We start from the raw sequence: 54,366 nt of genomic DNA, 5'->3' as shown, positions 1-54,366 counted from the left end.
GGTCTTGCGGGCAAGGCTCACGCGCTTGGGCATGTCGTCATCTTCCTTGTACTTGGGGAGGCCGTAGCCGTAGATGTAGTCGTCGTGACGGAGACGGGTCCGGCGGTAGACGCCGTCGCCGTTGGCGGACCCGTTGTCGTTGGTGTTGCCGCCGATGGTGATGATGTGCGTGTCGGTGAAGGACTCGACGATTTCCGTGTGAGTACCGCCACCGGGGCCGTAGAAGACGATCGCGCCGACGGACGGCTTCTCGCTCCACAGGCCGCGGGCCTTGAACCAGGCCACGCCGAGCTCGCAGGACGCGTACTTCGGGATGATGTCGTCGTTGTCCGTCTTCCAGGCGCAGTAGGACACGAACATCGCGCACCACGGCGCGTGATTCATCGGGTACCAGCGGCCGAACATGTTGTCGTTGTCCGGCCCCTCCTTGTATCCGATGTGCTTGGCCGCCTCGGCCAGAATTGCTGCTGCGGTATTAGCCATCGCGTATACGCCCCTCCATAAGGGGGTCGGTGGGTTCTCTGAAATGCGTCGGGCGGCCGCACGGTCACGTCCGGGCATGCGAACGGCCCCCGTCGTTGCGGCGGGGGCCGTCGTTGCTTCGGGCCGGCGTACCGGCGTGTGCTCAACGCGAAGCGGCGGAGGCCGCGCCCTTGTCGTGGGCACAGCTCCGCCGCTGCATCTATTGTGAACGAGAACGCGCGCGAGCGCAACAAGAAGTTTCGAGCCCGCAATCAGAGGGCTGTCGAGGGTGCCGCCGAACGCCTGCCCCTCGGGCCTTCAGGTGTCACAGCGGGGGGATAGATTAATGGGCGATCGCGCACACTCCCGGGTATCTCACGACAGATGCACTGGAGGTGCCACGGAGGGGTAATGATTCGGCGGAAAGCACCGGGGGGGGCGCCATGGGTGAGGTAGTCGTTGTGTGCGGGGGTGTGGCGCGGTGAGCGCGCACCAGGAGCGGCTCCAGGACGTCGTGGCCGCCACCGTGGAGGTTGCCGCCGAATCGGGCCAGGCCGGTGTCTTCACCGACGAGGTCGCCCGGGCGCTGACGGCCGTCGTGGGGAAGATAGCCGTCAAGGCCGTCGCCGACGCCGAGGTCGGCGGGTTCGTCAGCGGCTGGCAGGAGGCGATCGAGGCCCTGGGGGAGGAGCCCACCAGCGCACGGGGCGCCCAGGTGTACCGCATGCCGTCCAGCGGCGCCGACATCTGATCGCCGGCATCTGATCACTGAGCAGAACGCACGTGTGCCCCGCGGCCGGGAGAGGCCGCGGGGCACACGTGCGTATATATAGGGGAGCGGTCAGCTCTCCGCGCGACGCAGTTCGTGCGTCCGGCGCGTGGCGCGCTCGGCGGCGAAGACATCCTCCAGCCGGAAGAGGTTCGCCCGCCCCCGCCGGCCCGCCGGCGTGAGGTGGCCCAGCTGGACCCACTTGCGGATCGTGTCGGGCACGACCGCCGTCTCCTGTGCGGCTATCGCCGCCGTCACCAGCGTCATCGGGGCATCTCCTCGTCCTGGGCCGCCTCGTCCTGGGCAGCCGCCATTTCCGTCAGGTCGCCGTCCGTCGCCTCCGCGAGCCGGCGCCACTCGGAGCGGACCCACGCGTGGCGGTGCCGGGCGTCCGTGCGGCAGGCGCAGGCCGGGTCCTCGCAGCAGCAGCCGGGGTTCACGCAGAGCACGGTCTCGCGGTGGGGGAAGACCCGCAGTGACACCGAGTCGCAGTGCGGGCAGCGGCCGCGCACGCGCACCGGCGTCTCGGCGTCGCCGAGGGCGAGGGAGCAGCGGCGGGCCATGCGGCGGGCCTCGGCCCGTACGTGCTCGGCCAGGTCCGGGTCGCCGGAAATGCGGTCCAGCGCCGCGATCAGGCGGGTCAGGCGCGCTTCCACCGTGCCGCGGGGCGGCCGGGGCAGGCGCAGCTTGTCGCAGACGGCCTCCTCCAGCTCCACCACGCCGTCCGTGATGTCGCGGACGGTGTCGGAGATGAAGAGGCGGATGGGTGCCGCCGGTGCCGTCCGGCTCCCGCGGCCGCCGGGGGCGAGGGCGGGGCGCGCGGTCCGGCTGGGGGCGAGCTCCCGGCCCAGCTCCGGGAACTGGCGCAGCAGGATGCCCAGCCAGACCCCGGCGCGGTCGGGGCGCCGGGAGCCGGTCGTGTTTGCGCCGGTCACGTTCGCGATGGTCATGACTGCTCCATGAGGGGTGCGAGGTCGTCGGTCAGCGCTTCCGGCAGCCTGGCCTCCTTGCCGTTGCGCCAGAGGCGGCCGGCGCACACCCCGTCGAACCAGCTCTCGCGCGGAGCGACGGCTTCCAGGCAGCAGCGGCGCACGGGACAGACGGCGCACGCCCGCAGGGCCGGGAGCGCGGCCTTGGGCCGGCGTGCGAAGACGGCGTGGTCCGGCAGGCCGATGCAGGCGGCGTGCGTGCGCCAGTCGGCGGGGCGGCGGGCGGCGGTGGGGTGCGGATAGGCGGAGGCGGGTGCGCGGAGCGCGGGATCGGGCATGGGCGGGTCGGGATTCCCTCTCGGGGACACGGGCGTGGACGGTCGCCCCGGGTTGCGGAGGGCCGGGGCGTGTGCGTGGCGTACGGCCACCGGTTGTTGCGGTGGCGCAATGAACAGTACGCAGCTTGCTTGCGCGAGCGCAACAAAAGTCGCAGATGTATCCCCTGTCACACCGGACACCCGCTGTTCACCGGCCAAATGGCGGGAAACTACCCATCAGCCCTAGCCAGTTGCGCTCGCGCGCAGCATTCTGGTTATTGCGTGCGCGAACGGACGGTAGGGTTTCTGCTGCGGAGGGAGCAGTGCTATGGGCGAAAAAGGCTCGGAGATGGAGCGATTCGCGGGCTGGGTCGAGGGCCTGATGCGGGAGCGCGGTTACGACATCGACAGCCCGCGCGGCGGCGGCCGGTCGCGGCTCGCCGAGGACGCCGGCGTGCACCGCGCGGCGGTGACCCGGCTGCTGCAGCGGCAGAGCCTGCCCGACCTGGAGACGATGCGCGCCCTGGCGCGCGTGCTCGGCGTGTCGCTGCGCGACATGCTGATCCAGTCCGGGAAGGTGACGGCGGAGGACCTGCCGCTGCCGGATGCGGCGCGCCCGGGCGCGGCGAGCGCGGGCAGCGGCCCGGTGACCCCCGGCCAGGCGGCCGACGCCCTCGGTATCCCCGAGAGCTACCGTCGGCAGTTCGTCGAGATGACCGAAATGATCCTGGCGGTCAGCGGGGCCCGGCCGGAGGAGCCCCGGAGCACCCATCGGGGTGTATCCGCCGGACGCTAGGCGCGCGGGCGAGCCGGGGCGGGGGCCGGTGAGGCCGCCCTGAGCTGCGACATATCCAGCACATCGGGGTGTCCTCCGCGTGTGCATTTGTTTTGACCGCAGCCCATGCGGTAGGTACGCTCTGACCTTGTGCCTGGGGTGTCCCTGGGCTCTCGTGCGTGCCTTCAAACCGTACGAGGGGCCCGGAGCCGAGCGGTTCTCAACGCTCGGAGACGCCGAAATCTGCACCAATCCGCCATCGGCGGGGGTCTGCAGTCTTCGACACGCCCGACCGCGTGGGTCGGCCGTCGCTCCCAGGTTAGTTTTATCGTGATCGGCACACAGAAACCGGAGAAACGGTGCCTACGATCCAGCAGCTGGTCCGGAAGGGCCGGCAGGACAAGGTCGAGAAGAACAAGACGCCCGCACTTGAGGGTTCGCCCCAGCGCCGTGGCGTCTGCACGCGTGTTTTCACGACCACCCCGAAGAAGCCGAACTCGGCGCTCCGCAAGGTCGCGCGTGTCCGCCTGACCAGCGGCATCGAGGTCACCGCTTACATTCCGGGTGAGGGCCACAACCTGCAGGAGCACTCCATCGTGCTCGTGCGCGGCGGCCGTGTGAAGGACCTGCCGGGCGTTCGCTACAAGATCATCCGTGGCTCGCTCGACACCCAGGGCGTCAAGAACCGCAAGCAGGCTCGCAGCCGCTACGGCGCCAAGAAGGAGAAGTAAGAATGCCTCGTAAGGGCCCCGCCCCGAAGCGCCCGGTCATCATCGACCCGGTCTACGGCTCTCCTCTTGTCACCTCGCTGATCAACAAGATCCTGCTGCACGGCAAGCGCTCCACCGCCGAGCGCATCGTGTACGGCGCCATGGAGGGTCTGCGCGAGAAGACCGGTAACGACCCGGTCATCACCCTCAAGCGCGCCCTTGAGAACGTCAAGCCGGCTCTTGAGGTCAAGTCCCGCCGTGTCGGTGGCGCCACCTACCAGGTGCCGGTCGAGGTCCGCCCGGGCCGCGCCTCCACCCTGGCGCTGCGCTGGCTGGTCGGTTACTCCCGCGCCCGTCGCGAGAAGACCATGACCGAGCGCCTCATGAACGAGCTGCTGGACGCCTCGAACGGTCTCGGCGCCTCGGTCAAGAAGCGTGAGGACACGCACAAGATGGCCGAGTCCAACAAGGCCTTCGCGCACTACCGCTGGTAGTCGCTACCCCCATCGAGAACCGAGAGAAGACTGAGCCATATGGCCACCACTTCGCTTGACCTGGCCAAGGTCCGCAACATCGGGATCATGGCCCACATCGACGCGGGCAAGACGACCACCACCGAGCGGATCCTGTTCTACACCGGTGTTTCGTACAAGATCGGTGAAGTCCACGACGGCGCTGCCACGATGGACTGGATGGAGCAGGAGCAGGAGCGCGGCATCACGATCACGTCTGCCGCGACGACCTGCCACTGGCCGCTCGACAACGTCGACCACACCATCAACATCATCGACACCCCGGGTCACGTCGACTTCACCGTCGAGGTGGAGCGCTCCCTGCGCGTGCTCGACGGTGCCGTGACGGTGTTCGACGGCGTTGCCGGTGTCGAGCCCCAGTCCGAGACCGTTTGGCGTCAGGCGGACCGCTACGGCGTGCCGCGCATCTGCTTCGTCAACAAGCTGGACCGTACGGGTGCCGAGTTCCACCGCTGCGTCGACATGATCGTCGACCGCCTGGGCGCGGTTCCGCTGGTCATGCAGCTGCCGATCGGCACCGAGGCCGACTTCAAGGGCGTGGTCGACCTCGTCCAGATGAAGGCTCTGGTCTGGTCCGCCGAGGCCGCCAAGGGCGAGATGTACGACGTCGTCGACATCCCGGACACGCACATCGAGGCTGCCGAGGAATGGCGCGGCAAGCTCCTTGAGGGCGTTGCCGAGAACGACGAAGAGATGATGGAGCTGTTCCTGGAGGGCCAGGAGCCCACCGAGGAGCAGCTGATGGCGGCCATCCGCCGCATCACTCTCGCCTCGAAGGGCGGCGGCGACTCCGTCACCGTCACCCCGGTGTTCTGTGGCACCGCGTTCAAGAACAAGGGCGTTCAGCCCCTGCTCGACGCGGTCGTGCGCTACCTGCCGTCGCCGCTCGACATCGAGGCCGTTGAGGGCCACGCGGTCAACAACGCCGACGAGGTCGTGAAGCGCAAGCCGTCCGACGACGAGCCGTTCGCCGGTCTTGCCTTCAAGATCATGAGCGACCCGCACCTCGGCAAGCTCACCTTCGTCCGGGTTTACTCGGGCCGCATGGAGGCCGGCACCCAGGTGCAGAACTCCGTGAAGGGCAAGAAGGAGCGCATCGGCAAGATCTACCGGATGCACGCGAACAAGCGTGAGGAGATCGACTCGGTGGGTGCCGGTGACATCGTCGCCGTCATGGGTCTGAAGCAGACCACCACCGGTGAGACCCTCTGCGACGCGGCCAAGCCGGTGATCCTGGAGTCGATGGACTTCCCGGCCCCGGTCATCCAGGTCGCCATTGAGCCCAAGTCCAAGGGCGACCAGGAGAAGCTGGGTGTCGCCATCCAGCGTCTGGCCGAGGAGGACCCGTCCTTCCAGGTCCACACGGACGAGGAGACGGGCCAGACCATCATCGCGGGTATGGGCGAGCTGCACCTCGACGTGCTGGTCGACCGTATGAAGCGTGAGTTCAAGGTCGAGGCCAACGTCGGCAAGCCGCAGGTCGCGTACCGCGAGACGATCCGCAAGGCCGTCGAGCGCATCGACTACACGCACAAGAAGCAGACTGGTGGTTCCGGCCAGTTCGCGAAGGTGCAGATCGCGATCGAGCCCCTTGAGGGCGACGGTTACGAGTTCGAGAACAAGGTCACCGGTGGCCGCATCCCGCGGGAGTACATCCCGTCCGTGGACGCCGGTTGCCAGGAGGCCATGGAGTTCGGTGTTCTGGCCGGCTACCCGCTGACCGGCGTCAAGGTGACGCTGCTCGACGGTGCCTACCACGACGTCGACTCCTCGGAGCTCGCGTTCAAGATCGCCGGTTCCATGGCGTTCAAGGAGGGTGCTCGCAAGGCGTCGCCGGCTCTGCTGGAGCCGATGATGTCGGTCGAGGTCACCACCCCCGAGGACTACATGGGCGACGTGATCGGCGACATCAACTCCCGCCGTGGCCAGATCCAGGCCATGGAGGACCGCCACGGCGCCAAGCTCGTCAAGGGCCTGGTTCCGCTGTCGGAGATGTTCGGCTACGTCGGAGACCTCCGCAGCAAGACGTCGGGTCGCGCAAGCTACTCGATGCAGTTCGACTCCTACGCCGAGGTTCCGCGGAACGTCGCCGAGGAGATCATCGCGAAGGCCAAGGGCGAGTAAGGGGCTCTCGTCTCCACAGACGAGGCTCACGCCTTAGGCTTGACACCGACTGTCGGGGCATACCGCCGCAAACCGTGAGGATTGTGGCGGGTGCCCCGGTGGACGGCACCCCAGCAAAGATCCCTGGCGCCGACCGAATCTAGGCGTACAGAACCACTCCACAGGAGGACCCCAGTGGCGAAGGCGAAGTTCGAGCGGACTAAGCCGCACGTCAACATCGGCACCATCGGTCACGTCGACCACGGTAAGACCACTCTTACCGCGGCGATCACCAAGGTGCTGCACGACGCGTACCCGGACCTGAACCCCTTCACGCCGTTCGACGAGATCGACAAGGCGCCCGAGGAGCGTCAGCGCGGTATCACGATCTCGATCGCGCACGTCGAGTACCAGACGGAGCAGCGTCACTACGCCCACGTCGACTGCCCGGGTCACGCGGACTACATCAAGAACATGATCACCGGTGCCGCCCAGATGGACGGCGCGATCCTCGTGGTCGCCGCGACCGACGGTCCGATGCCGCAGACCAAGGAGCACGTGCTCCTGGCCCGCCAGTCCGGTGTGCCGAAGATCGTTGTCGCCCTGAACAAGGCCGACATGGTCGAGGACGAGGAGATCCTGGAGCTCGTCGAGCTCGAGGTCCGTGAGCTCCTCAACGAGTACGAGTTCGACGGCGACGACGCTCCGGTCGTCCGCGTCTCCGCGCTGAAGGCGCTGGAGGGCGACAAGGAGTGGGGCGAGAAGCTTCTCGGCCTCATGTCCGAGGTCGACTCCTTCATCCCGCAGCCGGCTCGTGACACCGACAAGCCGTTCCTGATGCCGATCGAGGACGTCTTCACGATCACCGGTCGTGGCACCGTCGTCACCGGTCGTATCGAGCGCGGTGTCCTGAAGGTCAACGAGACCGTCGACATCATCGGCATCAAGACCGAGAAGACCACCACCACGGTCACCGGTATCGAGATGTTCCGCAAGCTGCTCGACGAGGGCCAGGCCGGTGAGAACGTCGGTCTGCTGCTCCGCGGCATCAAGCGCGAGGACGTCGAGCGCGGCCAGTGCATCATCAAGCCGGGTTCGGTTACCCCGCACACCGAGTTCGAGGCCACGGCGTACATCCTCTCCAAGGACGAGGGCGGCCGCCACACCCCGTTCTTCAACAACTACCGTCCGCAGTTCTACTTCCGTACGACTGACGTGACCGGTGTTGTGACCCTCAAGGAGGGCACGGAGATGGTCATGCCCGGCGACAACGCCGAGATGCACGTCTCCCTGATCCAGCCCGTCGCCATGGAGGAGAACCTCCGCTTCACCATCCGCGAGGGTGGTCGCACGGTCGGCGCCGGCCAGGTCACCAAGATCGTCAAGTAAGTCCTCTTACTTGCAGGTCTGAGCGGGCCCCGCACATCCTCGGATGTGCGGGGCCCGCTCGCTTTTTCCCGGCCCGTCCGCCCTGCCGCGGCTCAGCCGGCGTAGGGCAGGATCTGCCGCAGCAGGCCCTTCGGGTGGCCGCGCCGCCGCCACTCCCTCGGATAGCCGATGGAGACCTCCTCGAAGCGGACCCCGTCGTGGAAGGTCGTGCGCGGGATGTGCAGATGGCCGTAGACCACGGCCGCGGTGTTGAACCGCGTGTGCCAGTCCCGCGTCAGCACCGTCCCGCACCACTGGGCGAACTCCTGGTACGTCATGATCTCGGTGGGCTCGCGCAGCAGCGGCCAGTGGTTGACCAGCACCAGCGGCAGGGACGGGTCGTGCGCGGCCAGCCGGGCCTCCGTCGCCGCCACCCGCGCCCGGCACCAGTCGTCCATGCCCGCGTAGGGCTCCGGGTGCAGCAGGAACTCGTCCGTGCACACGATCCCCGCCTCGTGGGCCTGGGCCAGCGACTCCTCCTTGGTGGCCGCCGTCGCGGTGCGGAACGTGTAGTCGTAGAGCGTGAACAGCGGCGCGACCGCCACCGGCCCGCCCTCGCCCTCCCACACCGGCCAGGGGTCCTCCGGCGTCACCACGCCCAGCCCCCGGCACGTCTTCACCAGGTGCTCGTAGCGGGCCTCGCCCCGCAGGTCCACCGGATCCGTGCGCGGCGTCCACAGCTCGTGGTTGCCCGGCGCCCACACCACCTTGGCGAAGCGGCCGGCCAGCAGGGCCAGCGTGCGCTCGACGTCCTCGAAGCGCTCGGCCACGTCACCGGCCACGATGAGCCAGTCCTCGTCGGTGACGGGCCGCAGTGAGTCGGCGATGGGCACGTTGTCGGCCATGCCGGTGTGCAGGTCGCTGACGGCCAGAAGCCGTCGGCCGGGGGTGGGCGTAATCGGCTGCTGCATCGCATCCCAGACTCGCGGTCGGCTATTGGTGGTGCGTGGTACGGAACTTACGGTAGGCCCTGGTGCCCGGCGTGCGGCGGGCATATTCATCACACCGGAGGACAGGGTGCCGACCGAGGAGTTCACCTACACGACCAGCTGGCGACCGGCCCCCCTGCCCGGGGAACCGGCCACCACCCCACCGGGCCCGGTGCTGATCGTCCACACCCCCGCCGGCCGCCCCCTGGCCGACGCCCTCGCCGCCCGCCACCGCTCCGACGAGGTGTTACGCCGCGAACTGGCTCCCCACCGCCCGCAGTCGGCGCCCCTCGACGCCGTACCGCGCACCGTCTACTTCCTCGCCGGCCCACACCCGGGGGCCCCCGGCGGAGCCCTGGACACCGCCGCCCTGGAGCTCGCCGAGGAACAGGGCGTACGGGCCCTCTTCCGCTGCGCCCGCGACCTGCTCGCCCCGGTGGCCGCCACCCGCCCCGTGGACTGGCGGATCGTCACCCACGACGCCTGGCCCGTCGCCGGCACCCCCGTCGCCAACCCCGCGGCCGCCTCCCTCGCCGGCCTGGCCCGCGTCCTGGAGAGCGAGCACCGGCACTGGAGCGCCCCCGTCCTCGACCTGGGCCTCGGCGGGCGCCTGCCCACCGCCGACGACCCGGCCCTGCCGCACCTGGCCGCCCTCATCACCGCCGAACCGGCCGTCCGCGGCGCCCACGCCGCCCACCGGGGCGGCGTCCGTCACGTCCCGGCCCTGCACCCGGTCGCCCTGCCCGCCCCGGCCGCGGCCCGCCTCCGCGCCGGCGGCACCTACGTCATCGCCGGCGGCGCGGGCGGCATCGGCCTGGAGACGGCCCGCTTCCTGGCCCGCGACCACGGCGCCCGGGTGGTCCTGCTCGGCCGCTCCGCCCCCGGCGAGGAGCTCCGCCGCAAGATCGCCGAAGCCGACCCGGACGGCGGGCACCTGCTCCACCTGCGGGCGGACGCCGGCGACCCCGAGAGCCTGCGCGCCGCCCTGCGCAGCGTGCACGCCCGCTTCGGACCCGTCCACGGCGTGATCCACTCGGCGCTCTCCCACACCCCCGGCCTCGTCCGCGGCCTGGACGAGGCGGTGCTGCGCGACAGCCTCGCCGCCAAGAGCCGCATCAGCGTCGCGCTCGCGGAGGTCTTCGCCGGCGAGCCGCTGGACTTCCTCCTCTTCTTCTCCTCCGTCCAGTCCCTCCTGGGTGATGCCGGACTGGCCGGCTACGCGGCCGGCTCGGCCTTCCAGGACAGCTACGCGCACGCCCTCGACCAGCGGCTGCCGTTCCCCGTACGGGTCGTCGACTGGGGCTGGTGGGGCACGGTGGGCGCCGCGTCCCACGCCGCGGTCCGTCGGCGGGCCCTGCGCCAGGGCTTTCGGTCCATCGCCCCGCGCGAGGGCTTCGCGACCGTGCTGCGCACCCTGGCCGGCCGGCCCGTACAGGTGCTGGCGGTGCCCGGCGAGGACGTCCTGCTGCAGCGGCTGGGGCTCACCCCGCTGCGTCGGGAGCGATCAGCCGTCGCCCGTTGAGCAGCTCCCGGCCGAGGAAGCTGAGCGTGTGGTACGCCCGTCCGTTGGCCCGGTGGGTGGTGATCAGGCCCGCGTCGCGCAGGACCGTGGCGTGGTGGCTGGCGGTGGCCATGGCGATGCGCACCCGGCGGGCCAGCTCGCTGGTGGTGCAGCCGCGGGCGGTGGCCTCCAGCACCTCGGCCCGGGTGCGGCCGAGCAGCGCGGCCAGCGGCGGCTCGCCCCGCGCCCGGCGGTCGCCGTGCACGTCGAGCAGCCAGGCGGGGTCGTGCACGATCGGGTAGACGAGCACCGGCGGCAGCTCGGGATCACGCAGCACGGTGGGGGCGCGCCAGCAAAAGAAGGAGGGCACGAGCCGAAGCCCGCGCCCCTCCAGGTAGACGTCCTCGGTGGTCCCCGGGATCGCCACTTCCAGCACGGGTGGGTTCCAGCGGACCGCCGGATGCAGGGTGGCCAGCAGGTGCTCGCCGCCGCTGTGCAGGATCGACTGCGAGCGGACGGCCCGGTCGGCGGAGATGTGCTCGCTCAGCTTGCCCAGGTAGGGCCGGACCGCCATGTCGTGGAAGGCGGTGATGCCGTCCCCGAGGGCCTGCAGGGGAGCGGCCTCACCGCCGGCGAGGGCGCGCACGAAGTGCAGGTCGCGCCGGTCCGGGGCGAGCAGCTCCAGGTCGTGGCGCAGCTGGGTGCGGGGCAGCGAGAGCATGGCGTCCAGGCCGCTCTCCAGTCCCCCGGCCGCCTCGGGCGGGGTGAGGAAGTCGGGGGAGTAGCCCCGGGGCGGCGCCAGGGCGAGGAGCCGGCGCATGGGGTCGGTCAGCCCGCTGCGCACCCGGTTCCGCCACTCGCCGAAGATCAGGGGCGCCTGGCCCGTCTGGACCATGTGGGCGGCCAGCAGCGTCTCCCACAGCAGGTCGGGCTCCGCGGAGACCCGGATGCGGCCGAGGTCGACGCCGGTGAAGTGAATGCGCACGGTCTGCCCCTGCCCCTCTGCGGCGGCGCCTGAACGTGGGAGCGGCCGGAGAGTCGCCGGGGAGAAGCCTCCCCGGCCATTTTCCGGAACCTGGGACTCAGACCCCCGAGCCGGGGGACGGACGCCACAGCCAGGGGGTCGCGTCCGGGCCCAGGCCCACGGCGCACGGCCGCTGGCTGGCGTCCGTGACCAGCGAGGACGTGCCCAGCGGCAGGAAGTCGTGGGACGGCCGTACGGGTGAGTCGCCGGCGTCGGCGTCGACGAGCTGTATCTCGCCGCGCAGCGAGCGGCCCAGCACCAGCAGGGAGTCGCGGCCGCCGCGCCGGGGCACGGTGGTCGCCGCGACGGCGCCGTATCCGGTGAAGGAGCGCAGCCCCGCGCCCCCCGTCCGGCGGACCGTGGAACCGTCCGGTTCCAGTCGGTAGCCGGTGGGCTCGGCGGCGGTGGGGGTGCGGTAGACCACCGTCAGTGCCCCGTCCGGGCCGAGGGCGGCGCCGATCAGGTCGCCGCCGGGCCCGGGCAGTCCGTCGAGGGGCATGTGGCGCACCGGCTTGCCGGGGGCCTCCTGGCTCCAGTGGTGGACGGTGTCGCGGCCGGCGCCGAAGACGTGGACGCGCTGCCGGTCGTCCAGGGCCACGGTGAGGCCCTCCTGGATCTCCTGGCCGTGCAGGCTCTGCCACTTCCCCCACGTGCCGTCGGCCTCGCGCACGCGGCTGGAGAGGCCCTTGCCGGCGTTGCGGACGAAGAGGTGGACCCGGCCGTCGGGGGTGGCGACGGCGGCGGGCGGGCCCACGCGGCGGCCGCGCTCGGTCTTGCGCTCCGGGTTGCCGAGGCCCCTCCAGCCCTGGAAGGGGCCGCCGGGGGAGCGCTGCTCCAGAACGACGATCTCGCGGCTGTTGGCGCGGCCCTGGCCTTCGAGGGAGGAGAAGCGCAGGGCGAAGAGCAGCCGGCGCCCCTTGGCGTCCTTGACCGCGGCCAGCGAGGGCGCGAGGGGGCCGCCGCCGAGGTTCTGCGGCCGGCCCCAGCGGCCGCTGCCGGGGGAGGTCTCCTGCCAGCGCACGGCCTGCAGGCCGAGCACGCCGAAGGCTTCCAGACGGCCGGCGCGGTCGCTGTCGGCGACGGCCAGGGCGCCGGGGTAGCGGTAGTGGGTGGAGCGGATCCAGCCCTTGCGGTTCTCCAGCGGGCGGTTGCCGCCCTGGCCGTAGTCGCCGCAGCCGGCGGCGTTGCCGCACTCCCAGGAGGGGTCGCCGCCGTAGGCCGTGACGAGGCGGTGCTTGTCCTCCACGAGCTGCTGGGGGAGGTTGTGCGGCCAGCGCTGGTTGTAGTAGCCGCGGAAGGCGTTCACGGCGAAGCGCGGCGGGTGTCCCTCGCGACGGGTGGCCTCCGCGACCCACTGGTCGAGCGCCTTCCAGGTGAAGAGCGCGGTGGGGGTGTGGTCGCGGTGGTCCGAGCACGCCCCGTAGTCGTTGTCCTTGGGGTGGGTGGCGTCGTGGACCTGGTAGTCGGGGTCGGGGTCCATGGTGTGGACCACGGTCGGCCGGAACTTCGCCATGATCGCGGCGAGGACGTCCACCAGGGTCTTGTGCCGGTAGGTGCTCACGCTGGTGCAGGGCGAGCCGGCGGAGACCATGGAGCGCATGACGGCGTACGGACGGTCCCACAGCTGGGGCATCCGGGTGTTGCCGGGGGAGAGCATGGCGATGTTGAGGAAGACCAGCCGGACCCTGCGGCGCCCGTTGGAGAGCTCGTCGGTCTCCGCCCGGACACCACCCGGAAGGTCCATGACGGACTTCTTCCAAGGGGTGAACTTGTCCTTGCCGATCATCTCGGCGTACGCCTGGCGCAGGCCCTGCTGGCGGGCCGAGGAGTAGCCGGCCTTGTCGGCTCTGGGCCGGGGCATGCCCGGGATCCAGTTCTGTCCGACGGCCTCGCCGGCGGTGACGTAGACCGAGACGACGGGGACGCCCGCGTCGACCAGGTGCCGGGCGTCGGGGTTCATGAAGAACAGGTCGTCGTCGGGGTGCGCCATGACCTGCAGCAGCAGGGCGTTCCCGGCCGTGTCGAAGGACTGCATGGCGCTGAGGCCGACGGAGCCCATGGCCTGGGGGGAGGAGGTGACCCGGTCCGCGCCCCCGAAGGCCCTGCTGCACCCGGCCGCGCCGACCGCCGCGGTGACGGCGATGCCGGTGAGCACGGCCCGGCGCGGGATGCCCCTGCGCTGTGAGATCTTCAACTAAGCGACTCCGTCCCGTCGTGCAGCGCGCAGTCTCCGGCTGCCCCAGCGTGATGAGGGACGGCCGGGGCTCCCCAGGGGTTGCCCCGGCCCTCGTCACAGCATGCCGGGGAGTGATGCTGCCGTGACACCGGGCCGTCGGCGACCATAGTGTCCCGTATGTCGGCGGGGTGGTTTGACAAGTGCGCCGCTAGGGGTACCGTCTTCGGCCACGATTGGACCCGTTCCCGGACCGTATGGCACACTGTTCAGGTTGCTCGGTTGAGTGTCGATGCTGCGCGCCTCCCGCCGGGAGGACTGGAAGCGAGTCCCGCAGTACTCGTCGTCCCTTATGAGGGGCGGAAGTACGGGAATCTTCCGGGAAGTGTCAGCGGGGCCCCAGCCAGGCGCTCGGTGGGTGCTTTTCCCCCACGAACCCCTTGAGCAGGGAATTTCCTTTGGGAAATTTTGCTGGAAGGGGCGCGACACGCCCGACCGCGTGGGTCGGAGGTGGAGCGGAGAACGGCAGCGTTCCGGGAGGTTTCCGGACCGCGGCTCACCGAGTCCCAGAGCGTTACGAGAGACAGGACTACGAAGTAGCCATGGCGGGACAGAAGATCCGCATCCGGCTCAAGGCCTACGACCACGAGGTCATCGACTCCTCGGCGAAGAAGATCGTCGAGACGGTGACCCGCACTGGTGCGTCGGTCGCGGGCCCGGTGCCGCTGCCCACTGAGAAGAACGTGTACTGCGTCATCAAGTCGCCGCACAAGTACAAGGACTCGCGCGAGCACTTCGAGATGCGCACGCACAAGCGCCTCATCGACATCCTCGACCCCACGCCGAAGACGGTTGACTCGCTCATGCGCCTCGACCTGCCGGCGGGCGTCGACATCGAGATCAAGCTCTGAGGTGACGCGCGAGATGGCTAAGAACATTAAGGGCGTCCTGGGCGAGAAGCTCGGCATGACCCAGGTCTGGGACGAGAACAACCGTGTCGTCCCGGTGACCGTCGTCAAGGCCGGGCCCTGCGTCGTTACCCAGGTCCGCACCAACGACATCGACGGCTACGAGTCGGTCCAGATCGCCTTCGGCGAGATCGACCCGCGCAAGGTGAACAAGCCCCTCAAGGGCCACTTCGCCAAGGCCGACGTCACCCCGCGCCGCCACCTGGTGGAGCTGCGTACCGCTGACGCCAGCGAGTACACGCTCGGCCAGGAGATCACCGCTGCCGTGTTCGAGTCCGGCGTCAAGGTTGACGTCACGGGCAAGAGCAAGGGCAAGGGCTTCGCCGGTGTCATGAAGCGTCACAACTTCAAGGGCCTCGGCGCCGGTCACGGCACCCAGCGCAAGCACCGCTCCCCCGGTTCCATCGGTGGCTGCGCCACCCCGGGCCGTGTGTTCAAGGGCCTCCGCATGGCGGGCCGCATGGGCAACGAGCGGGTCACCACCCAGAACCTGACCGTCCACGCCGTTGACGCGGAGAAGGGCCTGCTCCTGATCAAGGGTGCGGTTCCTGGTCCGAACGGCGGCCTCGTCCTGGTCCGTACCGCGGCCAAGGGGGCCTGAGGTAACCGATGAGCACCATTGACATCCTTTCGCCGGCAGGCGACAAGGCCGGGACCGTCGAGCTCCCCGCGGAGATCTTCGACGCGAAGGTCAGCGTTCCGCTGATCCACCAGGTCGTCGTCGCGCAGCTGGCCGCTGCCCGTCAGGGCACGCACAAGACCAAGACCCGTGGCGAGGTCCGTGGTGGTGGCAAGAAGCCTTACCGCCAGAAGGGCACCGGTCGCGCCCGTCAGGGTTCGACCCGCGCGCCGCAGTTCGCCGGTGGTGGCGTCGTGCACGGTCCCGTGCCGCGTGACTACTCGCAGCGCACCCCCAAGAAGATGAAGGCCGCCGCCCTGCGCGGTGCCCTCTCCGACCGGGCGCGCCACAGCCGTATCCACGTCGTCTCCGACGTGGTCAACGGTGAGGTGTCCACCAAGGCCGCCAAGACCCTGTTCGGCAAGATCTCGGAGCGCAAGAACCTGCTCCTGGTCGCCGAGCGGTCCGACGAGGCCGCGTGGCTGTCCGCCCGCAACCTGCCCCAGGTGCACATCCTGGAGCCGGGCCAGCTGAACACGTACGACGTGCTCGTCTCCGACGACGTGGTCTTCACCCAGGCCGCCTTCGAGTCCTTCGTGTCTGGCCCCAAGGCCGCTGAGACCGAAGGGAGCGAGGCCTGATGACTGAGGCCGTCGTCACCAGCAAGACCTTCTCGGACCCGCGCGACCTGCTGGTCAAGCCGGTCGTCTCCGAGAAGAGCTACGCGCTGCTGGACGAGAACAAGTACACGTTCATCGTCGACCCGCGCGCCAACAAGACCCAGATCAAGCAGGCCGTCGAGGCGGTCTTCTCGGTCAAGGTCACCGGGGTCAACACGATCAACCGTCAGGGTAAGCGCAAGCGCACCAAGACCGGTTTCGGCAAGCGCGCCAACACCAAGCGCGCCATCGTGACCCTCGCCGAGGGCGACCGTATCGACATCTTCGGCGGCCCGGTCTCCTAACCAGGAGTCCGAGTCGTCCGGAATCGGACGAGGACTGAGAAATGGGTATCCGCAAGTACAAGCCGACGACCCCGGGCCGTCGTGGCTCCAGCGTCGCCGACTTCGTCGAGATCACGCGGTCCACGCCGGAGAAGTCGCTGGTCCGCCCGCTGCACAGCAAGGGTGGCCGTAACAACACCGGTCGCGTGACCGTCCGCCACCAGGGTGGCGGCCACAAGCGCGCCTACCGCGTGATCGACTTCCGTCGTCACGACAAGGACGGCGTGCCGGCCAAGGTCGCTCACATCGAGTACGACCCGAACCGCACCGCGCGCATCGCGCTCCTGCACTACGCAGACGGCGAGAAGCGCTACATCATCGCCCCGGCGAAGCTCAACCAGGGCGACCGGGTTGAGAACGGCCCCACGGCCGACATCAAGCCGGGCAACAACCTCCCGCTGCGCAACATCCCGGTCGGTACCACGATCCACGCGATCGAGCTCCGTCCCGGTGGTGGCGCCAAGTTCGCCCGCTCGGCCGGTTCGTCCGTCCAGCTGCTGGCGAAGGAGGGCGCTTACGCCCACCTGCGCATGCCGTCCGGCGAGGTCCGCCTGGTCGACGTCCGCTGCCGCGCCACTGTCGGCGAGGTCGGCAACGCCGAGCAGTCGAACATCAACTGGGGCAAGGCCGGCCGTATGCGCTGGAAGGGCGTTCGCCCGACCGTCCGCGGTGTCGCGATGAACCCGGTTGACCACCCGCACGGTGGTGGTGAGGGCAAGACCTCCGGTGGTCGCCACCCGGTCTCCCCGTGGGGTCAGAAGGAGGGTCGTACTCGTTCTCCCAAGAAGGCGAGCAACAAGTACATCGTCCGCCGCCGCAAGACGAACAAGAAGCGCTAGGAGCGGGTTTAGATGCCGCGTAGTCTCAAGAAGGGACCCTTCGTCGACGGACACCTCATCAAGAAGGTGGACGCTCAGAACGAAGCCGGTACCAAGAACGTCATCAAGACCTGGTCCCGTCGCTCCATGATCGTGCCGGCCATGCTCGGCCACACGCTCGCGGTGCACAACGGCAAGACGCACGTCCCGGTGTTCGTCACCGAGTCGATGGTCGGCCACAAGCTCGGCGAGTTCTCGCCGACCCGCACCTTCCGCGGCCACGTCAAGGACGACCGCAAGTCGAAGCGCCGCTAAAGGCGGGGTGTGAACGACTATGACTGACACCGAAGGGACAACCATGGAAGCCAGGGCCCAGGCGCGGTACATCCGCGTCACGCCCATGAAGGCCCGCCGCGTGGTGGACCTCATCCGTGGCATGGACGCCACGGAGGCTCAGGCGGTCCTGCGTTTCGCCCCGCAGGCCGCGAGCGTGCCGGTGGGCAAGGTGCTGGACAGCGCCATTGCCAACGCCGCGCACAACTACGACCACACGGACGCTTCGTCGCTGTTCATCAGCGAGGCGTTCGTGGACGAGGGCCCGACCCTGAAGCGGTTCCGTCCGCGTGCCCAGGGCCGTGCCTACCGGATCCGCAAGCGGACCAGCCACATCACCGTGGTCGTCAGCAGCAAGGAAGGAACCCGGTAATGGGCCAGAAGGTTAACCCGCACGGGTTCCGGCTCGGCATTACCACCGACTTCAAGTCGCGTTGGTACGCCGACAAGCTGTACAAGGACTACGTCAAGGAAGACGTTGCCATTCGTCGCATGATGACGAAGGGCATGGAGCGCGCCGGTATCTCGAAGGTTGAGATCGAGCGCACCCGCGACCGCGTCCGCGTTGACATCCACACCGCCCGCCCGGGCATCGTCATCGGCCGCCGTGGCGCCGAGGCCGACCGCATCCGTGGCGAGCTGGAGAAGCTGACCGGCAAGCAGGTCCAGCTGAACATCCTCGAGGTCAAGAACCCCGAGGTCGACGCTCAGCTGGTGGCCCAGGCCGTCGCCGAGCAGCTGTCCTCCCGCGTCTCCTTCCGTCGCGCCATGCGTAAGAGCATGCAGTCGACGATGAAGGCCGGCGCCAAGGGCATCAAGATCCAGTGCGGTGGCCGTCTCGGCGGCGCCGAGATGTCCCGCTCGGAGTTCTACCGCGAGGGCCGTGTGCCCCTGCACACGCTCCGCGCGAACGTCGACTACGGCTTCTTCGAGGCCAAGACCACCTTCGGCCGCATCGGCGTGAAGGTCTGGATCTACAAGGGCGACGTCAAGAACATCGCCGAGGTCCGCGCCGAGAACGCTGCCGCGCGTGCGGGCAACCGCCCGTCCCGTGGCGCCGGCGACCGCCCGGCCCGTGGTGGCCGTGGTGGCGAGCGTGGCGGCCGCGGCCGCAAGCCGCAGCAGGCTGCCGAGGCCCCCAAGGCCGAGGCCACCGCTGCTCCGGCTGAGTCCACCGGAACGGAGGCCTGACCGACATGCTGATCCCTCGCAGGGTCAAGCACCGCAAGCAGCACCACCCCAAGCGGAACGGCATGGCCAAGGGTGGCACCGAGCTCGCCTTCGGTGAGTACGGCATCCAGGCCCTGACCCCGGCCTACGTGACGAACCGGCAGATCGAGTCCGCTCGTATCGCCATGACCCGTCACATCAAGCGTGGCGGCAAGGTGTGGATCAACATCTACCCGGACCGTCCGCTGACGAAGAAGCCGGCCGAGACCCGCATGGGTTCCGGTAAGGGTTCTCCGGAGTGGTGGATCGCGAACGTCAAGCCCGGTCGGGTGATGTTCGAGCTGTCTTTCCCGAACGAAAAGGTCGCTCGTGAGGCGCTGACCCGCGCCGCTCACAAGCTTCCGATGAAGTGCCGCATTGTTCGGCGCGAGGCAGGTGAGTCGTGATGGCCGCTGGTATCAAGGCGACCGAGCTGCGTGAGCTGAACGACGAGGACCTCGTCGCGAAGCTCCGTGAGGCCAAGGAAGAGCTGTTCAACCTCCGCTTCCAGGCGGCGACCGGGCAGCTTGAGAACCACGGTCGGCTCAAGTCCGTCCGTAAGGACATCGCCCGGATCTACACCCTGATGCGCGAGCGCGAGCTGGGCATCGAGACGGTGGAGAGCGCCTGATGAGCGAGAAGAATGTGACTGAGACGAACGAGCGCGGTTTCCGCAAGACCCGTGAGGGTCTCGTCGTCAGCGACAAGATGGACAAGACCGTCGTCGTCGCCGTCGAGGACCGTGTCAAGCACGCCCTGTACGGCAAGGTCATCCGCCGTACGAACAAGCTCAAGGCGCACGACGAGCAGAACGCTGCCGGCGTCGGCGACCGCGTCCTCCTGATGGAGACGCGTCCGCTGTCGGCGACCAAGCGCTGGCGCGTCGTCGAGATCCTCGAGAAGGCCAAGTAATTCCTGAGGGGAATTCCCCTCGGGCTAGTTCCGCCAGGCTCGGCGCGGGGCTCCCGCCGCTTCCGGAAGGAAGCGGCGGGGCCCCCGCCGGGAACCGGCAGACGATCAGGAGATAGACGTGATCCAGCAGGAGTCGCGACTTCGCGTCGCCGACAACACTGGTGCCAAGGAGATCCTTTGCATCCGTGTTCTCGGTGGCTCGGGTCGCCGCTACGCGGGCATCGGTGACGTCATCGTCGCCACCGTGAAGGACGCGATCCCCGGCGGCAACGTGAAGAAGGGTGACGTCGTCAAGGCCGTCATCGTTCGCACCGTCAAGGAGCGCCGCCGTCCGGACGGCTCGTACATCCGCTTCGACGAGAACGCGGCCGTCATCCTCAAGAACGACGGTGACCCCCGCGGCACCCGTATCTTCGGCCCCGTGGGCCGAGAGCTGCGCGAGAAGAAGTTCATGAAGATCGTCTCGCTCGCGCCGGAGGTGCTGTAACCGATGAAGATCAAGAAGGGCGACCTGGTTCAGGTCATCACCGGTAAGGACAAGGGCAAGCAGGGCAAGGTCATCGTGGCCATGCCCAGCGAGAACCGCGTCCTCGTCGAGGGTGTCAACCGGGTCAAGAAGCACACCAAGGCCGGCCAGACCGCTCGTGGTTCGCAGACCGGCGGCATCGTCACGACCGAGGCCCCCATCCACGTGAGCAACGTTCAGCTCGTCGTGGAGAAGGACGGCAAGAAGGTCGTCACGCGTGTCGGTTACCGCTTCGACGAGAACGGCAACAAGATCCGCGTTGCCAAGCGCACCGGTGAGGACATCTGATGACTGCCACCACCAACGCGCCGCGTCTCAAGCTGCGCTACCGCGAAGAGATCGTCGGCAAGCTGCGTGAGGAGTTCTCCTACGAGAACATCATGCAGGTTCCCGGCCTGACCAAGATCGTGGTCAACATGGGTGTGGGCGACGCCGCCCGCGACTCCAAGCTGATCGAGGGCGCCATCCGCGACCTCACCACGATCACCGGCCAGAAGCCCGCCGTCACCAAGGCTCGCAAGTCCATCGCGCAGTTCAAGCTGCGTGAGGGCCAGCCGATCGGCGCCCACGTCACCCTCCGTGGCGACCGCATGTGGGAGTTCCTGGACCGCACCCTGTCGCTCGCGCTGCCGCGCATCCGCGACTTCCGTGGTCTGTCCCCGAAGCAGTTCGACGGTCGGGGCAACTACACCTTCGGTCTCACGGAGCAGGTCATGTTCCACGAGATCGACCAGGACAAGATCGACCGTGTCCGGGGTATGGACATCACCGTGGTGACCACGGCGACCAACGACGACGAGGGCCGCGCCCTCCTCCGTCACCTCGGCTTCCCCTTCAAGGAGGCGTGACCGAGATGGCGAAGAAGTCTCTGATCGCGAAGGCCGCGCGCAAGCCCAAGTTCGCGGTCCGTGCGTACACCCGCTGCAACCGCTGCGGCCGTCCGCACTCCGTGTACCGCAAGTTCGGCCTCTGCCGCGTGTGCCTTCGTGAGATGGCTCACCGTGGCGAGCTGCCGGGCGTGACCAAGAGCTCCTGGTAACAACCCACTTGGGTTGACCAGGGCTCTCGGTAAGCATCAAGGACGGTGGGGCCCAGTCCTTCACTCGCGTAGAGTTGAAGGGTTGGGCGCCCGCCGCCCATGACCGTCTTACTACGCCGTAGGTCCCCGCGCCGCACCCGCTCCGACTCAGTTCGGGGAGAGGGATGGCGCACATAGGAAACCCCGGCGAGAGAGGCCGAAGGCCAAACATGACCATGACCGATCCGATCGCAGACATGCTGACCCGTCTGCGGAACGCGAACTCGGCTTACCACGACTCCGTGGCCATGCCCCACAGCAAGATCAAGGCGCACATCGCCGAGATCCTGCAGCAGGAGGGCTACATCGCCGGCTGGAAGGTCGAGGACGCCGAGGTCGGCAAGTCCCTCGTCATCGACCTGAAGTTCGGTCCGAACCGTGAGCGCTCCATCGCGGGCATCAAGCGGATTTCGAAGCCGGGCCTCCGGGTCTACGCAAAGTCCACCAACCTGCCGAAGGTCCTCGGCGGCCTGGGCGTGGCGATCATCTCCACGTCCCACGGTCTCCTGACCGGCCAGCAGGCCAGCAAGAAGGGCGTGGGTGGGGAAGTCCTCGCCTACGTCTGGTAATCGGGAACGGAGGAAAAGCTAATGTCGCGTATTGGCAAGCTGCCCATCCAGGTTCCCGCTGGTGTGGACGTCACCATCGATGGCCGTGACGTGCAGGTGAAGGGTCCCAAGGGCACCCTGAACCTGACCATCTCCGCGCCCATCGAGATCGCCAAGGGCGAGGACGGCGTTCTGAACGTCACCCGTCCCAACGACGAGCGTCAGAACAAGGCCCTGCACGGCCTGTCCCGCACGCTGGTGGCGAACATGATCACCGGCGTGACCCAGGGCTACAGCAAGGCTCTTGAGATCAGCGGTGTCGGTTACCGCGTCCAGGCGAAGGGCTCCAACCTGGAGTTCTCCCTGGGCTACAGCCACCCGATCCTGATCGAGGCCCCCGAGGGCATCACCTTCAAGGTCGAGTCGCCCACCAAGCTCAGTGTCGAGGGCATCGACAAGCAGAAGGTCGGCGAGGTTGCCGCCAACATCCGCAAGCTTCGCAAGCCCGACCCCTACAAGGCCAAGGGCGTGAAGTACGCGGGCGAGGTCATCCGCCGCAAGGTCGGAAAGGCTGGTAAGTAAGCCATGGCATACGGTGTGAAGATCGCCAAGGGCGATGCTTACAAGCGCGCCGCCAAGCAGCGCCGCCACATCCGCATCCGCAAGAACATGTCGGGTACGGCCGAGCGCCCGCGTCTCGTCGTGACGCGCTCCAACCGCGGTATCACCGCTCAGGTCATCGACGACCTCAAGGGTCACACCCTGGCGTCGGCGTCGCACCTGGACGCGTCGATCCGTGGTGGCGAGGGCGACAAGAGCGCCCAGGCCAAGAAGGTCGGCGCCCTGGTGGCCGAGCGTGCCAAGGCCGCCGGTGTCGAGGCCGTCGTGTTCGACCGCGGTGGCAACCAGTACGCCGGGCGCATTGCCGCTCTGGCGGACGCCGCCCGCGAAGCCGGGCTGAAGTTCTAAGCCCCGGTTCCGGAGCTAGCGGACGTAACAGAGAGAGGTAAATCCAATGGCTGGACCCCAGCGCCGCGGAAGCGGTGCCGGTGGCGGCGAGCGGCGGGACCGGAAGGGTCGCGACGGTGGCGCTGCCGCCGAGAAGACCGCGTACGTTGAGCGCGTAGTCGCGATCAACCGCGTCGCCAAGGTTGTCAAGGGTGGTCGCCGCTTCAGCTTCACCGCGCTGGTCGTGGTGGGCGACGGTGACGGCACGGTCGGTGTCGGTTACGGCAAGGCCAAGGAAGTTCCGGCTGCCATCGCCAAGGGCGTGGAAGAGGCCAAGAAGAACTTCTTCAAGGTCCCCCGTATCCAGGGCACCATCCCCCACCCGATCCAGGGCGAGAAGGCGGCCGGTGTCGTCCTGCTCAAGCCCGCCACCCCCGGTACCGGTGTTATCGCCGGTGGCCCGGTGCGTGCGGTGCTCGAGTGCGCCGGCGTCCACGACATCCTGTCGAAGTCGCTCGGTTCGTCGAACCCGATCAACATCGTGCACGCCACGGTGGAGGCCCTCCAGGGACTGCAGCGTCCCGAGGAGATCGCCGCCCGTCGTGGTCTGCCGCTTGAGGACGTTGCTCCCGCCGCTCTGCTGCGGGCGCGTGCAGGGGCTGGTGCGTAATGGCTCGCCTCAAGGTCACGCAGGTTAAGTCCTACATCGGCAGCAAGCAGAACCACCGCGACACCCTTCGTTCGCTCGGGCTCAAGCGCCTGAACGACGTGGTTGTCAAGGAGGACCGTCCCGAGATCCGCGGCATGGTGCACACCGTCCGCCACCTCGTGACGGTTGAGGAGGTCGACTGACATGGCGGAGCAGAACCCGCTGAAGGTCCACAACCTCCGTCCTGCCCCGGGCGCCAAGACCGCCAAGACCCGTGTCGGTCGTGGTGAGGCGTCCAAGGGTAAGACCGCAGGTCGTGGTACCAAGGGCACGAAGGCCCGTTACCAGGTTCCGGAGCGCTTCGAGGGTGGGCAGATGCCCCTCCACATGCGTCTCCCGAAGCTCAAGGGCTTCAAGAACCCTGCCCACAAGCAGTTCCAGGTCGTGAACCTGGACAAGCTGGCCGCGCTCTACCCGCAGGGTGGCGAGGTCACGGTGGCCGACCTGGTCGCCAAGGGCGCTGTTCGCAAGAACGAGCTCGTCAAGGTCCTTGGCCAGGGCGAGATCTCCGTGGCGCTGCAGGTGACGGTGGACGCCGTCTCCTCCTCCGCCCAGGAGAAGATTGCCGCCGCCGGCGGCACCGTCACCGAGCTCATCTGAGCTCGTTGATCTGACAACCGGGGATGTCCCAAAAGGGGCATCCCCGGTTGGTCGTTCCAAGGGGGGCACGGTCGCCGGTAAGGTGGCGTGCACTGCTAATCTCCGCGCGGCCTGTGTCCGTGCGGATTTTGACTGACTACGTATTCGTCGATCCTCAAGACCGTCACCTCTCACGTAGCCACGTGGGGGGCGCAGGAGGCACCGTGCTCACCGCGTTCGCCCGGGCGTTCAAGACGCCCGACCTGCGCAAGAAGCTGCTGTTCACGCTGGGCATCATGGTCCTCTTCCGGCTGGGGGCCCACGTCCCCGTGCCCGGCGTCGACTACCGCAACGTCCAGACGTGCATGGACCAGGCCAAGAGCGGGATGGGCCTTTTCGGCCTCGTGAACATGTTCAGCGGTGGTGCGCTGCTGCAGATCACGATCTTCGCGCTGGGGATCATGCCGTACATCACGGCGAGCATCATCCTTCAGCTTCTCACCGTCGTCATTCCGAGACTGGAAGCCCTCAAGAAGGAGGGCCAGTCCGGGCAGACCAAGATCACCCAGTACACCCGCTACCTGACCGTCGCGCTCGCGGTGCTCCAGGGCACCGGCCTCGTGGCCACCGCTCGCAGTGGTGCGCTCTTCGGCAACTGCACGGTCGGCAACCAGATCGTGCCCAACCAGTCGATCTTCACCACGGTCGTCATGGTCATCACGATGACCGCGGGCACGTCGCTCATCATGTGGCTCGGTGAGCTGATCACCGACCGCGGCATCGGCAACGGCATGTCGATCCTGATGTTCACCTCCATCGCGGCCGGCTTCCCGAGCGCCCTGTGGGCGATCAAGATGCAGGGCAAGCTGATGGGCGGCTGGCTGGAGTTCAGCCTGGTGATCCTCTGCGGTCTGGCGATGGTCGCACTGGTCGTCTTCGTGGAGCAGGCCCAGCGCCGCATCCCGGTCCAGTACGCGAAGCGCATGATCGGCCGCCGTTCCTACGGCGGTACGTCCACCTACATCCCGCTGAAGGTGAACCAGGCCGGTGTGATCCCGGTCATCTTCGCCTCGTCGCTGCTCTACATCCCGGCGCTGCTGGTGCAGTTCACCGGCTCCAAGGCGGACTGGGCCAACTGGGTCCAGGCCAACCTGGTCAAGGGCGACCACCCGATCTACATGGTCACGTACTTCCTGCTGATCGTTTTCTTCGCCTTCTTCTACGTCGCCATCTCCTTCAACCCCGAAGAAGTTGCCGACAATATGAAGAAGTATGGTGGATTCATCCCGGGCATCCGGGCTGGTCGTCCCACCGCGGAGTACCTGAGCTACGTGCTGAACCGCATCACGTGGCCTGGCTCGCTCTACCTGGGCCTGATCGCCCTGGTGCCCACGGTGGCACTGGTCACACTCAACGCGAACCAGAACTTCCCGTTCGGGGGAACCAGCATCCTGATCATCGTGGGTGTCGGTCTGGAGACTGTGAAGCAGATCGAGAGCCAGCTTCAGCAGCGCAACTACGAAGGGTTCCTCCGCTGATGCGAATCGTCCTCGTCGGCCCGCCCGGCGCCGGCAAGGGTACGCAGGCCGCGTACCTCGCCAAGAACCTCGCGATCCCGCACATCTCGACGGGTGACCTCTTCCGGGCGAACATCAGCCAGGGCACGCCGCTCGGCCAGAAGGCCCAGGAGTACATGCGTGCCGGCCAGCTGGTGCCGGACGAGGTCACGATCGGGATGGCCCGGGACCGCATGGAGCAGCCGGACGCCGCCGGCGGCTTCCTGCTCGACGGCTTCCCGCGCAACCTGGCCCAGGCCGAGGCGCTGGACGAGATCCTCAAGACGGACGGGCTGCGGCTCGACGCCGTCCTGGACCTGGAGGTCCCGGAGGACGAGGTCGTCAAGCGGATCGCCGGCCGCCGGATGTGCCGCAAGGACAGCAGCCACATCTTCCACGTGATCTACAACCCGCCGGCGACGGAGGGCATCTGCGACACGTGCGGTGGCGAGCTGTACCAGCGCGAGGACGACAGCGAAGAGACCGTCCGCAAGCGGCTGGAGGTCTACCACAGCGAGACCGAGCCGATCATCGACTACTACAAGGCCCAGGGCCTGGTGGTGACGATCTCGGCGCTCGGCAAGGTCGCCGAGGTGACCCAGAGGGCCATGGAGGCCCTCCCCGCGCGCGCCTGACGCACGCCGAACACGGCCGCGATGCCCCCACGGGCATCGCGGCCGTAGTGTTGTTCCCACGCGCCCGAGGGCGCGCCCACCGCAGAACCGAGGAAGGCAGTCCATGGTCGAGATCAAGACCCCCGAGCAGATCGCGAAGATGCGCGAGGCGGGACTGGTCGTCGCCGCCATCCACGCGGCCACCCGGGAGGCCGCCGTCCCCGGCGCCACGACCAAGGACCTGGACGAGGTCGCGCGGAAGGTGATCGCCGAGCACGGGGCGAAGTCGAACTTCCTCGGCTACGGCGGCTTCCCCGCCACGATCTGCACCTCGGTCAACGAGGTCGTCGTCCACGGCATCCCGGACGAGAAGACCGTCCTGAAGGACGGCGACATCATCTCCATCGACGCCGGCGCCATCGTGGACGGCTGGCACGGCGACGCGGCCTTCACGGCCTTCGTGGGCACCGGTCACGCTCCGGAGCTGGTCGAGCTCTCGCGGGTGACCGAGGAGTCGATGTGGGCCGGCATCGCGGCCGTGCGCAGCGGCAACCGCCTGGTCGACATCTCCAAGGCCATCGAGGGCTACATCCGCCGCCAGCCCCGCCCGGCCTCGGGCAAGTACGGGATCATCGAGGACTACGGCGGGCACGGCATCGGCTCCGAGATGCACATGGACCCGCACCTGCTGAACTACGTCTCCCGCAAGCGCGGCAAGGGCCCGAAGCTGGTCCCCGGCTTCTGCATCGCGATCGAGCCCATGGTGAGCCTGGGCACCGCGAAGACCCACGTCCTGGCGGACGAGTGGACGGTCCTCACCGACGACAAGAGCTGGTCCTCCCACTGGGAGCACTCCGTCGCCCTGACGGAGCAGGGCCCGCTGGTGCTGACGGCGGTCGACGGTGGCCGCGCGAAGCTGGCGGAGTACGGCGTGACGGCGGCACCGGACCCGCTGGCCTGAGGTGGTTCGTCCACCGGTCCGGCCGCCGGTTCGCCGGACGGGGTCCGGCGCAGCCGGCCGAAGCTTGTGAGGCGCTCCGGCGCCGAGCCCGCGAGGGCGGCGTCGGGAGGAGTGGCGCACTCCGTCGCCCTGACGGAGCAGGGCCCGCTGGTGCTGACGGCGGTCGACGGTGGCCGCGCGAAGCTGGCGGAGTACGGCGTGACGGCGGCACCGGACCCGCTGGCGTAAGGATCTCCACGGCGGGGCAAGCACCCTGGATTAGGCTTTCCGGTTGCCCTGACGTAGACTGATGCGTCGGCTCTCGTGTATCCGCATGCCTGCGTGCATACGGGGGAGTCGATCAAGGTAGCCGATTCGAAAGGCGAAGCGTGGCCAAGAAGCAAGGTGCCATCGAGATTGAGGGCACCGTGATCGAGTCTCTGCCGAACGCCATGTTCAAGGTGGAGCTCCAGAACGGTCACAAGGTCCTCGCGCACATCAGCGGCAAGATGCGGATGCACTACATCCGCATCCTCCCGGATGACCGGGTCGTCGTGGAGCTGTCTCCGTACGACCTCACGCGTGGCCGGATCGTCTACCGCTACAAGTAGATCTTGTCGACGCCCCGCTGCGGCGGGGCGCCGGCACTGACCCGGAGAACCTCACACCCATGAAGGTCAAGCCGAGCGTCAAGAAGATCTGCGACAAGTGCAAGGTGATCCGCCGCCACGGCCGGGTCATGGTCATCTGCGACAACCTGCGCCACAAGCAGCGCCAGGGCTGACGCAGAACCTGCACTCGCAGTTTCTTCGCGCGACGCATAGCAATACGTACATACGCAGGGCCCGTCCAGCCCAGGCTGGCGACACCTCCGGCGGGGGCCGGGGACCCGGACGTACCGCTCTTCCAGAACGGAAGGGCCGGCGGTCGGGAGTGGCACTGCGGAAGACCCCCGAGAATCAACTGGAGCCATTGAATGGCACGCGTTTCCGGTGTTGACATCCCGCGCGACAAGCGCGTGGAGGTTGCACTCACCTACGTCTTCGGTATCGGCCGCACCCAGTCGCAGGCGACTCTCGCCGCCACCGGTGTGAACCCGAACACCCGCGTTCGTGACCTTCCCGAAGAGGACCTGGTCAAGATCCGCGAGTACGTGGACGCCAACCTCAAGACCGAGGGTGACCTCCGTCGCGAGATCCAGGCCGACATCCGCCGCAAGGTCGAGATCGGCTGCTACCAGGGTCTGCGTCACCGTCGTGGCCTGCCCGTCCACGGTCAGCGCACCAGCACGAACGCCCGTACCCGCAAGGGCCCGCGTCGCGCCATCGCCGGCAAGAAGAAGCCGGGCAAGAAGTAGTCCGCAGCGGACGCTCACCAGCGGTCTTCGCTGTAGGACCGACCACCTCCCTCCATCAGGAGTAAGACATGCCCCCCAAGGGTCGTCAGGGCGCTGCCAAGAAGGTGCGCCGCAAGGAAAAGAAGAACGTCGCTCACGGCCACGCGCACATCAAGAGCACGTTCAACAACACCATCGTTTCGATCACCGACCCCACGGGCAACGTGATCTCCTGGGCCTCCGCCGGCCACGTCGGCTTCAAGGGCTCGCGCAAGTCCACCCCCTTCGCCGCGCAGATGGCCGCCGAGTCGGCCGCCCGCCGCGCGCAGGAGCACGGCATGCGCAAGGTTGACGTCTTCGTCAAGGGCCCGGGCTCCGGTCGCGAGACCGCCATCCGTTCGCTCCAGGCGACCGGTCTTGAGGTTGGCTCCATCCAGGACGTCACCCCCACCCCGCACAACGGCTGCCGTCCGCCGAAGCGCCGCCGCGTCTGACGCTGCGCCGTTCGCACGGCTGCTGCCTTGAGAGTGTGGGCGGTACGGCTCCTCGGAGCCGTGCCGCCCGTACCCTTGTAGTACCTCGGGACATCAAATAGTGGGTGTCCATGACTGAAGGATTCGCAACATGCTGATCGCTCAGCGCCCCTCGCTGACCGAAGAGGTCGTCGACGAGTTCCGCTCGCGGTTCGTGATCGAGCCGCTGGAGCCGGGCTTCGGCTACACCCTCGGCAACTCCCTGCGTCGTACGCTCCTCTCCTCGATCCCGGGTGCGGCGGTCACGTCCATCCGCATCGACGGTGTCCTGCACGAGTTCACCACCGTGCCGGGCGTCAAGGAGGACGTCACCGACCTCATCCTGAACATCAAGCAGCTGGTCGTCTCCTCCGAGCACGACGAGCCGGTCGTGATGTACCTGCGCAAGCAGGGTCCCGGCCTGGTCACCGCTGCTGACATCGCCCCCCCGGCCGGCGTCGAGGTGCACAACCCCGACCTGGTCCTGGCGACCCTGAACGCCAAGGGCAAGCTGGAGATGGAGCTGACCGTCGAGCGCGGTCGCGGCTACGTCTCCGCCGTCCAGAACAAGCAGGTGGGCCAGGAGATCGGCCGCATCCCGGTCGACTCCATCTACTCGCCGGTCCTCAAGGTCACCTACAAGGTCGAGGCGACCCGTGTCGAGCAGCGCACCGACTTCGACAAGCTGATCGTCGACGTCGAGACCAAGCAGGCCATGCGCCCGCGCGACGCCATGGCGTCCGCCGGTAAGACCCTGGTCGAGCTGTTCGGTCTGGCCCGCGAGCTCAACATCGACGCCGAGGGCATCGACATGGGCCCGTCCCCCACGGACGCCGCCCTGGCCGCCGACCTGGCGCTGCCGATCGAGGAGCTTGAGCTCACCGTTCGGTCGTACAACTGCCTCAAGCGCGAGGGCATCCACTCCGTGGGTGAGCTCGTCGCCCGCTCCGAGGCCGACCTGCTCGACATCCGCAACTTCGGTGCGAAGTCGATCGACGAGGTCAAGGCGAAGCTGGCCGGCATGGGCCTGGCCCTCAAGGACAGCCCGCCCGGATTCGACCCGACCGCCGCCGCGGACGCCTTTGGTGCGGACGACGACGCGGATGCCGGGTTCGTCGAGACCGAGCAGTACTAAGAGCCCGGGCCTCACGGCTCGATCTCGGCTGCGGGTCCGCTTCGGCTGATCGCGCAGTTCCCCGCGCCCCTCAGGGGGCGCGGGGTCTCCGACGGGCGACCGCCCGCTCGGATACTGACTCCGGTACCTGATACGGCCGGGGCAGACACCTAGGAGAAACACCATGCCGCGTCCCACCAAGGGTGCCCGTCTGGGCGGCGGTGCCGCGCACGAGAAGCTGATGCTGGCGAACCTCGCCAAGTCGCTCTTCGAGCACGGCCGCATCACGACGACCGAGGCCAAGGCCCGCCGCCTGCGTCCGGTCGCCGAGCGCCTGATCACCAAGGCGAAGAAGGGCGACATCCACAACCGTCGCCAGGTGCTGCAGACGATCACGGACAAGGGCATCGTGCACGTGCTCTTCACCGAGATCGCGCCGCGCTTCGCCGAGCGTCCGGGTGGCTACACCCGCATCACCAAGATCGGCAACCGTCGTGGCGACAACGCCCCGATGGCTGTGATCGAGCTGGTCGAGGGTGAGATCGCCAAGAAGGCGACCGTCGCCGAGGCCGAGGCCGCCACCAAGCGTGCGGTCAAGGAGTCCGAGGCCGCCGCCGAGGCTCCGGCCGAGGAGTCGAAGGACGCCTGACGACGCTGATGCGTGTCAGTGACGGGCCCGCCCCTTCCGGGGGCGGGCCCGTCCCGCATTTCTGAGAGGAACACTCGGTGAGTGACGAGGTGGCGCCCGGTTTCGTCCGGGTGCGGCTGGACCTGTCGTACGACGGCAAGGACTTCTCCGGCTGGGCCAAGCAGCGCGAGGGACAGCGCACGGTCCAGGGCGAGATCGAGAGCGCGATCCGGACCGTGACGCGGTCCCAGGAGACGTACGAGCTGACGGTCGCCGGCCGTACGGACGCCGGGGTGCACGCGCGCGGCCAGGTCGCCCATGTCGATCTTCCGGCGGAGGTTTGGGCCGAGCACGAGGACAAACTGCTGCGCCGGCTGGCCGGGAGGCTGTCGCACGACGTCCGCGTGTGGAAGGTCGCCGAGGCCCCGGCCGGTTTCAACGCGCGCTTCTCGGCGATCTGGCGGCGCTACGCGTACCGGGTCGTCGACCACGTCGGTGGGGTCGACCCGCTGTTGCGCGGTCATGTCCTGTGGCACGACTGGCCGTTGGACGTGGACGCGATGAACGCCGCGGCGCAGCAGCTGGTCGGCGAGCACGACTTCGCCGCGTACTGCAAGAAGCGCGAGGGCGCGACGACGATCCGTACGCTCCAGCAGCTGAGCTGGGAGCGGGACACCTCCGGCGTCATCACGGCGACCGTGCGCGCGGACGCGTTCTGCCACAACATGGTGCGCTCGCTGGTGGGCGCGATGCTGTTCGTCGGTGACGGGCACCGGCCGGTGGAGTGGCCGGGCAAGGTGCTGGCGGCCGGCGTGCGGGATTCGGCGGTGCACGTGGTGCGGCCGCACGGGCTGACGCTGGAGGAGGTCGGGTATCCGGCCGACTCGGAGCTGGCGGCGCGGAACCTGGCGGCCCGCAACAAGCGGACGCTGCCCGGAGCCGGTTGCTGCTAAGGGCCTGATGTCCTCAAAGGGCGCCGGGCGGACTGGAGTTACCAGCCCGCCCGGCGTCTTCGTGTATCCGGCGCTGCGTCAGCTCGCTGTGCCCGCCGCCAGGTTGACGGCGAGGTCGCTGTTGACGGTGAAGTACGGGCGGACGCCCGCCGTCGTCGGGTAGAGGTCGGTCTTGTTGCGGTCGACGATGTCGCCGGTGAGGCGGGCGATGCGAACGGGCTTGGCTCCGGCGGCCGTTCGCAGGGACAGGTCCCACGTGACGGCCTCGTCACCCTCGCGTGCCGCGCGCAGTCGCTCGTAGGGGAGGGTGAAGCGGAAGGTGTCGGGCGTCGGTGTCTCGACGTCCACGGTGACGCCGGCGGCGTTGTCGCCGCGCGGCGCGCCGATGACGGCCGGTGTCTCGTCGCCCGTCAACTCCAGGCCGTACAGGGTGCCTTCGACGGTGAGCGCGTCGTCCGCCGCCCGTACGGTGCGGGCTTCGGCGTGGGCCTCGCGGTGCCAGGCGCGCAGGGCGAGGTAGCCGTCGACGGTCGGGTAGGGCACCCACCAGGTGAACGGGCCGCCGGGCAGCGGCTCCAGGCCGAGCAGGCCGCGGCCTTCGGCGAGGTGGGCCACCACGCGGCGGCGGGCCTTGTCGTCGGCGCGGACCACGTGCAGGTCCCAGCGGCCCTCGCCCAGGCGCATGGTCGTGCGGTCGAGCACGGCGGTGTACGGGCCGCGCCCGTCGGCGGCGGGCTGCAGGGGGACCTCGACGGGCTTGCCCTCCTTGCGGCGGGTGACGGTCAGGGTCAGCTTCTCGCCGCTGACGCCCTTGCGCTGGACCGAGACGAGGATGTTGCCGTCGGCGTCGACGCGGCACGAGGCGACCGGGCGCAGCGGCTTGCCGGCGGTGTCCTTCGGGGCCTTCTTCGCCTGCGGGGTGGCGGGGGCGGCGGCCGGCCGGCGGCGCAGGGGCCGGACCAGCTTGCCGACGGCGCGCCGCAGCCGCCTGGCGAGCGGCAGGGGCTTGGGCGCCGCGGTGGGCTTCGGGGCGGGCCGGGCCGCAGGGGCGCTCGCGGCGTCCGCGTCCGGGGTCGCCGTCACGTCCGCGTCCGTGTCCGGGGTTGCGGCGGTGCGCGGGCCGCCCAGGCTGTCGATGAGCTCCAGGTAGGCGTCGGCGATGCGTTCGGGGGCGTAGCGCTGGGCGGAGGCGCGGGCGGCGGCGCCCATGGTGCGGCGCAGCTCGTCGTCCTCGATGAGTTTGAGCAGGCCCTTGGCGATGGCGTCGCTGTCGCCGACGGGGACGAGCAGGCCGTCCTCGCCGTCGGTGATGATCTCGCCGGGTCCGTGCGGGCAGTCGGTGGCGACGACGGGGACGCCGCAGCCCATGGCCTCGACGATCGTCATGCCGAACGACTCCTCGCGGGAGGTCACGGCGGCGATGGAGCCCTTGGCCCATTCGGTCTCGATGGGGGAGTGGGCGCCCATGAGGGTGATGGCCTCGTTCAGGCCGAGCGTGTCGATCTGCGTGCGCAGCTTGGCCAGCTCGGGGCCGCGGCCGTAGATGCGCAGCTTCCAGTCGGGGCGGGTGGCCGCGACGGTCTCCCAGGCCCGTACGAGCAGGTCGTAGCGCTTGACGGGGATGAGGCGGCCGGCGGCGACGACCAGCTTGGCGCTGGAGTCGGAGGGCTCGACCTCGGACGGGGGGCAGCCGTTGGGCAGGCAGACGATCTTCGTCCTGATGCCGGGGAACTGCTCGCGGTGGGTGGCCGCGTCCGCCTCGGAGACGGTGGTGTGGGCGTCGAGGCGGGGGATGGCGGCGTCCTGGCAGGCGCGGATGGTCGGCTCGTGGGTGCCGTAGATCCGGTGTTCCTGGCCGATGCGCAGGTAGCGGTCCTGTCCGAACTCGGCGAGGTACATCACCAGGCCGGGGCGGGTGGCGACGACGACGTCGGCGTCGGTCGTGGCCAGGTGCTCGGCGACGCGCTCGTCGGTGAGGGCGCTGAAGTGCGCGCCCTTGGCCTCGACCGGGGGGACGTGCTTGCTGTCCTGGTCGAGCAGCGGGTGGTCGCGGTCGGCGCCCTTCTCGGCGCGCCGGTCGATGAGGTTGACCAGCCGCACCTTGGGGTGAAGGGGGAGGCGGGGTTTGTCGCCGCTCCTGATGGTGGACACGATCTCCACGTCGTGCCGGGCGGCGAGGGCGCCGGCGACGTTGAACGTGGAGCGGATGGTGCCGCCGATGCCGTAGGCGTTCTGCAAAAGGAAAGAGATCTTCATGGCGTGTCTGCGCGACGCGCCGGGGGCGTCGCGCCGGTCCTTCCCCCTGGCCTGGGTGGTGTCCGGGTCTTCCCTTGCTGATCGGTCCGTCGGTTCCGGCGTGGTGCGAACCGCCGGTGGAGACCGTTGGGAGGGATTTCGATTGCCTGCGCAGCCTACATTGTGGCTTGGGTCACGCCGCAAGAAGGTGTGGAGGAGACCGCTCGGTGGGCGCTGGGAGGCGGAACGCGTGAGGGCGAAGGTGGCGGCGGTGGTGGTCTCGGCGGCCTTGGTGCTGGGCCTCGCGGCCGGCTGCGGCATCGGCCGGTCCGGCGGCGCGGGCGGCGGCACGGAGGAGGCGGGCGGGGCTGCGGAGGACAAGGACGAGCACGAGGCGGTGCGGGTGCTCGGCCACGCCCAGCTGCGTCACGCGGAGCTGGAGCCCCGGGAGGTGCCGGGCTTCCTGGTGGAGCGGGCGTCGGCGAGCACGGCGGGGCACGGTCTGCCCAGTACCGGCAGCCGGGAGTGCCGGCCGCTGGTGGTGGCGCTGGGCTCGCAGCCGCAGCCCGCGCCCGTGGCGTCGGTCGTGAACACCTTCGCCAAGGCCACCGGTGCGCAGGGCTTCCAGGGGCTGCTGGGCACGATCAGGGTCTCCACGTACGCGGGTGACGGTGCCCGGAGCACGGTGCGGGCGCTGCGGTCGGCGGCGGAGGACTGTGCGGGGGGCTTCGCGATGGAGACCGGCGAGGGCCAGCCACAGCGGTTCGAGGCGGTACGGGCGCTGCCGGCGCCGCACCTGGGTGACGAGGCGATGGCGTACCGCCTGGTCAACGCGGCGGAGCGGGCCCCGAGCCTGGTCACGGTCGTGCGGACGGGGGCGACGTTGTCGATGTTCTTCGCGACGCACTTGTCCGACCCGGGGGCCGTGGAGATCCCGCAGGCGCTGGTGGCGGCGCAGGTCGCGAAGGTGGAGGTGCTGCAGCGGGCGGAGCGGCCGCCCACGGCCCCGCCCCCGCACGCGGGCCCGGGGGCGGGGCCCGGTGAGGGCGGTGAGGCGGGGGACGGCGAGAACGACGGCGACGGCGGGGAGTAGGCCGAGCAGGCCGTGCGTCGCCGGCGGTCAGGTGTTCTCGGCCGGGGCCGGCGAGGGCTTGGCCTGGGGCTTGTCGGAGACCGTCTTGTCGGAGCCCTTGTCGGACGCCTTCGCGGAGGGCTTGGCCGACGGCTTGGGCGAGACGGAGGCCGCGGCCAGGGCGTTGGCCCGGTACATGATCCGGCGGAAGGTGTAGCCGGCGACGTCCCGGCCGGCCTGCAGGGCCTTGGTGTCGTCGGAGGTGACGGCGCTGCCGTTGGTGTAGCCGGCGACGGTGAAGTAGGCGTAGCGGCCCTCGGCATTCGCCGTGAGCCGGCAGGCGGTGGCGCGGCAGAAGGCGGGGCCGTCGTCCCCGGAGAGGGCGGTGATGTTGCCGGTGGCCTGCTCCTTCGCCTTGTCGGCGGCGGCCTTGTCGGCGAAGACGGCCACGCCGACGGTGACGGCGACGCCGTCCCGCTCGTAGGTGGAGCGCAGCACCTTCTGGCAGCCGTTGTCGGCGAGGACCTGGCCCAGGCCGCCCTGGGCGGCGGAGGCGCAGTCGGTGGTGGTGTCCTGGGCCAGCCGCTTGTAGGTGCGCTTGTCGAGGACGGGCTTGGTGTGCGGGAAGAGCGTCTTGGTGGAGAGCGGCGCCGTGTCCTTCTCCTCGGTGGCGATGAACTCGCGCGGGTTGGGCGGGGCCACCTGCGAGAACGTCGGCTCGGGGGAGCCCGCGGAGGCGCTGGGCAGCTTCTCGGGGGAGGGCAGGGCCTTGTCGTCGCCCTTGCCGGACATCATCACGGCGGTGGCCACGATCGCGGCGATCGCGCCGGCGGCCAGGACGCCGCCGCCGGCCAGCAGCCAGGTGCGGCGGCGGCCGCGGGCGGCGGTCTCGTCGGCGAGCCGTCCCCAGTCGGGGGTGGCCGCCTGGCCGGGTATCTGCTGCTGCCAGGGGGCGCCCGGTGCCGCGCCCGGCGGTATCTGCGGAAGCGGCTGGGGCGCAGGGGGCTGTGGAGACCCCTGCGGTGCCTGGGGCGCATGAGGCGGCGGCCCCCACGGCGGCGTGGACGGCTGATCCCCCGGGGCCCCCTGCGGCCCTCCCTGCCCAAAGCTCATGGCGTGCATCGTAAACCGGTTGGGCGAGTGCCCCGGGAGCGGAGAGAATCCCCGCATGGGACATGTGGAAGCGGCACATCTGGAGTACTACCTGCCGGACGGCAGGGCCTTGCTGGGCGATGTGTCGTTCCGCGTGGGCGAGGGGGCCGCGGTGGCCCTGGTGGGGGCCAACGGTGCGGGCAAGACCACGCTGCTGCGCCTGATCGCCGGGGAGCTCCAGCCGCACGGCGGCTCGGTCACCGTTACCGGCGGGCTCGGGGTGATGCCCCAGTTCGTGGGGTCCGTGCGGGACGATCGTACGGTCCGTGACCTGCTGCTCACGGTCGCCCAGCCGCGGATCCGGCAGGCGGCCGCGGCCGTGGACGCGGCCGAGCACGCGATCATGACGGTGGACGACGAGGCCGCGCAGATGGCCTATGCGCAGGCCCTGTCCGACTGGGCCGAGGCGCACGGCTACGAGGCCGAGACCGTGTGGGACATGTGCACCATGGCGGCGCTCGGCGTGCCCTACGAGCAGGCCCAGTGGCGGCAGGTGCGCACCCTCTCCGGCGGGGAGCAGAAGCGTCTGGTGCTGGAGTCGCTGCTGCGCGGCACCGACGAGGTGCTCCTGCTGGACGAGCCGGACAACTACCTCGACGTCCCCGGCAAGCGCTGGCTGGAGGAGAGGCTGCGCGAGACGAAGAAGACGGTCCTCTTCGTCTCCCACGACCGCGAGCTGCTGGCCCGCTCCGCCGAGAAGATCATCAGCGTCGAGCCGGGCCCGGCGGGCAGCGACGTCTGGGTGCACGGCGGCGGCTTCGGCACGTACCACGAGGCCCGCAAGGAGCGCTTCGCCCGCTTCGAGGAGCTGCGCCGCCGCTGGGACGAGAAGCACGCCCAGCTGAAAAAGCTGGTGATCAACCTGCGGCAGGCCGCGGCGGTCAGCCACGAGATGGCCTCCCGCTACGCCGCCGCCCAGACCCGGCTGCGCAAGTTCGAGGAGGCGGGGCCGCCGCCGGAGCCGCCGCGCGAGCAGGACATCCGCATGCGGCTGCGCGGCGGACGCACCGGCGTGCGCGCGGTGACCTGCGCCGGCCTGGAGCTCACCGGTCTGATGAAGCCGTTCGACCTGGAGATCTTCTACGGCGAGCGGGTCGCGGTGCTGGGCAGCAACGGCTCGGGGAAGTCCCACTTCCTGCGCCTGCTCGCGGGCGAGGACGTGGCGCACACGGGCCAGTGGAAGCTGGGCGCCCGGGTGGTCCCCGGCCACTTCGCCCAGACGCACGCGCACCCCGAGCTGATGGGCCGCACGCTCGTGGACATCCTGTGGACCGAGCACGCCAAGGACCGCGGCGGCGCGATGTCGGTGCTGCGCCGGTACGAGCTGGAGAAGCAGGGCGACCAGCCCTTCGAGAAGCTCTCCGGCGGCCAGCAGGCCCGCTTCCAGATCCTTCTGCTGGAGCTGGCCGGGACCACGGCCCTGCTGCTGGACGAGCCGACGGACAACCTGGACCTGGAGAGCGCGGAGGCGCTGCAGGAGGGGCTGGAGGCGTACGACGGGACGGTGCTGGCGGTGACGCACGACCGCTGGTTCGCCCGTTCCTTCGACCGTTTCCTGCTTTTCGGCGCGGACGGCAGGGTCCGCGAGGTGCCGGAGCCGGTGTGGGACGAGGGCCGGGTGGCGCGGGCCCGGTAGCGCGGCGTGGCGGCCGGTGGGATCATGACCGGTAGGACCGTGTTTTGACCCGGCAGGTGGGCTCCCGGTACTCTACGAGTTCGTTATGCGTATTGGCTTGGTCGTTCTCACGCGAGGGGCCCTTACGCTTGTCCGCCAGGATGGTCGTCGGCGGTCGGCACGCGGGTTGCGTCCCCGTTGTGCGGCCGGTTCCGTGTGATCGTCCAGTGCGGGCCGTGTCAGGACCCACTCACTGAAGAAGCGAAGGCTACGACCGTGCGTACGTACAGCCCCAAGCCCGGCGATGTCACGCGCCAGTGGCACATCATCGACGCGCAGGACGTCGTCCTGGGCCGTCTGGCCTCTCAGGCTGCCTCCCTGCTGCGCGGCAAGCACAAGCCCGTGTACGCCCCGCACATGGACATGGGTGACTTCGTCGTCATCATCAACGCCGACAAGGTGCACCTGTCCGGCAACAAGAAGACCCAGAAGATGGCCTACCGCCACTCTGGCTTCCCGGGTGGTCTGCGCTCCGTCCGTTACGACGAGCTGCTCGACAAGAACCCCGAGAAGGCCGTCGAGAAGGCGATCAAGGGCATGCTGCCCAAGAACTCCCTCGGCCGTCAGATGCTCTCGAAGCTGAAGGTCTACTCGGGCGACCAGCACCCGCACGCTGCCCAGCAGCCCGTGCCGTTCGAGATCACCCAGGTCAAGCAGGGCTAAGTCCCGGCCACCGCCGAACCAGAAAGTCTGAGGAGAATCGTGGCTGAGACCACCGCCGAGATGCCGGTCGAGGGCGTCGAGGAGTACACCAGCGAGACCGAGGTCGTGGAGTCGGAGTACACCTCCGAGTCCCTCGCCTCCCGCTTCGGCGACCCGCAGCCGGCTGCCGGCCTGGGTCGTCGCAAGAACGCCATTGCCCGCGTCCGGATCGTTCCGGGCTCCGGCAAGTGGAAGATCAACGGTCGCACCCTTGAGGACTACTTCCCCAACAAGGTGCACCAGCAGGAAGTCAACGAGCCCTTCAAGGTGCTTGAGCTCGACGACCGCTACGACGTCATCGCCCGCATCTCGGGTGGCGGCGTTTCCGGCCAGGCCGGCGCCCTGCGCCTCGGTGTGGCCCGCGCGCTGAACGAGGCGGACGTGGACAACAACCGCGGCCCGCTGAAGAAGGCCGGCTTCCTGAGCCGCGACGACCGTGCGGTCGAGCGCAAGAAGGCCGGTCTGAAGAAGGCCCGCAAGGCTCCGCAGTACAGCAAGCGCTAATCACGCGGCTTCGCTGCACTGCCCGAACGCCCCGGTCGGCACGATCCGTGCCGCCGGGGCGTTCGGCCATTACCGGTCAGGACTTGGTACGTATGTTCGGGGCCCGCTGGGCGGCCCCGCCCCGCTTTTTCGGAGGACACCTGTGGGACGACTCTTCGGTACGGACGGTGTGCGCGGTGTCGCCAACGCCGATCTGACGGCGGAGCTCGCGCTCGGCCTGTCGGTCGCCGCTGCGCATGTGCTCGCCGAGGCGGGGACCTTCGAGGGCCATCGCCCGGTGGCGGTGGTCGGCCGCGACCCGCGTGCGTCCGGTGAGTTCCTGGAGGCCGCCGTGGTGGCGGGTCTCGCCAGCGCCGGTGTGGACGTCCTGCGCGTCGGCGTGCTGCCCACGCCCGCCGTCGCCTACCTGACCGGTGCCCTCGGCGCCGACCTCGGCGTGATGCTCTCCGCGAGCCACAACGCCATGCCCGACAACGGCATCAAGTTCTTCGCCCGCGGCGGCCACAAGCTCGCCGACGAGCTGGAGGACCGCATCGAGCAGACCTACCGGGCGCACGCCTCCGGCGAGCCCTGGGACCGCCCCACCGGCGCCGGCGTCGGCCGCGTCAAGGACTACGACCAGGGCTTCGACAACTACGTCGCCCACCTGATCGGCGTCCTGCCCAACCGCCTCGACGGCCTCAAGGTCGTCATCGACGGCGCCCACGGCGCCGCCTCCCGCGTCTCGCCCGAGGCGTTCTCGCGCGCCGGCGCCGAGGTCATCACCATCGGCACCGAGCCCGACGGCCTCAACATCAACCACGAGTGCGGCTCCACCCACCTGGACAAGCTGCGCACCGCCGTCGTCGAGCACGGCGCCGACCTGGGCGTCGCCCACGACGGTGACGCCGACCGCTGCCTGGCCGTCGACGCCAAGGGCAACGAGATCGACGGCGACCAGATCCTCGCCGTGCTGGCGCTCGCCATGCGCGAGGCGGACTCGCTGCGCAAGAACACCGTCGTCGCCACCGTGATGTCCAACCTGGGCTTCAAGCTGGCCATGGAGCGCGAGGGCGTCCAGCTCGTCCAGACGGCGGTCGGCGACCGCTACGTCCTGGAGGAGATGAAGGCGAACGGCTTCGCCCTGGGCGGCGAGCAGTCCGGCCACGTCATCGTCCTCGACCACGCCACCACGGGCGACGGCACCCTGACCGGCCTGATGCTGGCCGCGCGCGTCGCCGCCACCGGCCGTTCGCTGGCCGACCTCGCGGGCGTCATGGAGCGCCTGCCGCAGGTGCTGATCAACGTCCGTGACGTCGACAAGTCCCGCGTCGGCTCCTCCGAGGAGCTCGCCGAGGCCGTCAACGCCGCCGAGCGCGAGCTGGGCTCCACCGGCCGGGTGCTGCTGCGCTCCTCCGGCACCGAGCCGCTCGTCCGGGTGATGGTCGAGGCCGCCGACATCGAGCAGGCGCGCACCGTCGCGCAGCAGCTGGCCGACGTCGTGAAGTCCGCCCTGGGCTAGGCCCCGCTCCTCCCGTCGCTCGCGCCGCCCCGCCCGGAAACCGCTCCGGGCGGGGCGGCGCGGGCGTCGGGCGGGGTCAGAGCTTGCGCAGCGACAGCCGCTGGACCTTGTGGTCCGGCCCCTTGCGCAGGATGAGGTTGGACCGGCCGCGGGTGGGCGCCACGTTCTCCAGCAGGTTCGGCTTGTTGATCGTGCGCCAGTTGCGGCGGGCGTAGTCCAGCGCCTCCTCCTCCGAGACCTGGGTGTAGCGCCGGAAGTAGGAGTCGGGGTCCTGGAAGGCCGTCGCGCGCAGCTTCTTGAACCGCTCGTAGTACCAGCGCTCGATGTCCTCGGCGCGCGCGTCCACGTAGACGCTGAAGTCGAAGAAGTCGACGAGGCCGACGCGGGTGAGCCCGTCCTTGCCGGGCAGGGCCGGCTGCAGGACGTTGAGGCCCTCGATGATCAGGATGTCCGGGCGGTGCACGGTCAGCCGCTCGCCGGGCACGATGTCGTAGATCAGGTGGGAGTAGACCGGTGCGGAGACCTCGTCCTTGCCGGCCTTCACGTCCGCGACGAACCGGGTCAGGGCGCGGCGGTCGTACGACTCGGGGAAACCCTTCCGCGACATCAGCCCCCGCGCGTGCAGCTCGGCGTTGGGCAGCAGGAAGCCGTCGGTGGTGACCAGCTCGACGCGCGGGTGCTCGGGCCAGCGGGCCAGCAGGGCCTGCAGCAGCCGGGCCGTGGTCGACTTGCCCACCGCCACGCTGCCGGCCACCCCTATGACGAAGGGCGTGCCGCGCTGGGCCCCCTTCTCGCCCAGGCTCTCGCCGAGGAAGGTGTTGAGCGTGCCGCGCAGGCTGCCGGTGGCCCCCACGTAGAGGTTGAGCAGCCGGGACAGCGGCAGGTAGATGTCGCGGACCTCGTCGAGGTCGATCACGTCACCGAGCCCGCGCAGCCGCTCGACCTCCTCCGCCGTCAGGGGCAGAGGGGTGTTCTCCCGCAGGGCGCTCCACTGCGCGCGGCTGAGGTCCACGAACGGGGACGAGTCTGCGCGGCGTCGTTGCTGCGGGTCCATGGTGGTCGGCACGGGCCCATTGTGCGCGCGTGCGGCCCCGGCGGGTGACTTCGGGGTCCGTTTCTGCCGTGACGGAAGGGGGTCGAGAGGTTCCTGTGGGTGAAGTTCTCTCGCGGGGTCTGTACCTACTCGCGGGTCAGGACTACGTTCCTCCCCCCGGTCCGCACGAGGCGAGGAGCTCTGCTCCGTGTTCGTTTTCTTTCTGGTTCTCCGGCTCGCCAGGAGGCGCGTACGGCGCCTCGTCCACCGTCGCTGTCCCGCCCCCGCCGCCCACGCCGCCCGCGCGGCCCGTCCGGACCTCGCCGGGCAGGTGTGCGGCGACCTCGCCGCCGAGCTGCCGGACGAGGACCTCGGCCAGGACCTCGACGACTGCCTCGACCGGTATGTCCTCGGCAGCAAACCGCGCTGCGAGGAGGTCGAGTACCTCGAACTCGTGCAGGAGGCCATCGACCGGATCGAGCGCGGCCGTTGACCCACGGGCGTCGGCCCCCGGGCCGTACGCTGCACCCCATGTGCGGAATCGTTGGCTATGTGGGAGGGCAGTCCGCCCTCGACGTCGTATTGGCAGGGCTGCGGCGGCTGGAGTACCGCGGCTATGACTCGGCCGGAGTGGCGGTGCCGGCGGACGGCGGGCTCGCCGCCGCCAAGAAGGCGGGCAAGCTCGCCAACCTGGAGAAGGAGCTGGCCGACCGGCCGCTCCCCTCCGGCACGACCGGCATCGGCCACACCCGCTGGGCCACCCACGGAGGCCCCACGGACGCCAACGCCCATCCCCACCTCGACAACCCCGGCCGCGTCGCCGTCGTCCACAACGGCATCATCGAGAACTTCGCCGCGCTGCGGGCCGAGCTGGCCGAGCGCGGCCACGTCCTGGAGTCGGAGACCGACACCGAGGTCGTCGCGCACCTCCTCTCCGAGGTCTTCTCCTCCTGCGGCGACCTCGCCGAGGCCATGCGGCAGGTCTGCCGCCGGCTGGAGGGCGCGTTCACGCTCGTGGCGGTGCACGCGGACGAGCCGGACGTGGTCGTGGGCGCGCGGCGCAACTCCCCGCTGGTCGTCGGCGTCGGCGACGGCGAGAACTTCCTCGCGTCGGACGTGGCGGCCTTCATCGCCCACACCCGGGAGGCGATCGAGCTCGGCCAGGACCAGGTCGTCGAGCTGCGCCGCGACGGCGTCACCGTGACCGGCTTCGACGGCACGCCGGCCGACGACGCCGTCCGCGCGTACCACGTCGACTGGGACGCCTCGGCCGCCGAGAAGGGCGGCTACGACTACTTCATGCTCAAGGAGATCGCCGAGCAGCCGCGGGCCGTCGCCGACACCCTCCTCGGCCGGATCGACGCCGCGGGCTCGCTGACCCTGGACGAGCTGCGGATCCCCGCGTCGGTGCTGCGGGAGGTCGACAAGGTCGTCATCGTGGCCTGCGGCACGGCCTACCACGCAGGGATGATCGCCAAGTACGCCATCGAGCACTGGACCCGCATCCCCTGCGAGACCGAGCTGGCCAGCGAGTTCCGCTACCGCGACCCGATCCTCGACCAGCGCACGCTCGTCATCGCCATCAGCCAGTCGGGCGAGACGATGGACACCCTCATGGCCCTGCGGCACGCGCGCGAGCAGGGGGCGAACGTCCTGGCCATCTGCAACACGAACGGCTCGACGATCCCGCGCGAGTCGGACGCCGTGCTGTACACGCACGCCGGGCCGGAGGTGGCCGTCGCCTCGACCAAGGCGTTCCTGACCCAGCTGGTGGCCTGCTACCTCGTCGCGCTGTACCTCGGCCAGGTGCGGGGCACCAAGTGGGGCGACGAGGTCGGCAGCGTGGTGCGCGAGCTGTCGGAGATCGCCGGGGAGGTGGAGGAGGTGCTGGAGACCATGGAGCCGGTGCGGGAGCTGGCCCGTTCCCTGGCCGGCAAGAACACCGTCCTCTTCCTCGGCCGCCACGTGGGCTACCCCGTGGCGCTGGAGGGCGCCCTGAAGCTCAAGGAACTGGCCTACATGCACGCCGAGGGCTTCGCCGCGGGCGAGCTCAAGCACGGTCCGATCGCGCTGATCGAGGACGACCTGCCGGTGGTGGTGGTCGTTCCCTCGCCGCGCGGCCGCTCCGTCCTCCACGACAAGATCGTCTCCAACATCCAGGAGATCCGGGCGCGCGGTGCGCGCACGATCGTCATCGCCGAACGCGGCGACGCGGCGGTGCGCCCCTACGCCGACCACCTGATCGAGGTCCCGCCGACCCCGGTGCTGCTGCAGCCCCTGGTGGCGACGGTGCCGCTGCAGGTCTTCGCCTGCGAGCTCGCCACGGCGCGCGGCAACGAGGTCGACCAGCCGCGCAACCTGGCGAAGTCGGTGACCGTCGAATGATCGTCGGAGTGGGCATCGACGTCGCGGAGATCGACCGCTTCGACGCCGCGCTGCAGCGGACGCCGGGGATGGCGGACCGGCTGTTCGTGGAGCGCGAGCTGTACCTGCCGAGCGGCGAACGGCGGGGCGTCGCCTCCCTGGCCGCCCGCTTCGCCGCCAAGGAAGCCTTGGCCAAGGCCCTGGGGGCGCCCCCCGGCCTGCTCTGGACCGACGCCGAGGTCGTCACGGAGGCCGGCGGCCGCCCGGCCCTCGTCGTGACGGGGACGGTGGCGGCACGGGCCGAGGCCCTGGGCGTGCGGAGCTGGCACATCTCGCTGAGCCACGACGCGGGGGTGGCGTCGGCGGTGGTGATCGCGGAGAAGTAGTCCTTGCGGGGGCGACGGTGAACGGTCCCTTGGGCAGGGGCCGTTCACCATTGTCCCGGGCGTGGGCGGCGGTACCGTTCTTGTGTCGTGTCAGAACGGAGCTCTGTATGCCCCCGCACAGTGACGACTACACCGGCGCGCGCATCGCGCGTGCGCGCAAGGTACGCCGCCTGACCCAGAGAGAGCTGGCGGAACTCTCCCACGTCTCCTACAGCACGCTGACGAAGGTGGAGCAGGGTGCCCTGCCCGCGAGCCCTTCCGTCACCGGGGCCCTGGCCCGCGCCCTCTCGGTGCCCGTCACCGAGCTGACCGGGCAGCCCTACCTGGACGAACTCCGGGCGGACCAGCTGGACGGGCTGATCCAGCCGATCCGCGAGGCGCTCAACATCTACGACCTCGGGGCCGACCCGGACGTGACGCCCCGCCCCGTGGAGGAGCTGGAAGCGCACGCCGAGGAGCTGTGCTCCATGGTCCGCGCGACGCGCATCAAGCAGGTCGCCGCGGACCTCCCCGGCCTGATCCACGAAGCCACCACCACGGCGCACACGACCCCCAAGGACCGCAACTGGCGCGTCCTCGCCAGTGCGTACCGCACTGCTTACGACGTGACCACGAAGCTCGGTTTCCCCGACCTCTGCACGGTCGCGCTGGACCGACTGGACTGGGCCGCACAGCGGGCCTCGGACCCGGTGCTGGGCGGAATGCGCCAGTACCTGCGGGCCCTGGCCTACCTCCGCGCCAGCGATTACCGCACGGGAAAGCGGCTCGTGGTGCTGGGAATGTCCACTTTGGCGCAGGCCGAGCCGGGTCGCGTCCGCGACGTCGTCACCGGGCAGTTGCACCTGGGCGCCGCCGTGCTGGCGGGCCGCGACAAGGATGAGACGGCCGCCGACGGCCACCTCGCCGAGGCGCGGCGGATCGCCGAGCGCACGGGCGCGGCCGAGAAGGTGCACTGGCTGTCCTTCGGCCCCACCAACGTCGTCGCCCACCGGGTGAGCGTCCTCGCCGAGCTCGACCGGTACCCCGAGGCCGTACGGGCCGCCGAGGAGAGTCCGCTCCCCGACGACTGGCCGCCCTCCCGCCGGGCTCACCACTACACCGAGGTCGCCCGCGCCGAGATGTGGACCGGCCGCACGGACGCGGCCTTCAAGAACCTGCAGCTGGCCCGCAAGGTGGCGCCGCAGCAGACGCGCTACCACCCGACCGTCCGGGAGACCTTCGCAGGACTGGAGTCGGCGAAGCGGCGCATGCCCGACAGTTTCAGCAACTACGGGGCCTGGCTGGGAAGATGACGGGCGGCAAGGCGTTGGCCGGGGCTATCAGTCACGTCTGACAGTTGGGGCCTTGTGGTGTCGGCAGGCTGTGAAGGTCAGAGGACCCCCGCGACCGCGCGAACGGTCCGGGGGCGTGGCCAACGCTGCTGAGGAGCGTCGACATGCGAGACCCTATCCGCCGCATCACCCGGTGGGCGAGAGCCCTTCTCGACGGCCACCGGCCGTCGAGGTCACCGGCCCCCGCAACGCCCGCACCGTGCACCCCGTACCGTGCGGTGATCACCGCGCACGGCATCGACCTCGTGGCGGTGCGCCCATGAGCGACGTGCCCGCCGAGAACTACCGTCTCTCCGCCCCCGTGGCGCCCGGCACCGCCCGGCTGGCCCGGGAGTTCGTGACCGCCTCCCTCATCGCGGCCGACCGGCGCCCGCTGATCGAGAACGCCCGGATCTGCGTCTCCGACGCCGTGACCAACGTCGTGCGCCACGCGCGCGTGCCCGAGCTCGCCGTCGAGGTGACGGTCCACGCCGGCCGCGTGGTCGTGGCCGTACGGGACGACGACCCCGGACGGCCCCCGTGGCCGCGGCAGCCGCACTCCGGCGAGGGCGACGGCAAGGGCATGGCCCTGCTGCGACGGCTGTCCCACGCTTCCGGCGTGACCTGGGTGTGGGACGAGCTCACGCCCGTGGGCAAGGAGGTCTGGTTCGAGCTGCGCGAAGGCGGTGGCACGGAGCTCGTTCCCACCGCAGACCGTGCAGGCCCGCACCCGTTCGTGATGACCGACGAGGAGGAACGCAGTGTTCAACCATGCTGATCGGCTCCCGGCCGACACGCCACTGTCGTCCGGCGCCGCGACCCCCGTGCCATGGGGCCTGCGCCGCATGGTGCCGCTTCGCAACGGATCACCGTCGGCCTGGCGGTACGCGGGCATCGATCCGGCCTCGCAGACCGGTCGGTGGGTCGGCGCGGACGGTGCGATGACTCCAGCTGAACTCGGCAAGCACGGCACTTCCGTCAACACCTATCCGCCCACGCAGGTCGGAAAGGACGGCAAGATGGACGCCGACTCCGGCCAGGACGCGACGCAGGACTAGGGGGAGCGTCATGGACGGACGCCCGGTGCTGGTCTGTACGCAGTACGAGGACGCGACAGCCGATCTGGTCATCGCGGAACTGAACCGGCGCCGGGTGCCCGTCCTCCGGTTCGATCCCGGTGAGGACTTCCCCGCCCGCGCGGTGCTCGCCGCCCGTACCGGGGCGGACGGATGGATCGGACGGCTCACGGTCGGGGACCGCACGGCGGACCTGTCCGCCACACGCGCCCTGTATCACCGGCGCCCGAACGCGTACGCGACGGACCGCGGCGGACAGGCCGTGCGGTTCGCCGCTCAGGAGAACCGGCGCGGACTGGGTGGTGTGCTCGGTGCGTTGCCGGGGTGCCTGTACCTGAGCCATCCACAGGCCATCGCGCGGGCGGAGTACAAGCCCGCGCAGTTGGACGCGGCGGTCCGGGAGGGGCTCACGGTCCCGGCCACCCTGATCACGAACGATCCGGCCGAGGCCAAGGTCTTCTGCGCCGAGCAGCCCAGCATCTACAAGCCTTTGCACGCGGGGGCGTACGACGTCGAGGGCGAGCCCGCCGCGATCTGGGCCGCCCCGGTTGCGCCGGGCGAGATCGACGGTGCTGTGAGCCACAGCGCGCACCTGTTCCAGGCGCAGGTGCCCAAGGTGGCGGACGTGCGCGCGGTTGTCGTGGGCGAGCAGGTCTTCAGTGCCCGGATCACCGCGCCACCCGGTGTCGTGGACTGGAGGGCCGAGTATCAGAGCCTCACCTACGAGCCTGTGGCTTGTCCGGAGGGGATGCGCGAGGCGCTCGTACGGTTCCTCGCCTCCTTCGGGCTGAGCTTCGGTGCCTTCGACTTCGCCGTGACCAGGGACGGCGCGTGGTGGTTCCTGGAGTGCAATCCCAACGGGCAATGGGCTTGGCTCGAAGGCGCGGTCGGCCTCCCGGTCACTGCCGCCATCGCGGACCTGCTGGAGAACGGAGTGAGCCTGCATGACTGACCTCCTGCCCTCGGAACACCTACGGGCCGGCCTCGCGCAACGGCTGTCCACGACCGGCGCTCTGCGATCTCCCGCGTGGGAAGCGGCCGTTCTGTGTGTGCCCCGTGAGGCGTTCCTCTCGCGCGGCTGGTTCGAGTACGAGGAGGGCGGGTGGTACCGGCCGGTGTCGGGGGACCCGGCTGACAGGCTTGTGAGGATCTACGAAGACGACACTCTGGTGACGCAGGTGGCCGGGGCCGTCTTCTCCGACCAGGTGGAGGGCCGCATCGCGGCGGCTCCTTCGTCGTCGTCCACCTTGCCGAGTCTGGTCGTGCGGATGCTCGAAGACCTGCGCGTGACCGAGGGGACGCGCGTCCTGGAGATCGGCACGGGCACGGGCTACTCGACGGCGCTGCTCTGCCATGTCGCCGGTGAGGGCAACGTGATCACCGTGGAGGTCGACGCGGAGGTGTCCGCCCGGGCCGGAATGGCGCTCGCGGGCGCTGGGTACCGGCCCACCCGGGTGGTCGGGGACGGGCTGGCGGGACACGAGGACGGCGGACGGTACGACCGCGTGATCGCCACCTGCGGCGTGCACACGGTGCCGGCCGAGTGGCTTGCGCAGACCCGGCCCGGCGGAGAGGTTCTGGTCACGGTCGGCGGGTGGATGCACGCTTCCGAGCTGGTACGGCTCACGGTCGCCGACGACGGCACGGCGAGCGGCACGGTCCTCGGCGGGCAGGTCTCGTTCATGCTGGCCCGCCCGCACCTCCCGCCGCCGCTGGGATTGCTGCCCGACCTCGACGACGGTGACGAGCGCCCCGCCCGGATCGTCCCGCAGGCCCTGGACGGCTGGACCGCTCGCTTCGTCGCCCAGCTCGCTTGCCCTCGTGCGCAGCGCATCACCTTGGACCGGGAGGGGCGCACGGAACACGTTCTGATCGACGTGGACGCGGGCGCCTGGGCGGCTCTGCGGGAGGAAGCCGGACGGTGGCTCGTGCGGCAGGGCGGCCCGGCGCGGCTCTGGGACGCGGTCGAGGATCACCTCGGCCGGTGGCGGGCGGACGGCGCCCCCGGCCCGGAGCGCTTCGAGATCACCGTGACCCCGGACGAGCAGATCATCACCTGGCCCTCCGCGTGACCGCGTGACCGCGTGACCGCGTGACCGCACCGAGCCCGGGCCCGGGCCCGCACCCCCGTGGCGCGTCCGGGCTCAGCCGTGCTCGTGACGTGATCCTCGTACCTCAAGCCGACTTGAGGTCAAGGCTTTCCCGAGCGCGCCGGAGGGTGGGGCGGTCCGGGCCCGTGTCATGGCGCAAGCTGGGGCACCGGCGGCTTTGACTCTCCAGCGACGGGAGACCCCAAGGTGGTGGACATGGACGACGGCACCCCGCTCTATTCCATCGGCGAACTGGCCCGGATGACCGGCCTGACGGTCAAGACGATCCGGTTCTGGTCCGATGCCGGCGTGGTGCCGCCGACCGACCGCACACCCGCGGGCTACCGGCTCTACGGGCCGCAGGCCCTGGCCCGGCTCGGCCTCGTCCGCACGCTGCGCGAACTCGGCGTCGGCCTCACCGCCATCCAGCGCGTGCTGGCGCGCGAGGTCACCGTCGCCGACGTCGCCGCCGTGCACGCCGAGGCTCTGGAGACGCAGATCCGCACCCTGCGGCTGCGCCGGGCCGTGCTCAGGGCGGTGGCCGGACGCGGGTCCACACCGGAGGAGTTGGAACTGATGCACAAGCTCGCGCACCTCACCGACGGGGAACGCCGCCGGCTGATAGAGGACTTCATCGACCACGCCTTCGACGGCCTGGACGTCGACCCCGGCTTCCTGGCCACGATGCGCAACGCCATGCCGATGCTGCCCGAGGACCCCTCGCCCGAGCAGATCGACGCCTGGGTGGAGCTCGCGGAGCTCGTCCAGGACGACGGTTTCCGGGCCGGCATGCGCAGGGCGGCCGACGACCAGATGCGGGCCTGGGCGGAGGCGGGCCGGCCGGGGGTCGAGGAGACGCGGCGGCAGGCGGATCTGATCAGGGAGCGGACGGGTGCGGCGCGGAAGGCGGGGATCGCGCCGCAGTCGCCGCAGGCCCGGCCGTTCGTCGACGACATCGTCGCGGCCTCGGCCGAGATGACGGGACGTCAGGACTCGCCGGAGTTCCGGGCGTGGCTCCTGGAGCAGCTGGAGAACGGCCACGACTCGCGCTACGAGCAGTACTGGCGGCTCCTCGCGGTGATCAACGGGTGGCGGCAGCCCGACATGGGTCCGGCCGTCGAGTGGCTGATCGCGGCGCTGCGGGCCGGGGGGCCCGCGGCCTGACGGGCCGGCGTCCGCCCGGCTCGGGGGTCCGGGCGGGCGCCTCGTCCGTGCGTCTTGCCGATCCCACCGCTCGCATGCGACGGCTGGCGTATCGTCTGGTCCGCTCGTAGCGCGGAGGGGGAGAGGCTGTGCACCCGGCGAGGGAACGCATTGCGGCGGTGTTCGGGAGGCGCCAGGGCAGTGGTTATCTGCTGGCGCCGAACGTCGTCCTGACCGCCGCGCACGTGGTGGGTGACTGCGACGCTCCCTCGGTGATCGTGCCCGGCGGGTCCGGCAGGGTCCGCTGCCGGGTGGCGTGGGCGCGGGACGACGACCGGCGGTGCGACGCCGCGCTGCTGGTCGCCGAGCGGGACCTGGTGCCGCCGCGGACCGCGGAGGCGTTCGAGCCGCTGGTCTGGGGCCGCGCCTACGACCTGCGCGCCTGGCCGGGCGCGCAGGCCATCGGCTACCCGCAGGTGCAGCGCGACGCCGGCGGCGAGCTCGACACCGAGCAGGTCCTCGGCACGCTCAAGCCGGGCAGCAATCTCCTCAGCGGGCGGCACGTCCTCGACAGCGAGTACGGCGCCCCCGGCGCCCCCGGCGCACCCGGCGACGGGGGCTCGCCGTGGGCGGGCATGTCGGGTGCGGCCGTGTTCGTGGACGGCCTGCTCGCCGGGGTGGTGTGCGCCGACCCGAACGGCTGGCGGCACGGCCGGCTGACGGTCACGCCGGCGGCGACGCTGTGGTCGGAGTTCAGCTTCCTCAGCGAGTGCCTGCTGGCGGGCCACAAGCCGGAGTCGCGCTCGCTGGCGTCGCCGCGGCAGCTGGAGATCGAGGCGTTCGAGCGGCGGCTGCGCGACTACGTCGTCGAGAAGTCCGGCGAGCTGACCATCATCGGGCTGACGCTCTCCGACGGCGAGGGCGAGACGTGGCCGCTCGACGCCGCCTACCTCAGCCTCGAACTCACCGGCGCCGCGCGGCCGGAGGCGCGTTCCGAGGGGACCTGCGCCGACGGCGGGCGGCGTGCGGTGCCCTCGCCGCAGCGTGCGGAGGAGGCGCTGGCGGGCCACCGGCGGGTGCTGCTCCGCGGTGCCGCCGGGTCGGGCAAGACCACGCTTCTGCAGTGGCTGGCCACGACGACCGCTCGGGGCGATCTGCCGCCGGGGCTCGGGCACTTGAGCGGCTGCATGCCGCTGATGCTGCCGCTGCGCACCCTCATCCGCAGAGGGTCGCTGCCGCAGCCGGAGGAGTTCCTCGCGGCCGCGGCCGGGCCGCTGGCCGGGGTGCCGGCGGCGCAGGGGTGGGTGACCGGCCGGCTGAACGAGGGCACGGCGCTGCTGCTGATCGACGGCGTCGACGAGGTGCCCGAGGCCGACCGCCGACGCACCCTCGCCTGGGTGAAGGACCTGCTGGCCGCCTATCCCGACGCCCGGTACGTCATCACGACGCGCCCGTCGGCCGTGCGCGAGGGCTGGCTGTCCGACGCCGGCTTCACGGAGCTGGAGCTGCTGCCGATGAGCCGCGGCGACGTGCTCGCCTTCATCGACCGCTGGCACACGGCGGCCGGGCAGGAGCACAGCGAGCGGCTACGGACGTTCAAGGAGTCGCTGAGCGCGGCCGTCGTCGCGAAACGGGACCTGGGCCGGCTGGCCACCAATCCCCTGATGTGCGCGCTGATCTGCGCCCTCAACCGCTCCCGCCGCGGCTACCTCCCGCACGGCCGCATGGAGCTCTACCGCGCGGCGCTCGACCTGCTGCTCATCCGGCGCGACCGCGAGCGCGAGATCGAGGTCGGCCTGGAGGGCCCGGAGCTGGAGCAGGCGCAGACCGCCCTCTTACAGAAGATCGCCTACTGGCTGATCCGCAACGGCCGTGCGGAGATCGAATGGCACAAGGCCGTGGAGATCCTCGACCGGGCGCTGCCCGCCATGCCGGCCGTCGCGGCGAAGGGCGGCGCGGAGGACATCCTGCGGCACCTGGTCGTGCGCAGCGGCCTGCTGCGGCAGCCGACGAGCGAGACCCTCGACTTCATCCACCGCACGTTCCAGGACTACCTGGGCGCCCAGGCCGCCGTCGACGACTGGGACTTCGACCTGCTCGTCAACCACGCGCACGACGACCAGTGGGAGGACGTCCTGCGCATGGCCGTCGGCCACGCCCCGCCGCGCGCCCGGGCGGAGCTGCTGCACAAGCTGCTGGAGCGCGGCGACGCCGAGGACGCCAACAGGCACCGTCTGCACCTGCTGGCCGCGGCCTGCCTGGAGCAGGTGGCCGAGGTCGACCCGGACGTCCGCACCCGGGTCGAGAAGGCCGCCGCCGAGCTGGTGCCCCCGCGCGACACGCAGTCGGCCAAGGCCCTGGCGGAGGCGGGCCGGATCGTCCTGGACCTGCTGCCGGGCCCGGAGGGCCTGTCCGACGAGGTGGCCCACGCGGTGGTGGTGGCGGCCACGACGGTGGCGGACGACCGTGCCATCCCCCTCCTGTCGCGCTACGCCACCCACCCCTCGCGCCAGGTGCGCGCCCAGCTGGCCTGGGCGTGGGACCGCTTCGACACGGACCACTACGCGCACGCCGTGATCGGCCGCCTCCCGTACGACGACGGCCTGGCGTTCGTGGTCAAGAACAGCGCCCACGAAGACGCCCTCCGGAGACTGGGCGGCCGGCCGGAGGTGTGGTTCCGCGGCACGTCTGGGGGAGGCGGCCCTAAGGACTGACGTCCAGGACTCGTACCGGCTGTCCTGCCCAGCGGCTGGGAGCGGTGGTGGCGACGAACGCGCCGTCGGGGCGTTCGGCGGTGGGCCCGGCTGCGTACTGCGCGTGTGCGACGGCCCAGGTGTCCTGGCCGGCGATGGCCAGAGCCCCGGGCAGGTCCAGGCCGAGGACGATGATGCCGGGCAGCGCGGCGATGTGCTCGGCCGTGCCGGGGCGGGCCCGGTCGGCTTCCACCAGGGCGCACGCGGGGGCGTACAGGTGCCAGTCCGCCTCGGTGTGTGCCCGGTGGATCAGCCGGGAGGTCATGGCGTTGCCCTGGCCGGCTGCCACCATGGCGGTGTCGTCGAGCACGACGTGGACATGGTCGCTCACCGGGACGCCTCCGCGAGGCGCCGGTCCAGCTCGGAGTCGAGCCGGGCTTCCTCCTCGGGGGTGGGGTCGTAGCCGTTCCATTCCTGCAGGAGCCGACGCGCGCGTTCGGCTTGCTCGGCGCGCTCGGCAGGAGTGAGAACGCTGGCGGCGAGGCGCGCCAGATAGGCGCGCAGGGACATGCCTTCGGCAGCGGCGACCTCGGCGAGGCGGTCGCGTGCTTCGGCGGGAATGCGAATGTTGGCGTCGGCCATGGGGCTGTCCTTCCACTCGCCGCCGAGGATACGGGTACGCACCCGTACCCGTCGGGCTCCGCTACGGGAGTCACCCGATCGAGACGTCCCGCCACACCCCCCGCAGCTCCTCCGCCACACCCAGTGCCGTGATCGGGGCGGCTCCCAGTTCCCGGGCCGCCAGGCCGTGCAGGTACGCGCCCACCGATGCGGCGTCCCGTCCCGTCAGTCCCGCCGCCAGCAGGGAGCCGGTCAGGCCGGACAGGACGTCTCCGCTGCCGGCCGTCGCCAGCCAGGGGGTGCCGGTGGGGTTGACCCGGACCGCCGGGTGCGTGGTGGAGGCGATCAGGGTCGTGGAGCCCTTGAGCAGGGCGGTGACGCCGAAGCGGCGGGCCAGTTCGCGGGCGGCCGGCAGGCGGGCCGCCTCGACCTCCTCGCGGGACAGGCCCAGCAGGGCGGCCGCCTCTCCGGCGTGCGGGGTCAGGACCGTCGCGGCGGAGCGGGACCGCACGGTGTGCGGGTCCAGCAGGCGCAGGCCGTCGGCGTCGATCAGGACGGGGACGTCCGACGCCAGGACGTCCTCCAGTGCCTGCCGGGCGTCCGCGCCGTCCCCCAGGCCCGGCCCGGCCACCCACGCCTGGACGCGGCCCGCCTTCGACGGGGGCCCCGTCGTCACCAGGGTCTCCGGGAAGCGGGCGATCACCGCCTCCGCCGCCGGCCCCGCGTAGCGGACGGCGCCCGCGCCGCCCGCCAGGGCGCCGGCCACGGCCAGCACCGCCGCGCCCGGGTAGCGGGCCGAACCGGCCACGACGCCCACGACGCCCCGGCGGTACTTGTCGCTCTCGGCGGCCGGCCGGGGCAGCAGCGCGGCCACGTCCGCGTGCTGCAGGGCCTCCAGGTCCGGCTCGGCCGGCAGGTGCGGCCCCAGCCCGATGTCCACCAGCCGCAGCGCACCCGCGTGCTCGCGCGCCGGATCGATGAGCAGTCCCGGCTTGTACGTGCCGAAGGTGACCGTCGCGTCCGCCCGTACCGCCGCCCCGCGCACCTCGCCGCTGTCCGCGTCGACGCCGCTCGGCAGGTCGACGGCGAGGACCGGTGCGCCCCCGTCCTCCGCCGCCCGCACCAGGGCCTGCGCCTCGGGCCGCAGGCCGCCGCGGCCCCCGATCCCGACGATGCCGTCGACGACCAGGTGCGCGCGGGCGAGCGCCCGCCCGGTGGCCGGCCCGTCCGTGGCGGGCACGGCCCGGCCCCCC

The 54,366-nt window shown here is 70.3% G+C and carries 66 protein-coding genes and 1 pseudogene; 54 read left to right on the top strand and 13 right to left on the bottom strand.

What is annotated here, in order from left to right:
• Positions 1-483 (bottom strand): CHAP domain-containing protein (locus LE181_RS22745; RefSeq protein WP_225663348.1); only part of this gene is annotated, 483 nt, incomplete at its 3' end.
• A 460-nt stretch (positions 484-943) separates the two neighbouring features.
• Here LE181_RS22745 and LE181_RS22740 point away from each other — a divergent pair.
• Positions 944-1,213 carry a hypothetical protein gene (locus LE181_RS22740; protein WP_225663347.1) on the top strand — a complete coding sequence of 90 codons (270 nt, stop codon included), beginning with the start codon at positions 944-946 and terminating at the stop codon, positions 1,211-1,213.
• 90 nt (positions 1,214-1,303) lie between these two features.
• On the opposite strand, the gene LE181_RS22735 is transcribed toward LE181_RS22740, so the two are convergent.
• From LE181_RS22735 to LE181_RS22725, 3 genes are read right to left on the bottom strand one after another with little or no spacing between them, the layout of a single operon-like run.
• Entirely contained in the window at positions 1,304-1,498 is a 195-nt protein-coding gene (locus LE181_RS22735) for a hypothetical protein (RefSeq protein ID WP_225663346.1), read from the bottom strand.
• Positions 1,495-2,181 carry a hypothetical protein gene (locus LE181_RS22730; protein WP_225663345.1) on the bottom strand — a complete coding sequence of 229 codons (687 nt, stop codon included), beginning with the start codon at positions 2,179-2,181 and terminating at the stop codon, positions 1,495-1,497. Before LE181_RS22730 ends, LE181_RS22735 begins: the two co-directional genes overlap by 4 nt.
• Positions 2,178-2,498: a WhiB family transcriptional regulator gene (locus LE181_RS22725; protein WP_225663344.1), complete on the bottom strand. Its 321-nt coding sequence runs from the start codon at positions 2,496-2,498 to the stop codon at positions 2,178-2,180. Before LE181_RS22725 ends, LE181_RS22730 begins: the two co-directional genes overlap by 4 nt.
• A 328-nt stretch (positions 2,499-2,826) precedes the next feature.
• On the opposite strand from LE181_RS22725, the gene LE181_RS22720 reads away from it, so the two are divergent.
• The 5 genes from LE181_RS22720 to tuf all read left to right on the top strand — a co-directional run bounded on the left by LE181_RS22720 (position 2,827) and on the right by tuf (position 7,987).
• Entirely contained in the window at positions 2,827-3,273 is a 447-nt protein-coding gene (locus tag LE181_RS22720) for a helix-turn-helix transcriptional regulator (protein WP_225663343.1), read from the top strand.
• 338 nt (positions 3,274-3,611) lie between these two features.
• Positions 3,612-3,983 (top strand): 30S ribosomal protein S12, encoded by a 372-nt coding sequence (rpsL, locus tag LE181_RS22715; protein WP_003948652.1) that lies wholly within the window; start codon positions 3,612-3,614, stop codon positions 3,981-3,983.
• 2 nt (positions 3,984-3,985) lie between these two features.
• Positions 3,986-4,456: a 30S ribosomal protein S7 gene (rpsG, locus tag LE181_RS22710; RefSeq protein WP_004950419.1), complete on the top strand. Its 471-nt coding sequence runs from the start codon at positions 3,986-3,988 to the stop codon at positions 4,454-4,456.
• Between the two features lie 39 nt (positions 4,457-4,495).
• The gene (gene fusA / locus LE181_RS22705) at positions 4,496-6,619 is read left to right on the top strand and encodes an elongation factor G (protein WP_190111591.1); all 2,124 of its coding nucleotides are present in this window, start codon (positions 4,496-4,498) and stop codon (positions 6,617-6,619) included.
• 174 nt (positions 6,620-6,793) lie between these two features.
• Complete coding sequence (gene tuf, locus LE181_RS22700) at positions 6,794-7,987, top strand: elongation factor Tu (RefSeq protein ID WP_225663342.1); 1,194 nt, start codon at positions 6,794-6,796, stop codon at positions 7,985-7,987.
• Positions 7,988-8,079: 92 nt separating this feature from the next.
• On the opposite strand, the gene LE181_RS22695 is transcribed toward tuf, so the two are convergent.
• A complete protein-coding gene (locus LE181_RS22695) occupies positions 8,080-8,937 on the bottom strand; it encodes a metallophosphoesterase family protein (RefSeq protein ID WP_225663341.1) in 858 nt (285 codons plus the stop codon).
• 106 nt (positions 8,938-9,043) lie between these two features.
• Between LE181_RS22695 and LE181_RS22690 the strand changes: the two genes are divergently transcribed.
• Positions 9,044-10,477, top strand: a complete 1,434-nt coding sequence (locus LE181_RS22690) for an SDR family NAD(P)-dependent oxidoreductase (protein WP_225663340.1) — start codon at positions 9,044-9,046, stop codon at positions 10,475-10,477.
• On the opposite strand, the gene LE181_RS22685 is transcribed toward LE181_RS22690, so the two are convergent.
• Positions 10,437-11,441, bottom strand: coding sequence for an ArsR/SmtB family transcription factor (locus tag LE181_RS22685; protein ID WP_225663339.1), 1,005 nt, complete (start codon positions 11,439-11,441; stop codon positions 10,437-10,439). The two genes, LE181_RS22690 and LE181_RS22685, sit on opposite strands and share 41 nt — an antisense overlap.
• A gap of 97 nt (positions 11,442-11,538) precedes the next feature.
• Positions 11,539-13,674, bottom strand: a complete 2,136-nt coding sequence (locus tag LE181_RS22680; RefSeq protein WP_225663338.1) for a PIG-L family deacetylase — start codon at positions 13,672-13,674, stop codon at positions 11,539-11,541.
• Positions 13,675-14,255: 581 nt separating this feature from the next.
• On the opposite strand from LE181_RS22680, the gene rpsJ reads away from it, so the two are divergent.
• From rpsJ to truA, 32 genes and pseudogenes are all read left to right on the top strand, one after another.
• The gene (gene rpsJ / locus LE181_RS22675; protein WP_003948644.1) at positions 14,256-14,564 is read left to right on the top strand and encodes a 30S ribosomal protein S10; all 309 of its coding nucleotides are present in this window, start codon (positions 14,256-14,258) and stop codon (positions 14,562-14,564) included.
• A gap of 13 nt (positions 14,565-14,577) precedes the next feature.
• Positions 14,578-15,222, top strand: coding sequence for a 50S ribosomal protein L3 (rplC, locus tag LE181_RS22670; protein ID WP_058942728.1), 645 nt, complete (start codon positions 14,578-14,580; stop codon positions 15,220-15,222).
• Positions 15,223-15,230: 8 nt separating this feature from the next.
• Positions 15,231-15,881, top strand: a complete 651-nt coding sequence (gene rplD / locus LE181_RS22665) for a 50S ribosomal protein L4 (RefSeq protein ID WP_225663337.1) — start codon at positions 15,231-15,233, stop codon at positions 15,879-15,881.
• Positions 15,881-16,204: a 50S ribosomal protein L23 gene (gene rplW / locus LE181_RS22660; protein ID WP_058046827.1), complete on the top strand. Its 324-nt coding sequence runs from the start codon at positions 15,881-15,883 to the stop codon at positions 16,202-16,204. The genes rplD and rplW overlap by 1 nt, the downstream gene beginning before the upstream one ends.
• Before the next feature lie 41 nt (positions 16,205-16,245).
• Positions 16,246-17,082 (top strand): 50S ribosomal protein L2, encoded by an 837-nt coding sequence (gene rplB / locus LE181_RS22655; RefSeq protein WP_225663336.1) that lies wholly within the window; start codon positions 16,246-16,248, stop codon positions 17,080-17,082.
• Between the two features lie 12 nt (positions 17,083-17,094).
• Entirely contained in the window at positions 17,095-17,376 is a 282-nt protein-coding gene (rpsS, locus tag LE181_RS22650; protein WP_004950443.1) for a 30S ribosomal protein S19, read from the top strand.
• Positions 17,377-17,419: 43 nt separating this feature from the next.
• Entirely contained in the window at positions 17,420-17,767 is a 348-nt protein-coding gene (gene rplV, locus LE181_RS22645; protein ID WP_030359020.1) for a 50S ribosomal protein L22, read from the top strand.
• Positions 17,767-18,585 carry a 30S ribosomal protein S3 gene (rpsC, locus tag LE181_RS22640; RefSeq protein WP_071964543.1) on the top strand — a complete coding sequence of 273 codons (819 nt, stop codon included), beginning with the start codon at positions 17,767-17,769 and terminating at the stop codon, positions 18,583-18,585. The genes rplV and rpsC overlap by 1 nt, the downstream gene beginning before the upstream one ends.
• 5 nt (positions 18,586-18,590) lie before the next feature.
• The gene (gene rplP / locus LE181_RS22635; RefSeq protein ID WP_106677952.1) at positions 18,591-19,010 is read left to right on the top strand and encodes a 50S ribosomal protein L16; all 420 of its coding nucleotides are present in this window, start codon (positions 18,591-18,593) and stop codon (positions 19,008-19,010) included.
• On the top strand, positions 19,010-19,234 hold the full coding sequence (gene rpmC / locus LE181_RS22630) for a 50S ribosomal protein L29 (RefSeq protein ID WP_030368408.1): 225 nt from the start codon (positions 19,010-19,012) through the stop codon (positions 19,232-19,234). The genes rplP and rpmC overlap by 1 nt, the downstream gene beginning before the upstream one ends.
• Complete coding sequence (rpsQ, locus tag LE181_RS22625; protein WP_019888756.1) at positions 19,234-19,515, top strand: 30S ribosomal protein S17; 282 nt, start codon at positions 19,234-19,236, stop codon at positions 19,513-19,515. The genes rpmC and rpsQ overlap by 1 nt, the downstream gene beginning before the upstream one ends.
• 118 nt (positions 19,516-19,633) lie before the next feature.
• Positions 19,634-20,002, top strand: a complete 369-nt coding sequence (gene rplN / locus LE181_RS22620; protein ID WP_087927567.1) for a 50S ribosomal protein L14 — start codon at positions 19,634-19,636, stop codon at positions 20,000-20,002.
• Positions 20,003-20,005: 3 nt separating this feature from the next.
• Positions 20,006-20,329 carry a 50S ribosomal protein L24 gene (rplX, locus tag LE181_RS22615; RefSeq protein ID WP_030368405.1) on the top strand — a complete coding sequence of 108 codons (324 nt, stop codon included), beginning with the start codon at positions 20,006-20,008 and terminating at the stop codon, positions 20,327-20,329.
• Positions 20,329-20,889: a 50S ribosomal protein L5 gene (gene rplE, locus LE181_RS22610; RefSeq protein ID WP_086567288.1), complete on the top strand. Its 561-nt coding sequence runs from the start codon at positions 20,329-20,331 to the stop codon at positions 20,887-20,889. The genes rplX and rplE overlap by 1 nt, the downstream gene beginning before the upstream one ends.
• 5 nt (positions 20,890-20,894) lie before the next feature.
• Positions 20,895-21,080 carry a type Z 30S ribosomal protein S14 gene (locus LE181_RS22605; RefSeq protein WP_071964550.1) on the top strand — a complete coding sequence of 62 codons (186 nt, stop codon included), beginning with the start codon at positions 20,895-20,897 and terminating at the stop codon, positions 21,078-21,080.
• 209 nt (positions 21,081-21,289) lie between these two features.
• Positions 21,290-21,688, top strand: coding sequence for a 30S ribosomal protein S8 (gene rpsH / locus LE181_RS22600; RefSeq protein ID WP_058046822.1), 399 nt, complete (start codon positions 21,290-21,292; stop codon positions 21,686-21,688).
• 21 nt (positions 21,689-21,709) lie between these two features.
• Entirely contained in the window at positions 21,710-22,249 is a 540-nt protein-coding gene (rplF, locus tag LE181_RS22595; RefSeq protein ID WP_190111586.1) for a 50S ribosomal protein L6, read from the top strand.
• A 3-nt stretch (positions 22,250-22,252) separates the two neighbouring features.
• Positions 22,253-22,636 carry a 50S ribosomal protein L18 gene (rplR, locus tag LE181_RS22590; protein ID WP_179081375.1) on the top strand — a complete coding sequence of 128 codons (384 nt, stop codon included), beginning with the start codon at positions 22,253-22,255 and terminating at the stop codon, positions 22,634-22,636.
• Positions 22,637-22,682: 46 nt separating this feature from the next.
• On the top strand, positions 22,683-23,285 hold the full coding sequence (rpsE, locus tag LE181_RS22585; RefSeq protein WP_190111585.1) for a 30S ribosomal protein S5: 603 nt from the start codon (positions 22,683-22,685) through the stop codon (positions 23,283-23,285).
• Positions 23,285-23,467: a 50S ribosomal protein L30 gene (gene rpmD / locus LE181_RS22580; protein WP_018558884.1), complete on the top strand. Its 183-nt coding sequence runs from the start codon at positions 23,285-23,287 to the stop codon at positions 23,465-23,467. Before rpsE ends, rpmD begins: the two co-directional genes overlap by 1 nt.
• Before the next feature lies 1 nt (position 23,468).
• Complete coding sequence (gene rplO / locus LE181_RS22575; RefSeq protein ID WP_225663335.1) at positions 23,469-23,924, top strand: 50S ribosomal protein L15; 456 nt, start codon at positions 23,469-23,471, stop codon at positions 23,922-23,924.
• 203 nt (positions 23,925-24,127) lie between these two features.
• Positions 24,128-25,441, top strand: a complete 1,314-nt coding sequence (gene secY, locus LE181_RS22570) for a preprotein translocase subunit SecY (protein WP_225663334.1) — start codon at positions 24,128-24,130, stop codon at positions 25,439-25,441.
• Positions 25,441-26,094, top strand: coding sequence for an adenylate kinase (locus tag LE181_RS22565; RefSeq protein ID WP_225663333.1), 654 nt, complete (start codon positions 25,441-25,443; stop codon positions 26,092-26,094). Before secY ends, LE181_RS22565 begins: the two co-directional genes overlap by 1 nt.
• Before the next feature lie 103 nt (positions 26,095-26,197).
• Positions 26,198-27,034, top strand: coding sequence for a type I methionyl aminopeptidase (gene map, locus LE181_RS22560; RefSeq protein ID WP_225663332.1), 837 nt, complete (start codon positions 26,198-26,200; stop codon positions 27,032-27,034).
• Positions 27,035-27,151: 117 nt separating this feature from the next.
• A pseudogene (locus LE181_RS22555) lies at positions 27,152-27,262 on the top strand (type I methionyl aminopeptidase); the annotation flags it as partial.
• A gap of 140 nt (positions 27,263-27,402) precedes the next feature.
• Entirely contained in the window at positions 27,403-27,624 is a 222-nt protein-coding gene (gene infA / locus LE181_RS22550; protein WP_003956442.1) for a translation initiation factor IF-1, read from the top strand.
• A 59-nt stretch (positions 27,625-27,683) separates the two neighbouring features.
• Entirely contained in the window at positions 27,684-27,797 is a 114-nt protein-coding gene (gene rpmJ / locus LE181_RS22545) for a 50S ribosomal protein L36 (RefSeq protein ID WP_003956441.1), read from the top strand.
• A 192-nt stretch (positions 27,798-27,989) separates the two neighbouring features.
• Positions 27,990-28,370, top strand: a complete 381-nt coding sequence (rpsM, locus tag LE181_RS22540; RefSeq protein ID WP_030368393.1) for a 30S ribosomal protein S13 — start codon at positions 27,990-27,992, stop codon at positions 28,368-28,370.
• Positions 28,371-28,438: 68 nt separating this feature from the next.
• Complete coding sequence (gene rpsK / locus LE181_RS22535; RefSeq protein ID WP_003948617.1) at positions 28,439-28,843, top strand: 30S ribosomal protein S11; 405 nt, start codon at positions 28,439-28,441, stop codon at positions 28,841-28,843.
• 130 nt (positions 28,844-28,973) lie between these two features.
• Positions 28,974-29,996 (top strand): DNA-directed RNA polymerase subunit alpha, encoded by a 1,023-nt coding sequence (locus LE181_RS22530; RefSeq protein ID WP_004946635.1) that lies wholly within the window; start codon positions 28,974-28,976, stop codon positions 29,994-29,996.
• Between the two features lie 163 nt (positions 29,997-30,159).
• On the top strand, positions 30,160-30,624 hold the full coding sequence (gene rplQ / locus LE181_RS22525; protein ID WP_030368392.1) for a 50S ribosomal protein L17: 465 nt from the start codon (positions 30,160-30,162) through the stop codon (positions 30,622-30,624).
• A gap of 77 nt (positions 30,625-30,701) precedes the next feature.
• On the top strand, positions 30,702-31,556 hold the full coding sequence (gene truA / locus LE181_RS22520) for a tRNA pseudouridine(38-40) synthase TruA (protein WP_225663331.1): 855 nt from the start codon (positions 30,702-30,704) through the stop codon (positions 31,554-31,556).
• 78 nt (positions 31,557-31,634) lie between these two features.
• Here truA and LE181_RS22515 read toward each other — a convergent pair whose 3' ends face one another.
• Complete coding sequence (locus LE181_RS22515; protein ID WP_225663330.1) at positions 31,635-33,812, bottom strand: glycosyltransferase; 2,178 nt, start codon at positions 33,810-33,812, stop codon at positions 31,635-31,637.
• Between the two features lie 229 nt (positions 33,813-34,041).
• Here LE181_RS22515 and LE181_RS22510 point away from each other — a divergent pair, with 229 nt between their 5' ends.
• Positions 34,042-34,884, top strand: coding sequence for a hypothetical protein (locus tag LE181_RS22510; protein ID WP_225663329.1), 843 nt, complete (start codon positions 34,042-34,044; stop codon positions 34,882-34,884).
• Between the two features lie 27 nt (positions 34,885-34,911).
• Here LE181_RS22510 and LE181_RS22505 read toward each other — a convergent pair whose 3' ends face one another.
• A complete protein-coding gene (locus LE181_RS22505; protein ID WP_225663328.1) occupies positions 34,912-35,976 on the bottom strand; it encodes a hypothetical protein in 1,065 nt (354 codons plus the stop codon).
• A gap of 55 nt (positions 35,977-36,031) precedes the next feature.
• On the opposite strand from LE181_RS22505, the gene LE181_RS22500 reads away from it, so the two are divergent.
• From LE181_RS22500 to glmM, 4 genes are all read left to right on the top strand, one after another.
• Positions 36,032-37,651, top strand: coding sequence for an ABC-F family ATP-binding cassette domain-containing protein (locus LE181_RS22500; RefSeq protein ID WP_225663327.1), 1,620 nt, complete (start codon positions 36,032-36,034; stop codon positions 37,649-37,651).
• A gap of 255 nt (positions 37,652-37,906) precedes the next feature.
• A complete protein-coding gene (gene rplM, locus LE181_RS22495) occupies positions 37,907-38,353 on the top strand; it encodes a 50S ribosomal protein L13 (protein ID WP_071964527.1) in 447 nt (148 codons plus the stop codon).
• A gap of 39 nt (positions 38,354-38,392) precedes the next feature.
• Positions 38,393-38,896 (top strand): 30S ribosomal protein S9, encoded by a 504-nt coding sequence (gene rpsI, locus LE181_RS22490; protein WP_190111576.1) that lies wholly within the window; start codon positions 38,393-38,395, stop codon positions 38,894-38,896.
• 142 nt (positions 38,897-39,038) lie between these two features.
• Entirely contained in the window at positions 39,039-40,397 is a 1,359-nt protein-coding gene (gene glmM, locus LE181_RS22485) for a phosphoglucosamine mutase (protein WP_225663326.1), read from the top strand.
• 76 nt (positions 40,398-40,473) lie between these two features.
• Here glmM and coaA read toward each other — a convergent pair whose 3' ends face one another.
• A complete protein-coding gene (gene coaA, locus LE181_RS22480; protein WP_225663351.1) occupies positions 40,474-41,451 on the bottom strand; it encodes a type I pantothenate kinase in 978 nt (325 codons plus the stop codon).
• A gap of 187 nt (positions 41,452-41,638) precedes the next feature.
• Here coaA and LE181_RS22475 point away from each other — a divergent pair, with 187 nt between their 5' ends.
• From LE181_RS22475 to LE181_RS22430, 10 genes are all read left to right on the top strand, one after another.
• A complete protein-coding gene (locus tag LE181_RS22475) occupies positions 41,639-41,923 on the top strand; it encodes a hypothetical protein (RefSeq protein ID WP_225663325.1) in 285 nt (94 codons plus the stop codon).
• A 38-nt stretch (positions 41,924-41,961) separates the two neighbouring features.
• Entirely contained in the window at positions 41,962-43,815 is a 1,854-nt protein-coding gene (glmS, locus tag LE181_RS22470) for a glutamine--fructose-6-phosphate transaminase (isomerizing) (RefSeq protein ID WP_225663324.1), read from the top strand.
• Positions 43,812-44,180 (top strand): holo-ACP synthase, encoded by a 369-nt coding sequence (locus tag LE181_RS22465; RefSeq protein ID WP_225663323.1) that lies wholly within the window; start codon positions 43,812-43,814, stop codon positions 44,178-44,180. The genes glmS and LE181_RS22465 overlap by 4 nt, the downstream gene beginning before the upstream one ends.
• A gap of 107 nt (positions 44,181-44,287) precedes the next feature.
• The gene (locus LE181_RS22460) at positions 44,288-45,472 is read left to right on the top strand and encodes a helix-turn-helix domain-containing protein (protein ID WP_225663322.1); all 1,185 of its coding nucleotides are present in this window, start codon (positions 44,288-44,290) and stop codon (positions 45,470-45,472) included.
• A gap of 298 nt (positions 45,473-45,770) precedes the next feature.
• On the top strand, positions 45,771-46,268 hold the full coding sequence (locus LE181_RS22455) for an ATP-binding protein (RefSeq protein ID WP_225663321.1): 498 nt from the start codon (positions 45,771-45,773) through the stop codon (positions 46,266-46,268).
• Positions 46,252-46,548: a putative ATP-grasp-modified RiPP gene (tgmA, locus tag LE181_RS22450; RefSeq protein ID WP_308103224.1), complete on the top strand. Its 297-nt coding sequence runs from the start codon at positions 46,252-46,254 to the stop codon at positions 46,546-46,548. Before LE181_RS22455 ends, tgmA begins: the two co-directional genes overlap by 17 nt.
• A 10-nt stretch (positions 46,549-46,558) precedes the next feature.
• Positions 46,559-47,518 carry an ATP-grasp ribosomal peptide maturase gene (tgmB, locus tag LE181_RS22445; protein ID WP_225663320.1) on the top strand — a complete coding sequence of 320 codons (960 nt, stop codon included), beginning with the start codon at positions 46,559-46,561 and terminating at the stop codon, positions 47,516-47,518.
• Entirely contained in the window at positions 47,511-48,638 is a 1,128-nt protein-coding gene (gene tgmC / locus LE181_RS22440; RefSeq protein WP_225663319.1) for an ATP-grasp peptide maturase system methyltransferase, read from the top strand. Before tgmB ends, tgmC begins: the two co-directional genes overlap by 8 nt.
• Positions 48,639-48,872: 234 nt before the next feature.
• Positions 48,873-49,820: a MerR family transcriptional regulator gene (locus LE181_RS22435; protein ID WP_225663318.1), complete on the top strand. Its 948-nt coding sequence runs from the start codon at positions 48,873-48,875 to the stop codon at positions 49,818-49,820.
• Positions 49,821-49,978: 158 nt separating this feature from the next.
• Positions 49,979-52,513, top strand: coding sequence for a serine protease (locus LE181_RS22430; RefSeq protein ID WP_225663317.1), 2,535 nt, complete (start codon positions 49,979-49,981; stop codon positions 52,511-52,513).
• Here the strand turns inward: LE181_RS22430 and LE181_RS22425 are convergent.
• The 3 genes from LE181_RS22425 to LE181_RS22415 all read right to left on the bottom strand — a co-directional run.
• Positions 52,503-52,883 (bottom strand): PIN domain-containing protein, encoded by a 381-nt coding sequence (locus LE181_RS22425; protein ID WP_225663316.1) that lies wholly within the window; start codon positions 52,881-52,883, stop codon positions 52,503-52,505. The two genes, LE181_RS22430 and LE181_RS22425, sit on opposite strands and share 11 nt — an antisense overlap.
• Positions 52,880-53,134 (bottom strand): hypothetical protein, encoded by a 255-nt coding sequence (locus tag LE181_RS22420; protein ID WP_225663349.1) that lies wholly within the window; start codon positions 53,132-53,134, stop codon positions 52,880-52,882. Before LE181_RS22420 ends, LE181_RS22425 begins: the two co-directional genes overlap by 4 nt.
• Positions 53,135-53,204: 70 nt before the next feature.
• Positions 53,205-54,366, bottom strand: a 1,162-nt coding sequence (locus tag LE181_RS22415) for an NAD(P)H-hydrate dehydratase (RefSeq protein ID WP_225663315.1), incomplete at its 5' end; no start/stop codon positions are given.

This window comes from Streptomyces sichuanensis (assembly GCF_020328095.1).
Classification (GTDB): Bacteria; Actinomycetota; Actinomycetes; order Streptomycetales; family Streptomycetaceae; genus Streptomyces; species Streptomyces cinnamoneus.
The sequence above is the reverse complement of the archived record's forward strand: the minus strand, read 5'-3'. Positions and strand labels throughout refer to the sequence as shown.

Excerpts from the sequence above, each read along its gene's own strand:
- tgmB (WP_225663320.1), top strand. The coding sequence starts at position 46,559 with ATGGACGGACGCCCGGTGCTGGTCTGTACGCAGTACGAGGACGCGACA.
- coaA (WP_225663351.1), bottom strand. The coding sequence starts at position 41,451 with ATGGACCCGCAGCAACGACGCCGCGCAGACTCGTCCCCGTTCGTGGAC.
- rplF (WP_190111586.1), top strand. The coding sequence starts at position 21,710 with ATGTCGCGTATTGGCAAGCTGCCCATCCAGGTTCCCGCTGGTGTGGAC.
- rplP (WP_106677952.1), top strand. The coding sequence starts at position 18,591 with ATGCTGATCCCTCGCAGGGTCAAGCACCGCAAGCAGCACCACCCCAAG.
- rpsM (WP_030368393.1), top strand. The coding sequence starts at position 27,990 with ATGGCACGCGTTTCCGGTGTTGACATCCCGCGCGACAAGCGCGTGGAG.
- LE181_RS22465 (WP_225663323.1), top strand. The coding sequence starts at position 43,812 with ATGATCGTCGGAGTGGGCATCGACGTCGCGGAGATCGACCGCTTCGAC.
- rplX (WP_030368405.1), top strand. The coding sequence starts at position 20,006 with ATGAAGATCAAGAAGGGCGACCTGGTTCAGGTCATCACCGGTAAGGAC.
- rpsK (WP_003948617.1), top strand. The coding sequence starts at position 28,439 with ATGCCCCCCAAGGGTCGTCAGGGCGCTGCCAAGAAGGTGCGCCGCAAG.
- rpsS (WP_004950443.1), top strand. The coding sequence starts at position 17,095 with ATGCCGCGTAGTCTCAAGAAGGGACCCTTCGTCGACGGACACCTCATC.
- LE181_RS22420 (WP_225663349.1), bottom strand. The coding sequence starts at position 53,134 with ATGGCCGACGCCAACATTCGCATTCCCGCCGAAGCACGCGACCGCCTC.
- LE181_RS22530 (WP_004946635.1), top strand. The coding sequence starts at position 28,974 with ATGCTGATCGCTCAGCGCCCCTCGCTGACCGAAGAGGTCGTCGACGAG.
- rpmC (WP_030368408.1), top strand. The coding sequence starts at position 19,010 with ATGGCCGCTGGTATCAAGGCGACCGAGCTGCGTGAGCTGAACGACGAG.
- LE181_RS22605 (WP_071964550.1), top strand. The coding sequence starts at position 20,895 with ATGGCGAAGAAGTCTCTGATCGCGAAGGCCGCGCGCAAGCCCAAGTTC.
- map (WP_225663332.1), top strand. The coding sequence starts at position 26,198 with ATGGTCGAGATCAAGACCCCCGAGCAGATCGCGAAGATGCGCGAGGCG.
- rplO (WP_225663335.1), top strand. The coding sequence starts at position 23,469 with ATGGCGGAGCAGAACCCGCTGAAGGTCCACAACCTCCGTCCTGCCCCG.
- rpsG (WP_004950419.1), top strand. The coding sequence starts at position 3,986 with ATGCCTCGTAAGGGCCCCGCCCCGAAGCGCCCGGTCATCATCGACCCG.
- tgmC (WP_225663319.1), top strand. The coding sequence starts at position 47,511 with ATGACTGACCTCCTGCCCTCGGAACACCTACGGGCCGGCCTCGCGCAA.
- rplE (WP_086567288.1), top strand. The coding sequence starts at position 20,329 with ATGACTGCCACCACCAACGCGCCGCGTCTCAAGCTGCGCTACCGCGAA.
- rpsJ (WP_003948644.1), top strand. The coding sequence starts at position 14,256 with ATGGCGGGACAGAAGATCCGCATCCGGCTCAAGGCCTACGACCACGAG.
- LE181_RS22730 (WP_225663345.1), bottom strand. The coding sequence starts at position 2,181 with ATGACCATCGCGAACGTGACCGGCGCAAACACGACCGGCTCCCGGCGC.
- fusA (WP_190111591.1), top strand. The coding sequence starts at position 4,496 with ATGGCCACCACTTCGCTTGACCTGGCCAAGGTCCGCAACATCGGGATC.
- LE181_RS22515 (WP_225663330.1), bottom strand. The coding sequence starts at position 33,812 with ATGAAGATCTCTTTCCTTTTGCAGAACGCCTACGGCATCGGCGGCACC.
- LE181_RS22505 (WP_225663328.1), bottom strand. The coding sequence starts at position 35,976 with ATGAGCTTTGGGCAGGGAGGGCCGCAGGGGGCCCCGGGGGATCAGCCG.
- rplB (WP_225663336.1), top strand. The coding sequence starts at position 16,246 with ATGGGTATCCGCAAGTACAAGCCGACGACCCCGGGCCGTCGTGGCTCC.
- rplD (WP_225663337.1), top strand. The coding sequence starts at position 15,231 with ATGAGCACCATTGACATCCTTTCGCCGGCAGGCGACAAGGCCGGGACC.
- LE181_RS22460 (WP_225663322.1), top strand. The coding sequence starts at position 44,288 with ATGCCCCCGCACAGTGACGACTACACCGGCGCGCGCATCGCGCGTGCG.
- rpsQ (WP_019888756.1), top strand. The coding sequence starts at position 19,234 with ATGAGCGAGAAGAATGTGACTGAGACGAACGAGCGCGGTTTCCGCAAG.
- LE181_RS22500 (WP_225663327.1), top strand. The coding sequence starts at position 36,032 with ATGGGACATGTGGAAGCGGCACATCTGGAGTACTACCTGCCGGACGGC.
- rplQ (WP_030368392.1), top strand. The coding sequence starts at position 30,160 with ATGCCGCGTCCCACCAAGGGTGCCCGTCTGGGCGGCGGTGCCGCGCAC.
- rpmJ (WP_003956441.1), top strand. The coding sequence starts at position 27,684 with ATGAAGGTCAAGCCGAGCGTCAAGAAGATCTGCGACAAGTGCAAGGTG.
- rpsE (WP_190111585.1), top strand. The coding sequence starts at position 22,683 with ATGGCTGGACCCCAGCGCCGCGGAAGCGGTGCCGGTGGCGGCGAGCGG.
- LE181_RS22720 (WP_225663343.1), top strand. The coding sequence starts at position 2,827 with ATGGAGCGATTCGCGGGCTGGGTCGAGGGCCTGATGCGGGAGCGCGGT.
- LE181_RS22455 (WP_225663321.1), top strand. The coding sequence starts at position 45,771 with ATGAGCGACGTGCCCGCCGAGAACTACCGTCTCTCCGCCCCCGTGGCG.
- rpsC (WP_071964543.1), top strand. The coding sequence starts at position 17,767 with ATGGGCCAGAAGGTTAACCCGCACGGGTTCCGGCTCGGCATTACCACC.
- LE181_RS22735 (WP_225663346.1), bottom strand. The coding sequence starts at position 1,498 with ATGACGCTGGTGACGGCGGCGATAGCCGCACAGGAGACGGCGGTCGTG.
- glmS (WP_225663324.1), top strand. The coding sequence starts at position 41,962 with ATGTGCGGAATCGTTGGCTATGTGGGAGGGCAGTCCGCCCTCGACGTC.
- LE181_RS22435 (WP_225663318.1), top strand. The coding sequence starts at position 48,873 with ATGGACGACGGCACCCCGCTCTATTCCATCGGCGAACTGGCCCGGATG.
- rpmD (WP_018558884.1), top strand. The coding sequence starts at position 23,285 with ATGGCTCGCCTCAAGGTCACGCAGGTTAAGTCCTACATCGGCAGCAAG.
- rplV (WP_030359020.1), top strand. The coding sequence starts at position 17,420 with ATGGAAGCCAGGGCCCAGGCGCGGTACATCCGCGTCACGCCCATGAAG.
- LE181_RS22725 (WP_225663344.1), bottom strand. The coding sequence starts at position 2,498 with ATGCCCGATCCCGCGCTCCGCGCACCCGCCTCCGCCTATCCGCACCCC.
- rplW (WP_058046827.1), top strand. The coding sequence starts at position 15,881 with ATGACTGAGGCCGTCGTCACCAGCAAGACCTTCTCGGACCCGCGCGAC.
- rplR (WP_179081375.1), top strand. The coding sequence starts at position 22,253 with ATGGCATACGGTGTGAAGATCGCCAAGGGCGATGCTTACAAGCGCGCC.
- LE181_RS22565 (WP_225663333.1), top strand. The coding sequence starts at position 25,441 with ATGCGAATCGTCCTCGTCGGCCCGCCCGGCGCCGGCAAGGGTACGCAG.
- LE181_RS22695 (WP_225663341.1), bottom strand. The coding sequence starts at position 8,937 with ATGCAGCAGCCGATTACGCCCACCCCCGGCCGACGGCTTCTGGCCGTC.
- rplC (WP_058942728.1), top strand. The coding sequence starts at position 14,578 with ATGGCTAAGAACATTAAGGGCGTCCTGGGCGAGAAGCTCGGCATGACC.
- rpsH (WP_058046822.1), top strand. The coding sequence starts at position 21,290 with ATGACCATGACCGATCCGATCGCAGACATGCTGACCCGTCTGCGGAAC.